69 protein-coding genes and 4 tRNA genes (1 of these 73 only partly in view) are annotated in these 54,495 nt (G+C 41.4%); 47 read left to right on the top strand and 26 right to left on the bottom strand.

The features are described from left to right. Window positions 1–501, bottom strand: a 501-nt coding sequence (locus AC0NJP_RS17030) for a tyrosine-type recombinase/integrase (protein ID WP_474700533.1), incomplete at its 3' end; no start/stop codon positions are given. Between the two features lie 203 nt (window positions 502–704). Between AC0NJP_RS17030 and AC0NJP_RS17035 the strand changes: the two genes are divergently transcribed. Then, window positions 705–1,271 carry a hypothetical protein gene (locus AC0NJP_RS17035; RefSeq protein ID WP_474700534.1) on the top strand — a complete coding sequence of 189 codons (567 nt, stop codon included), beginning with the start codon at window positions 705–707 and terminating at the stop codon, window positions 1,269–1,271. A gap of 651 nt (window positions 1,272–1,922) precedes the next feature. Here the strand turns inward: AC0NJP_RS17035 and AC0NJP_RS17040 are convergent. The 19 genes from AC0NJP_RS17040 to AC0NJP_RS17130 all read right to left on the bottom strand — a co-directional run bounded on the left by AC0NJP_RS17040 (window position 1,923) and on the right by AC0NJP_RS17130 (window position 10,226). Beyond that, window positions 1,923–2,231, bottom strand: coding sequence for a hypothetical protein (locus AC0NJP_RS17040; RefSeq protein WP_474700535.1), 309 nt, complete (start codon window positions 2,229–2,231; stop codon window positions 1,923–1,925). A 99-nt stretch (window positions 2,232–2,330) separates the two neighbouring features. Continuing rightward, window positions 2,331–2,570 (bottom strand): hypothetical protein, encoded by a 240-nt coding sequence (locus AC0NJP_RS17045; RefSeq protein ID WP_474700536.1) that lies wholly within the window; start codon window positions 2,568–2,570, stop codon window positions 2,331–2,333. Further along, window positions 2,557–2,946: a hypothetical protein gene (locus AC0NJP_RS17050; protein ID WP_474700537.1), complete on the bottom strand. Its 390-nt coding sequence runs from the start codon at window positions 2,944–2,946 to the stop codon at window positions 2,557–2,559. The genes AC0NJP_RS17045 and AC0NJP_RS17050 overlap by 14 nt, the downstream gene beginning before the upstream one ends. 667 nt (window positions 2,947–3,613) lie before the next feature. Continuing rightward, window positions 3,614–4,324: a hypothetical protein gene (locus tag AC0NJP_RS17055; protein WP_474700538.1), complete on the bottom strand. Its 711-nt coding sequence runs from the start codon at window positions 4,322–4,324 to the stop codon at window positions 3,614–3,616. Beyond that, window positions 4,321–4,659, bottom strand: coding sequence for a hypothetical protein (locus tag AC0NJP_RS17060; RefSeq protein WP_474700539.1), 339 nt, complete (start codon window positions 4,657–4,659; stop codon window positions 4,321–4,323). The genes AC0NJP_RS17055 and AC0NJP_RS17060 overlap by 4 nt, the downstream gene beginning before the upstream one ends. 174 nt (window positions 4,660–4,833) lie before the next feature. After that, complete coding sequence (locus tag AC0NJP_RS17065) at window positions 4,834–5,037, bottom strand: hypothetical protein (RefSeq protein WP_474700540.1); 204 nt, start codon at window positions 5,035–5,037, stop codon at window positions 4,834–4,836. Next, window positions 5,034–5,570: a ubiquitin family protein gene (locus AC0NJP_RS17070; RefSeq protein ID WP_474700541.1), complete on the bottom strand. Its 537-nt coding sequence runs from the start codon at window positions 5,568–5,570 to the stop codon at window positions 5,034–5,036. The genes AC0NJP_RS17065 and AC0NJP_RS17070 overlap by 4 nt, the downstream gene beginning before the upstream one ends. Continuing rightward, complete coding sequence (locus AC0NJP_RS17075; RefSeq protein WP_474700542.1) at window positions 5,567–5,776, bottom strand: hypothetical protein; 210 nt, start codon at window positions 5,774–5,776, stop codon at window positions 5,567–5,569. The genes AC0NJP_RS17070 and AC0NJP_RS17075 overlap by 4 nt, the downstream gene beginning before the upstream one ends. Beyond that, window positions 5,776–6,411: a hypothetical protein gene (locus AC0NJP_RS17080; protein ID WP_474700543.1), complete on the bottom strand. Its 636-nt coding sequence runs from the start codon at window positions 6,409–6,411 to the stop codon at window positions 5,776–5,778. Before AC0NJP_RS17080 ends, AC0NJP_RS17075 begins: the two co-directional genes overlap by 1 nt. A gap of 54 nt (window positions 6,412–6,465) precedes the next feature. After that, on the bottom strand, window positions 6,466–6,930 hold the full coding sequence (locus AC0NJP_RS17085) for a molecular chaperone DnaJ (RefSeq protein WP_474700544.1): 465 nt from the start codon (window positions 6,928–6,930) through the stop codon (window positions 6,466–6,468). A 166-nt stretch (window positions 6,931–7,096) separates the two neighbouring features. After that, window positions 7,097–7,345: a hypothetical protein gene (locus AC0NJP_RS17090; RefSeq protein WP_474700545.1), complete on the bottom strand. Its 249-nt coding sequence runs from the start codon at window positions 7,343–7,345 to the stop codon at window positions 7,097–7,099. An 11-nt stretch (window positions 7,346–7,356) separates the two neighbouring features. Continuing rightward, entirely contained in the window at window positions 7,357–7,578 is a 222-nt protein-coding gene (locus AC0NJP_RS17095; protein WP_474700546.1) for a hypothetical protein, read from the bottom strand. Between the two features lie 109 nt (window positions 7,579–7,687). Further along, window positions 7,688–8,014, bottom strand: coding sequence for a hypothetical protein (locus tag AC0NJP_RS17100; RefSeq protein WP_474700547.1), 327 nt, complete (start codon window positions 8,012–8,014; stop codon window positions 7,688–7,690). A 15-nt stretch (window positions 8,015–8,029) separates the two neighbouring features. Beyond that, entirely contained in the window at window positions 8,030–8,239 is a 210-nt protein-coding gene (locus AC0NJP_RS17105; protein ID WP_474700548.1) for a hypothetical protein, read from the bottom strand. Window positions 8,240–8,419: 180 nt separating this feature from the next. Continuing rightward, window positions 8,420–8,563, bottom strand: a complete 144-nt coding sequence (locus AC0NJP_RS17110; RefSeq protein ID WP_474700549.1) for a hypothetical protein — start codon at window positions 8,561–8,563, stop codon at window positions 8,420–8,422. Between the two features lie 62 nt (window positions 8,564–8,625). Continuing rightward, the gene (locus AC0NJP_RS17115; RefSeq protein ID WP_474700550.1) at window positions 8,626–8,964 is read right to left on the bottom strand and encodes a hypothetical protein; all 339 of its coding nucleotides are present in this window, start codon (window positions 8,962–8,964) and stop codon (window positions 8,626–8,628) included. Window positions 8,965–9,082: 118 nt separating this feature from the next. Then, window positions 9,083–9,637, bottom strand: a complete 555-nt coding sequence (locus AC0NJP_RS17120; RefSeq protein WP_474700551.1) for a hypothetical protein — start codon at window positions 9,635–9,637, stop codon at window positions 9,083–9,085. Continuing rightward, the gene (locus tag AC0NJP_RS17125) at window positions 9,634–9,882 is read right to left on the bottom strand and encodes a hypothetical protein (protein ID WP_474700552.1); all 249 of its coding nucleotides are present in this window, start codon (window positions 9,880–9,882) and stop codon (window positions 9,634–9,636) included. Before AC0NJP_RS17125 ends, AC0NJP_RS17120 begins: the two co-directional genes overlap by 4 nt. 95 nt (window positions 9,883–9,977) lie before the next feature. After that, window positions 9,978–10,226: a large conductance mechanosensitive channel protein MscL gene (locus AC0NJP_RS17130; RefSeq protein ID WP_474700553.1), complete on the bottom strand. Its 249-nt coding sequence runs from the start codon at window positions 10,224–10,226 to the stop codon at window positions 9,978–9,980. A 1,153-nt stretch (window positions 10,227–11,379) separates the two neighbouring features. Here AC0NJP_RS17130 and AC0NJP_RS17135 point away from each other — a divergent pair. From AC0NJP_RS17135 to AC0NJP_RS17210, 16 genes are all read left to right on the top strand, one after another. Continuing rightward, window positions 11,380–11,452: transfer RNA gene (locus tag AC0NJP_RS17135), tRNA-Trp, on the top strand. A gap of 249 nt (window positions 11,453–11,701) precedes the next feature. Further along, window positions 11,702–11,775 (top strand) — tRNA-Ser (locus AC0NJP_RS17140). A 200-nt stretch (window positions 11,776–11,975) separates the two neighbouring features. Next, window positions 11,976–12,063: transfer RNA gene (locus tag AC0NJP_RS17145), tRNA-Ser, on the top strand. Window positions 12,064–12,068: 5 nt separating this feature from the next. Beyond that, window positions 12,069–12,142 (top strand) — tRNA-Gln (locus AC0NJP_RS17150). 307 nt (window positions 12,143–12,449) lie between these two features. Next, entirely contained in the window at window positions 12,450–14,024 is a 1,575-nt protein-coding gene (gene terL / locus AC0NJP_RS17155) for a phage terminase large subunit (protein ID WP_474700554.1), read from the top strand. Between the two features lie 4 nt (window positions 14,025–14,028). Continuing rightward, the gene (locus AC0NJP_RS17160; RefSeq protein WP_474700555.1) at window positions 14,029–15,348 is read left to right on the top strand and encodes a phage portal protein; all 1,320 of its coding nucleotides are present in this window, start codon (window positions 14,029–14,031) and stop codon (window positions 15,346–15,348) included. Next, window positions 15,338–16,309, top strand: a complete 972-nt coding sequence (locus AC0NJP_RS17165) for a hypothetical protein (protein WP_474700556.1) — start codon at window positions 15,338–15,340, stop codon at window positions 16,307–16,309. Before AC0NJP_RS17160 ends, AC0NJP_RS17165 begins: the two co-directional genes overlap by 11 nt. A gap of 60 nt (window positions 16,310–16,369) precedes the next feature. Next, entirely contained in the window at window positions 16,370–17,350 is a 981-nt protein-coding gene (locus tag AC0NJP_RS17170) for a hypothetical protein (protein ID WP_474700557.1), read from the top strand. Window positions 17,351–17,396: 46 nt separating this feature from the next. Then, window positions 17,397–17,594 carry a hypothetical protein gene (locus AC0NJP_RS17175; RefSeq protein WP_474700558.1) on the top strand — a complete coding sequence of 66 codons (198 nt, stop codon included), beginning with the start codon at window positions 17,397–17,399 and terminating at the stop codon, window positions 17,592–17,594. Beyond that, the gene (locus AC0NJP_RS17180; protein ID WP_474700559.1) at window positions 17,591–18,151 is read left to right on the top strand and encodes a hypothetical protein; all 561 of its coding nucleotides are present in this window, start codon (window positions 17,591–17,593) and stop codon (window positions 18,149–18,151) included. The genes AC0NJP_RS17175 and AC0NJP_RS17180 overlap by 4 nt, the downstream gene beginning before the upstream one ends. Continuing rightward, complete coding sequence (locus tag AC0NJP_RS17185; protein WP_474700560.1) at window positions 18,151–18,708, top strand: hypothetical protein; 558 nt, start codon at window positions 18,151–18,153, stop codon at window positions 18,706–18,708. Before AC0NJP_RS17180 ends, AC0NJP_RS17185 begins: the two co-directional genes overlap by 1 nt. After that, entirely contained in the window at window positions 18,705–19,283 is a 579-nt protein-coding gene (locus AC0NJP_RS17190; protein ID WP_474700561.1) for a hypothetical protein, read from the top strand. Before AC0NJP_RS17185 ends, AC0NJP_RS17190 begins: the two co-directional genes overlap by 4 nt. Before the next feature lie 7 nt (window positions 19,284–19,290). Beyond that, complete coding sequence (locus AC0NJP_RS17195; RefSeq protein WP_474700562.1) at window positions 19,291–19,698, top strand: hypothetical protein; 408 nt, start codon at window positions 19,291–19,293, stop codon at window positions 19,696–19,698. Window positions 19,699–19,726: 28 nt separating this feature from the next. Further along, on the top strand, window positions 19,727–20,485 hold the full coding sequence (locus AC0NJP_RS17200) for a hypothetical protein (protein WP_474700563.1): 759 nt from the start codon (window positions 19,727–19,729) through the stop codon (window positions 20,483–20,485). A 41-nt stretch (window positions 20,486–20,526) separates the two neighbouring features. Next, window positions 20,527–20,901, top strand: a complete 375-nt coding sequence (locus AC0NJP_RS17205; protein WP_474700564.1) for a hypothetical protein — start codon at window positions 20,527–20,529, stop codon at window positions 20,899–20,901. Window positions 20,902–21,117: 216 nt separating this feature from the next. Next, window positions 21,118–25,863, top strand: coding sequence for a phage tail tape measure protein (locus AC0NJP_RS17210; protein ID WP_474700565.1), 4,746 nt, complete (start codon window positions 21,118–21,120; stop codon window positions 25,861–25,863). A 7-nt stretch (window positions 25,864–25,870) separates the two neighbouring features. On the opposite strand, the gene AC0NJP_RS17215 is transcribed toward AC0NJP_RS17210, so the two are convergent. After that, window positions 25,871–26,359, bottom strand: a complete 489-nt coding sequence (locus tag AC0NJP_RS17215) for a hypothetical protein (protein ID WP_474700566.1) — start codon at window positions 26,357–26,359, stop codon at window positions 25,871–25,873. 67 nt (window positions 26,360–26,426) lie between these two features. On the opposite strand from AC0NJP_RS17215, the gene AC0NJP_RS17220 reads away from it, so the two are divergent. From AC0NJP_RS17220 to AC0NJP_RS17320, 21 genes are all read left to right on the top strand, one after another. Further along, complete coding sequence (locus AC0NJP_RS17220; RefSeq protein ID WP_474700567.1) at window positions 26,427–26,822, top strand: NlpC/P60 family protein; 396 nt, start codon at window positions 26,427–26,429, stop codon at window positions 26,820–26,822. Next, window positions 26,822–27,193 (top strand): hypothetical protein, encoded by a 372-nt coding sequence (locus AC0NJP_RS17225; RefSeq protein WP_474700568.1) that lies wholly within the window; start codon window positions 26,822–26,824, stop codon window positions 27,191–27,193. The genes AC0NJP_RS17220 and AC0NJP_RS17225 overlap by 1 nt, the downstream gene beginning before the upstream one ends. Window positions 27,194–27,205: 12 nt before the next feature. Next, on the top strand, window positions 27,206–28,015 hold the full coding sequence (locus tag AC0NJP_RS17230; RefSeq protein WP_474700569.1) for a baseplate hub domain-containing protein: 810 nt from the start codon (window positions 27,206–27,208) through the stop codon (window positions 28,013–28,015). A gap of 6 nt (window positions 28,016–28,021) precedes the next feature. Beyond that, window positions 28,022–29,953 (top strand): phage tail protein, encoded by a 1,932-nt coding sequence (locus AC0NJP_RS17235; RefSeq protein WP_474700570.1) that lies wholly within the window; start codon window positions 28,022–28,024, stop codon window positions 29,951–29,953. Then, window positions 29,950–30,246 carry a hypothetical protein gene (locus AC0NJP_RS17240; protein ID WP_474700571.1) on the top strand — a complete coding sequence of 99 codons (297 nt, stop codon included), beginning with the start codon at window positions 29,950–29,952 and terminating at the stop codon, window positions 30,244–30,246. Before AC0NJP_RS17235 ends, AC0NJP_RS17240 begins: the two co-directional genes overlap by 4 nt. Then, window positions 30,247–30,678 carry a hypothetical protein gene (locus AC0NJP_RS17245; protein WP_474700572.1) on the top strand — a complete coding sequence of 144 codons (432 nt, stop codon included), beginning with the start codon at window positions 30,247–30,249 and terminating at the stop codon, window positions 30,676–30,678. A gap of 11 nt (window positions 30,679–30,689) precedes the next feature. Further along, window positions 30,690–31,481, top strand: a complete 792-nt coding sequence (locus AC0NJP_RS17250; protein ID WP_474700573.1) for a hypothetical protein — start codon at window positions 30,690–30,692, stop codon at window positions 31,479–31,481. A 4-nt stretch (window positions 31,482–31,485) separates the two neighbouring features. Then, complete coding sequence (locus tag AC0NJP_RS17255; RefSeq protein ID WP_474700574.1) at window positions 31,486–33,216, top strand: gp53-like domain-containing protein; 1,731 nt, start codon at window positions 31,486–31,488, stop codon at window positions 33,214–33,216. A 13-nt stretch (window positions 33,217–33,229) separates the two neighbouring features. Next, entirely contained in the window at window positions 33,230–34,105 is an 876-nt protein-coding gene (locus AC0NJP_RS17260; RefSeq protein ID WP_474700575.1) for a hypothetical protein, read from the top strand. After that, window positions 34,105–35,217, top strand: coding sequence for a LamG-like jellyroll fold domain-containing protein (locus AC0NJP_RS17265; RefSeq protein ID WP_474700576.1), 1,113 nt, complete (start codon window positions 34,105–34,107; stop codon window positions 35,215–35,217). Before AC0NJP_RS17260 ends, AC0NJP_RS17265 begins: the two co-directional genes overlap by 1 nt. A gap of 5 nt (window positions 35,218–35,222) precedes the next feature. After that, a complete protein-coding gene (locus tag AC0NJP_RS17270) occupies window positions 35,223–35,804 on the top strand; it encodes a DUF4376 domain-containing protein (RefSeq protein WP_474700577.1) in 582 nt (193 codons plus the stop codon). 11 nt (window positions 35,805–35,815) lie between these two features. Further along, on the top strand, window positions 35,816–36,301 hold the full coding sequence (locus AC0NJP_RS17275; RefSeq protein WP_474700578.1) for a hypothetical protein: 486 nt from the start codon (window positions 35,816–35,818) through the stop codon (window positions 36,299–36,301). A gap of 10 nt (window positions 36,302–36,311) precedes the next feature. Then, complete coding sequence (locus tag AC0NJP_RS17280) at window positions 36,312–36,674, top strand: hypothetical protein (RefSeq protein ID WP_474700579.1); 363 nt, start codon at window positions 36,312–36,314, stop codon at window positions 36,672–36,674. 133 nt (window positions 36,675–36,807) lie between these two features. Continuing rightward, entirely contained in the window at window positions 36,808–37,062 is a 255-nt protein-coding gene (locus tag AC0NJP_RS17285; RefSeq protein WP_474700580.1) for a hypothetical protein, read from the top strand. A 12-nt stretch (window positions 37,063–37,074) separates the two neighbouring features. Next, window positions 37,075–37,692, top strand: a complete 618-nt coding sequence (locus AC0NJP_RS17290; RefSeq protein WP_474700581.1) for a VgrG-related protein — start codon at window positions 37,075–37,077, stop codon at window positions 37,690–37,692. Further along, window positions 37,686–38,837: a DNA-methyltransferase gene (locus AC0NJP_RS17295; RefSeq protein WP_474700582.1), complete on the top strand. Its 1,152-nt coding sequence runs from the start codon at window positions 37,686–37,688 to the stop codon at window positions 38,835–38,837. The genes AC0NJP_RS17290 and AC0NJP_RS17295 overlap by 7 nt, the downstream gene beginning before the upstream one ends. Window positions 38,838–39,043: 206 nt before the next feature. Beyond that, window positions 39,044–39,670 (top strand): hypothetical protein, encoded by a 627-nt coding sequence (locus AC0NJP_RS17300; RefSeq protein ID WP_474700583.1) that lies wholly within the window; start codon window positions 39,044–39,046, stop codon window positions 39,668–39,670. A gap of 201 nt (window positions 39,671–39,871) precedes the next feature. Beyond that, window positions 39,872–40,168 carry a 3D domain-containing protein gene (locus AC0NJP_RS17305; protein WP_474700584.1) on the top strand — a complete coding sequence of 99 codons (297 nt, stop codon included), beginning with the start codon at window positions 39,872–39,874 and terminating at the stop codon, window positions 40,166–40,168. A 2-nt stretch (window positions 40,169–40,170) separates the two neighbouring features. Further along, entirely contained in the window at window positions 40,171–40,617 is a 447-nt protein-coding gene (locus AC0NJP_RS17310; protein ID WP_474700585.1) for a hypothetical protein, read from the top strand. Window positions 40,618–40,684: 67 nt separating this feature from the next. Next, complete coding sequence (locus AC0NJP_RS17315) at window positions 40,685–43,756, top strand: DNA polymerase III subunit alpha (RefSeq protein WP_474700586.1); 3,072 nt, start codon at window positions 40,685–40,687, stop codon at window positions 43,754–43,756. Beyond that, complete coding sequence (locus AC0NJP_RS17320; protein WP_474700587.1) at window positions 43,753–44,025, top strand: HU family DNA-binding protein; 273 nt, start codon at window positions 43,753–43,755, stop codon at window positions 44,023–44,025. Before AC0NJP_RS17315 ends, AC0NJP_RS17320 begins: the two co-directional genes overlap by 4 nt. A gap of 164 nt (window positions 44,026–44,189) precedes the next feature. Here the strand turns inward: AC0NJP_RS17320 and AC0NJP_RS17325 are convergent, their stop codons facing one another. The 4 genes from AC0NJP_RS17325 to AC0NJP_RS17340 form a co-directional block, all read right to left on the bottom strand. Beyond that, on the bottom strand, window positions 44,190–44,597 hold the full coding sequence (locus AC0NJP_RS17325) for a helix-turn-helix domain-containing protein (RefSeq protein ID WP_474700588.1): 408 nt from the start codon (window positions 44,595–44,597) through the stop codon (window positions 44,190–44,192). Between the two features lie 307 nt (window positions 44,598–44,904). After that, window positions 44,905–46,341 carry a hypothetical protein gene (locus AC0NJP_RS17330; RefSeq protein WP_474700589.1) on the bottom strand — a complete coding sequence of 479 codons (1,437 nt, stop codon included), beginning with the start codon at window positions 46,339–46,341 and terminating at the stop codon, window positions 44,905–44,907. A 432-nt stretch (window positions 46,342–46,773) separates the two neighbouring features. Further along, entirely contained in the window at window positions 46,774–47,076 is a 303-nt protein-coding gene (locus AC0NJP_RS17335) for a hypothetical protein (protein WP_474700590.1), read from the bottom strand. Beyond that, window positions 47,037–47,957, bottom strand: coding sequence for a ParM/StbA family protein (locus tag AC0NJP_RS17340; RefSeq protein ID WP_474700591.1), 921 nt, complete (start codon window positions 47,955–47,957; stop codon window positions 47,037–47,039). The genes AC0NJP_RS17335 and AC0NJP_RS17340 overlap by 40 nt, the downstream gene beginning before the upstream one ends. 267 nt (window positions 47,958–48,224) lie before the next feature. On the opposite strand from AC0NJP_RS17340, the gene AC0NJP_RS17345 reads away from it, so the two are divergent. Then, window positions 48,225–48,386 carry a hypothetical protein gene (locus AC0NJP_RS17345; protein ID WP_474700592.1) on the top strand — a complete coding sequence of 54 codons (162 nt, stop codon included), beginning with the start codon at window positions 48,225–48,227 and terminating at the stop codon, window positions 48,384–48,386. A 12-nt stretch (window positions 48,387–48,398) separates the two neighbouring features. On the opposite strand, the gene AC0NJP_RS17350 is transcribed toward AC0NJP_RS17345, so the two are convergent. Continuing rightward, window positions 48,399–48,797 (bottom strand): helix-turn-helix domain-containing protein, encoded by a 399-nt coding sequence (locus AC0NJP_RS17350; RefSeq protein ID WP_474700593.1) that lies wholly within the window; start codon window positions 48,795–48,797, stop codon window positions 48,399–48,401. A 465-nt stretch (window positions 48,798–49,262) separates the two neighbouring features. On the opposite strand from AC0NJP_RS17350, the gene AC0NJP_RS17355 reads away from it, so the two are divergent. The 8 genes from AC0NJP_RS17355 to AC0NJP_RS17390 all read left to right on the top strand — a co-directional run. Then, the gene (locus AC0NJP_RS17355) at window positions 49,263–49,871 is read left to right on the top strand and encodes an ERF family protein (RefSeq protein WP_474700594.1); all 609 of its coding nucleotides are present in this window, start codon (window positions 49,263–49,265) and stop codon (window positions 49,869–49,871) included. Between the two features lie 8 nt (window positions 49,872–49,879). Continuing rightward, window positions 49,880–50,158 (top strand): hypothetical protein, encoded by a 279-nt coding sequence (locus AC0NJP_RS17360; protein ID WP_474700595.1) that lies wholly within the window; start codon window positions 49,880–49,882, stop codon window positions 50,156–50,158. 201 nt (window positions 50,159–50,359) lie between these two features. Beyond that, window positions 50,360–51,571 carry an ATP-dependent DNA ligase gene (locus AC0NJP_RS17365; RefSeq protein ID WP_474700596.1) on the top strand — a complete coding sequence of 404 codons (1,212 nt, stop codon included), beginning with the start codon at window positions 50,360–50,362 and terminating at the stop codon, window positions 51,569–51,571. Window positions 51,572–51,728: 157 nt separating this feature from the next. Continuing rightward, window positions 51,729–51,902 (top strand): hypothetical protein, encoded by a 174-nt coding sequence (locus AC0NJP_RS17370; RefSeq protein WP_474700597.1) that lies wholly within the window; start codon window positions 51,729–51,731, stop codon window positions 51,900–51,902. A gap of 1 nt (window position 51,903) precedes the next feature. Further along, window positions 51,904–52,224: a hypothetical protein gene (locus AC0NJP_RS17375; RefSeq protein ID WP_474700598.1), complete on the top strand. Its 321-nt coding sequence runs from the start codon at window positions 51,904–51,906 to the stop codon at window positions 52,222–52,224. A 242-nt stretch (window positions 52,225–52,466) separates the two neighbouring features. Beyond that, window positions 52,467–53,033, top strand: coding sequence for a TerD family protein (locus AC0NJP_RS17380; protein ID WP_474700599.1), 567 nt, complete (start codon window positions 52,467–52,469; stop codon window positions 53,031–53,033). Between the two features lie 62 nt (window positions 53,034–53,095). Then, complete coding sequence (locus AC0NJP_RS17385; RefSeq protein ID WP_474700600.1) at window positions 53,096–53,731, top strand: DUF475 domain-containing protein; 636 nt, start codon at window positions 53,096–53,098, stop codon at window positions 53,729–53,731. 149 nt (window positions 53,732–53,880) lie between these two features. Then, window positions 53,881–54,495: the 5' portion of a DUF6551 family protein gene (locus AC0NJP_RS17390; protein ID WP_474700601.1), read on the top strand. It continues 201 nt past the right edge of the window; only the first 615 of its 816 coding nucleotides appear in the window; the start codon lies at window positions 53,881–53,883; its stop codon lies off the right edge, out of view.

Raw genomic sequence — 54,495 nt, forward strand, 5'->3', positions numbered from 1 at the left:
TTCATATATTTGGCCTGTAATAGGAATCATTCGAGTCTTGTCTTCGTCATGAATAGTGACATAGTTTTTGTTTATGTCTTTTATATTGAGGGCTACGACCTCTGTAGTTTTTAGGCCGCAATAGTAAAGCAGCCTAATTATAAGCTTGTACTTAACGTTTTTGCAATGGGCGAGAAGGCTTTTAATTTCCTCGTCCGTAACGATTTTTCGTTCGGATTCTTCACAACGGAGGCTTCGAATAGTAAGGATGATTTTCCCTCCATTTTTAATAGGGAAACCTTCTAACGCACAAAAGTTGATGTAGGCGACGAGGACGCCGCCAAGCTTCTTTATGTAGTTTGCGGACAACCCTTGTTTTTCCCAAAGCGAGAGTTTTTCTATAACGTAATCATATGTTAACTCTTCGTTATTAGGGAACCATTTTTTCATTGATCTCTCATGTCCGTAATGTGTTGACTTGCTTTTGTTGTTCTTGATATATCGCAAAAATAGGTCTATCATGGGCAATCCTCCCTGGGAAAGATAATATCAAACAGAGAGCAAAAAGTCAATAGTATAAAAAGAAAAAGGAAATCCAAAAGGGAAAAGTTTTCCAATCCAAAATAGATTTGCCTCAGGTTTCCAAATAAAAATGCTTTATCCAAAAGCGAAAACCCTATGGATTGAAAATAGTTTTATTAAACAAAAATAAAGTAGGTGATAAGTTGAACGATACACAATCTAAGATCGACAAATACGGCCTTGGGGATGAGATAATTCGTCTTAGGAAAGTAACTAGCCGAAAGAAAACAGCCGATATTATCAATGAGAAGTACCTGGAAGAAGACCAGGAACCAATTAACGAAATGACGATTAAGCGCTGGGAAGAGGCAAAGGATATAGAGGCTGCCGATCACAGAAAGATGAACGCTATTATTAGTCCAATGGTTAATACTTACGAAGGATATAAGGCTTTGTTGTCTATGGTTGACGATGCTATTTCTGATCTGCAAGGAACACTGTCTTCTATTAGTGCTAACGACCCAGAGACAGGTATGTATGCTCTCAAGGTTATGGAAACAATGGACAAACTTGTCAAGCGCAAAGAATCTCTTTTAAAACAGATCACAGAATACCAGTCTCGAATCCTTAATAAAGAGAATCAAGACGTTTTCCTCAAGATTGTTTTTGAGGAGTTGAAGAAAGAGCCCGAAATATTCAGTCGCGTTTACGCCAGGCTGAAGCAGAATAAAGAGGTGCTAGACATGCTGCGTCTAGTCTCGACACAATAAAAGCGCCGGTTATCGGCGCTCTTTTCATACTACTTAATATATCGTTGACTAAAGCTAGTTTTGTAATTTTTCGCGTCCGGATCTCCCAGGGTTTTTAAAAGCCCCTACCATGCCTTGATTTTCAAATTCTGATCGCCCGACCGCCCCGCAAATTTTAAAGGCCCTACCATGCCAATAGGGCAAAAAACGAAAGTATAGGGAAGAACGAAAACCGAAAACCTCGAAAAAAGTAAAAAACTGAAAATTCAGATACTTAATATTCAGAAAATTATAACAATAAGCAAGGCAAGAATAGGTCTGAGACGCGCGAGAATCGCCTGTAAGCGGCGAAATATAACGAGCTAGTATAAACCTATAGGCTGCATCGTTTAAAGCTGCTGTAAGGGCATATAGACAAATAAAAAAGAGTTCTTTCGAACTCCCTGTACGCCTCGCGTGTCGGTTATTAAGTTTTGATATACAAAAAACAATGCAACAGTTTCAATACACCTTGTGTATCAGTTTTTCGGTTTGATATGTTTAAAATAATGTAACAGTTTCAATACGCCTAGCGTGTCGGTTATCCGGTAGATTTTCTGTAAAAGCCAAATTTTGATTTCAATACATCTTATGTATCGGTTACGTTTCTATTTTACACGAAGGAAGTGCAGATTACAAGTCCCATTCTTTTATGCAAAAATCGGCAATTTCTTCATAGCTGAAAAAGGCTTCTTTGTGAGTGTACGTCATAAGCTGATCGATAACAGGGAACATACTCTTTTTAAGCTCATAGCATTTAAAGATAAGCATTTTGCCGCCAGCTGACTTTATAGAGCTAATACTCGCGTCGGTGGACCATATCGCGTCATTAATCCCTTTAAAAGCGTTATCCTGAATAACTACAAAAAGCTCTCCTTTCTCGTTTGCTACGCTCATAATCCGCTTGATTATAGCGTCTTTAACTTCTCTTCCTTTTGTCATAGTAAACCCTCCTTATTTGCGGGAGTTGTGACCGCAACTGTCAATATTTCTTTGACAGTTCCCGCGTTAAACAGGCCTCTAGGCCTGTCCACTCTGCACTCATACTATTTTTACAATACAGTTTCTTCCGTGTAATCTAAGAGCTGGCTGCCCGTTTACGTTTGCAAGCGTTTCGACAACTTCGCCGCTTGCCATTCTTACGGCTGGTAAAATGCCGTCAATATAAATTTCCTTAGCTCCTTCGGGGAGTTGAATTTCAATCTCTTCGCAGATCTCGTCGACAAGTTTGTGAAAATGGAATACTAAACCGGTGCCTCTAAAGATTTTATAAGCTTTCATGATTTTCGTCCTCCTTGAATTCTAGCTTTTCATACGCAGAAAGTTCGCCAGCGACCTCGAATAAAACACGCAGTTCCTCGTTCTCGCCCTTAAAGTCATAATAGTAGCGGTCAGGGCGTCTTTTGTTGTCGTCATTTTTATCTAGCGTTACCAGAATATTGCCGTCTTCGTTTTGGTAATAAAGGCAAGGGCGGCCTGTCCAGTGTAAAGGAAAGTGATACTTGTTTCCCGAAATTCTTTCTTTCAAAAGCTTGATTCCTTCAGGGATACTAGAAACCTTTAGTTTACTTAAAATTTCTTCGATATTCCATTTTTTAACAAGCTCTTTCTGGCTCGCCATTTTTTCGGCTACTTCTTTGTCAAAAGTTTTTGCCATTTTGCAAACTCTCTCTTTCGTATAGTTTAGTATTGCCGCGTCAACGACTTCCTGTTTCGATTGGCCTGTTAAAGAGATATATCTATTCAAAATATCGCTTGTTTCCGGTCGAATCCTAGTTCCTAGCGTCTCCCAAGATTCTCCTTTTTTTGGTCGTGCTATTTTCTCCGCCTCCAAACTTTATAAAATAAAAGAATAATGTTAACCACAAAAACAAATAATAGAGCTATCTGCAAAGGCTGAAGACTCTTAAAATCCAAAGTAAAACAGAACAAAACGAAAGCCAAAATAGACAAAATATTAGTTTGCATATTTCCCATTGTTTCGGTTATAATTGACTTAGGTGGAGGGCTTTCGCCCTCCTGGGTTTTACCTCTTGGGCCTTGACCGCTTGCATCGGTCGGGCCTTTTATCATTCTTATACAGTTCGTAAAGGCTTATTATTAACTGTACAATCTGAATGATAAGCGATAAAACAACTCCTAAATCGCTTAGATTCAATGGGTTTCACCTCCTATAGATAATTATACCACTTTGGGGAGTTATTGCAAACAAAAATAATATTTTCTTACAAAAATAAAGCCGCCCGAAAGGCGGCTTATCTCTTTGGTAGTAAAAATAATAGGGTTAGGAATATAGCTACAAAATTAGAAGAACTAACCATTTTTTAATACGCCTCCTTATAGAGGTCGCCTAGTTGTTCACGGGCGGCAAGCGCTTGTTTAACAAGATTCTCTAGGAATAATAATTCTTGTTTGTGGTCTTTGTAAATAAGATCTTTAATTTCGTACAGCCGCTTTTCCGCTGCCTCTAAGTTCGTAAACTTAATAACGAGCGAACTGCTGTCTCTTTTGGCATCGGTCAAAATAGGTTCGTATTTATCCGCTAAATAATTATATTGTTGCCGGTTTCGGTCCATCGGGACAAAATCGCCGCTTAGATGAATTTCGTATCTATATTTTTTAAGATCCCTTCTTTCAAGAATATAAATATAAAAATGGTAAACAGGAGATTGTAGTCTAAAGCAATTACTTTTCTTTTTATCATAGTTACAGTAATTATACCCCTTTTGGTGTTCTGTTTCGTCGGTCCAGATAAATTTTGCAGGTTCTGTCCGTTTTAAAAAGTTCGAGTAATAAACCTTTTTAGCATTTTCCTTTTCCCTTGCGGCTTGAGCAGCGCGGCGTTTTTGCTCATATTCGCGCTCTAAAGCCTCTAGGCGAGCCTCTTCTTCGCAGCTGGCCTTATATATGCTGTAAAAGTAATTCGTTTCAACAAGTCCTGATTCTATTTCTACAAGAGCAGCAGCTTTCCGGTCTGCTTCAGCCTGTTTTGCTTCAGCTTCTTTTTTCCATTGCTCAAAATTTTCGTTTTTCATCTTGTAGCCTCCTGATTCACATAATCTTCTCTTACTTGATTTTCTCTGATTGCCTGAGTTAATTTTTCAATCATTTCCGGTTCGTCTGTTTCTATACAAAAAACATGTGAGTAAGTTTTAAAATTCCCGAAAAATCTTACTATTTCTTTGGGCAAAACCGTCCCATTTTTTAGTACAACGGGGTTTATTACAAAATTCCCATATTTTTCAAAAGTCTTATCAAGAGGGTAGTTTTGTAGAACTCGAAAAAGCTCATCTATTGTACTAGGGCCGGTATAAAACCACGGCTTTTTATTGTCATTAAATCCAGAGCCATTACTGTATATTTTTAGCATCGGTCGCTCCTCCTAAGTTTTAGATATTTAAGAAACATTCAATATGATTAGGGAAAACTGGGCTTTTAACAAAATTCACCTTTAAATGGCTCATAATTCTTTTTAAGTCCTTCAAATCGTTACAAGCACCGGATTCAATTAGTACAGATCCGTCTTTGTTATACAGTCTATAAGTCATTGCTTCGCGCCTCCTTGCGTCAATTTCTTGTTTGCGTCAATTTCTAGCGCGGTGTTTAAAGCGTCAAGCATGTCCTCATACGCGACGCCTTTATATTGCTGATCGTTTAGGACGTAATCGCAATAAATACGGCCTTCCTGCACGAATTGGGTCTGAACAAGGAGAGTAACAACAAACATAATTTGCAATAAGGTTTTCATTTCGCCGCCTCCAGCATTTTTTTATAGTCTTCGATAGATTTGATAGGGACAATATTCGAATAACCTGCCGCGCCTAGTGCTGCTTTAATAGGGGTTATTTCCTTTTCACTTGCGGCAGCGGTCATATATTCCAAATAACCAAGAGTGCCTGTTCCGTGGCCTTCCTTTATACAAAATATGGAAACACTCGTTTTTTCTTTACTCCAGTATTCAGGGAAAAAGGCTATTGTCTCGCCTGATACTTTTTCTTTTCGGAAAAGGATATTTGTCGTAGAAATTGTTTCCGCGCAGCTAGAAATTGCTAGGCCTTCGTCCTGTTCTCCTTGTATTAGGCGGATAAATAAAGCGCGTGTTTTATACCAAAGCTCATTTTCCTTTGCGTATTCGTCCGAAACAGTATAAGTGATCTTAATACATAAGCTGCCGCCGTGACCGTTTACAAACTCGCAGCCGGTTAGTGTCGCGTCTTGCGGCAAGTGGGTTTTAATAAGAGAGTCAAAGACTTGCTGATTCGCTGCAAAAGGCTTTTTCATTCTAGCACCTCTCTTTCAAGATCTTCGTAACAAATAGAGCATAAAGTTTCACCATTTATTGAGTCGAAATATTCTCCGCAATGTTCGCAGCGCTGATAGCAAACACGCTTTAAATTTCCTTCTAAAGCATCTTCAACAAGCCGAACTTCTTCAGGTGTCAGGCCAAAAATATCAAACAAGCCGTCGTCTTTTTCAATCTTTTCCATTATCCAGCCACCTCCTCAAATTTAGCTCCAGGGAAAACCTCTTCGGGGAAGGCAGCAAATCGCCCGTCACTGTAAAAATAGTATTCGTTCGCGTTCAAATAGTCTTCTATGTATTCATCGGTTAGCATATCGTCAAATCGGTCTTTAGCGGCTTTTTTCCAGCTGTTAATGCAATTGCCTAGAAGCTTAGAAAAAGTCGTGTCATAGGGCTTTTTAAGAAACTCAAAGATAGGTTGCAGAAGGTCGTCGTCGATATAGTAACCGGTTAAAGAGCAGTCTTTGTCGACCATAACATTAGAATGACGGGCTTTAACAATAAACTTTTCGCCTTCGTAGTAGCTTTTTGAGAAGTATTTCCCTTTTGTAATCCGGGCAAAATAGTTATTGTAAATGTAAGTTGCAAGCCGCTGTCCCGAAGGATTAAATTCGCCAGTAAAGCGGTAATTTATCCAATTATTTTCAACGTCATGAGCTTTAACTTCGATAGGGAATATGTCACAGAAAACGCCCAGCGAATTTTCTTCGTCGGTCAAGTCAGGCATGATAAGAGAATAACGAGCTTTATTAATAGCGGCAGCCTTGACCTCTTTTGACAATTCATTAATTTGATAAATAGAAAGGGTTACTTTTTTCATTTTTATTCTCTCCTTTTTGATTTTATTCTAAATCGGAATAATACGAATTGCAAGCTAGGCAGGGGAAATTCCTAGAGGGCCAGCCCAGAAGTTCACTTTCTTGCTGCCGTACTTTTCGCGGATCTCGTCCATAGTTTTAGTTCTTCTATTATTGCCACAAGCAAACTCTTCAGGTCGCCAATACCAAAGCTTCTTTTTGCTGGCCCAGAGACAACCTAAAGCCTTTAAAACAACCTTATGGGGGAAGGTGTCTCCGCTGATCCATAACCAATTACCGCAAACCTCAAGTTCAATACCTTCAAGGTTGATAAGAACGTTAATAACTTCGCGGAATCCATCGTCAAGATTCAGTTTTTTATCGTCGCTGCCTTCTTGCAGCTTTTTAAACAAAGTTTCATATTCGGCGTTGATAGCAGCCATTGTTTCGACGCTGCCGCCTTTATCAGGATGATTCGCAAAAGCCAGTTTCCGGTATTGCTTTTTCAGATCATCAATAGAGTTAACATTTTTAAAATACATAAAATCGCTCCTTTGCCGAAAGCTATCTTGATTATTATACTAACAGTTAGAGAGTAAAAAGTCAATATTCTTTTTAAGAAAACGTAATAATTCCCCGTTTCGTCTTAATTTTCAAAGACTCATCGGCTTGCTTTAGCAAGGACGGGAAGGCAGGAAACCCCTGCCTTTATTTATCGTGTATTGACGCAAATTTTTCTTTTCCCTTTTTAACACCTGCCTCTTTTATTTTATAGACATTTTCTAGGCCAAGATCCTTCGCAATATCAAAAGTTGTTGACATTGCAACCTCTGCCCGTATCCTGCTTTCTTTTGCGCTGTAATCTTTACAACGACGGTCTTCTTCTACGTAATAGCCAAATATTTCCGCCGCTTGCTCTAGTTGTTCGGCTAAAAATTCAAACTCTCTTTTGGTCATTTTATTTCCTCCTATATCCCTAGTCTATCGGACACGGTTTCGCCGCTAGAAAGGATTCTGTTGTAATTAGACAAATAAGCCTTGATCAAATCGCCGTGAGTTGCCTCGTTATCTAGTGATTGTACAATTTCGCCAGTAGGGAAGAACAGAGCGACATAGCCGCTTATAACTCCTTTCTTTGCGCTGCTAGGTAAAGCTTTTTTAAAACCGATAACTCCCTTAACTTTGTTCATGCTCTCAACTCCTTTATTTGATTGATTAAGTTTATTATAAGACTTTTGTATTGACATGTCAATACAAATAAATACATTTCAATACAAAAAATAAACGGCCCGAAGGCCGCTATTTTGTCTCTAAGTATTCAAGAATTTGCTTTTCGTGTTTAGCGAAAGGAAAGCATAGTTCCCAATCGCAATTCTCATGCCATTTTACTATTTTCTTTGCTATAGTGTAAAGTTTCTTGCTATCAATACCAGTTATCTCGCAAACCGTACTAATAGCCTTATCGCTCTTCTCTTGCGCTTTATCCAGAAACTTCCCGCGACGTTGCTCTTCTTCGTTCATTTGCCAGTGTTTCTTTTTGCTGTAAAACCGTCTATAGTCGTTGTAATCATCAAGAGCCTCGACAGTCGCCCAAATTAATTTCTCAACATTTACTTTTATTTCCATTTTATCAAGTCCTTTCTATTCGTGATATGAAATATCGTAACCTTTAGCTTGATACTTGCTTACAAGGGCCTTCAAATTGGCGTTTATTTCTTTAACGACTTCCACTTGTTCGGCCTTTTTGTATTCGATATAAAAATTCTTTTCGTTAGCAGATCCCGCGACGGCGGCGCTCATATTTACGATAGCGATAATCGCGAGAATCATAGAAAACATATATTTCTTCACTAGGCCAGCCCCTTTCTGTAATTTGATCTTGTATATACAATACTATACTTGTATATACATGTCAATACAAAATTAAATAAAGAAAAGACCGCCTAGTGAACGCGGTCTTTTCTAAAAACATCTTGCTATTTCATCACAAGATAAAGTATATCATACCGCCCGTCTTATGACAAGATAGGGTTAATTGTTTTTTATTTTTTTTAAAATCGCTTGACGCAAAAATTCGCTGCCGTTAATAGCGTTCTTTTTGCAATACTCTTGCCAGTCTTTTTTTAAGTCTTTAGATACGCGAATCATAATATTCGCGTCTTGCTGCTCTAACATAAAGACCCTCCTCTGTATAGTGTTGTTAATACAAGTATATACAAACAGGAGGGCTTTGTCAATTATAAACCTACGACCGCAAGACGGTTTTTATTTCCTGCTGTTCTAACTCCATAAACGCTCTCTAAGCGCTCTTTGAGATACACGACAAGCAGAGAGTATATCTTTATTTCTAAAGCCGCTTCTTGACTGTCTACAAGGTTTTCGCGGATATTATAATCTAAAAACCGGATAGCAATTTTTACTTTCGAATTAAGAGCTTTCAGAGTATGTACAGTTTCCTTTTCGTCAATAGCGATAGGTGGCATAACATACTCATTAAGGCCCTTATGGTCAGCCTCTAAAATAATAGTTTTCGCCCTTGCTTTAAGCATAGAAAAGCGACGGTCATTCATAGCCATTATTAAAATCCCCTTTGCCGATTTGATACTCTAATAATAACTATCAGTAATCAAAAAGTCAATAGTAAAACAAGAAAAAGGCGCAAAAGCGCCTGATAATTGCCAATATTCGGTTATTTTAGCATAGGTAAGAGTCTATAATTTCCCGTTTATCCTCTTCCCAATACGCAGCCGCTAGGGCATCGGATAAAGCGACGAGCCGTTTTTTCGATAGGCTTAATAGCTTAGTAGAGTAAAACGACGGAATCCCGTTTTTAAAAAAGTCAGCTATGATCTTCAAGTGCTTTTTGCTCAGGCACTCAGCAAGGAAAGAGAGCGTTTCTGCTGTATTTTCCTGCAAGTCGATAGAAGCATCGGCGGCACGATCAAACAATTCGAGCGCCTTTTCCGGTCTAATCTTGATTAAAGCCTTTCCATCCCAGTGATAGCACTTCCAGTTATAACCAGCCGCACCGCTAAAGTAATATTCAAAAACGCTCTTACCGGATAACAACTCTTCTTTAGTGCGGCCTTGCAATTTAGAGAGATTCGTTCCGCACTCGCGAGCGAGCCACAAAAACGGCCCGTCGTAATCTTGTAGTATTTTGCGGTCAAATTCGGTTAGATCCGACTTGTAAGAAACTGGTAAACCGATTTTTGCAGATTCTGTTAATAGTGCATTGTAAGCGTTCATTTTGCAGCCTCCCGAATCGTTTTTATAGTTGTGTCAACGTCACAGGGTTTTAAGATCCTATTTTCTCCTAAAAGGTAGAATTTGGCTTTCTTGTCAGCGGCGGCGATATGCAACAATCGTGCTGCAACTTCGTTCTTCAGCTTGCCGTTATCGGCTAGAATAGGGACTTCGAAAAAGTTTGTTTCTTGCTTAGATAATACCCAAATCGTTTTGCCAGATGTGTAATTCCGCGACTTATTTTCCATTTTTTAGTTCCCCCTGTGAACTTGTTTTAAAGGTTATCAGAACAGTTATCAAAAAGTCAATAGTTTTTTATTTACAGTTATTTACAATAAATAGACTAAGGTCTTGATTCTCTTAGCTTTAAAAGCTGCGAAAATTCTTTTAAAAGCCTGTTATTTTTTACCAATTCGATAGCAGCTTTGCGGTTAGGTTCGCCTTTTCTGCTGCCCTTTGTTATGTACTGCCGTTCTTGCCAGTAATCGACCGCTAATAGGTGATAGTTAATCATTGCTTTGATATACTCGATACTGCCATAAGGCAAGGCTGCTGCCTTTGCTCTTATTGCTAATAAAGCGTTTTGGGTCATGGTTATATATCTCCTTTGCCGAAAGGGTTAATGTTATGATAACTTTTAGAGAGTATAAAGTCAATAGTTTTTTAAGAAAACGTAAATTACTTTAATGAAGTAAAGTGTGAGCGGCGAGGAATGGCTATAGGCTCTTCATAGACTCGCCTATATAACAAGCCGCTGAGAGAGTGTTATGCTTGCATAAGACGAACGAGAGCGGAAGTCTTTGTCTTGCTATTGTTTGTATAAGTTCGTCATAGACTCACTTATATAGCAAGGGGATAATTGAGCGTTTTGGAAATATGAGGAAATGACAGGGTTATGGGAAAATATGGGCTATATGACTAAGCAGTCAAGCGCTTTTATACCATGCCGACAAATATTTCCATATAGGAGGGCCTAAACCCTATTAGTTTTACTAGCATGAATTAACAGATAATTTAGAATTGTTTCTAATAACGTGTAATTGTAACAAATAATAATTATTACTTCCTATAAGCATACATTATCGGAAGTAATCTAACACCCAAAAACTAGCAATGAAGGGAGGTTTTACCTGTTTTTTAGTACATGTTAGGTTGCGGTAGAGGGGGTAAGTTTTGCCAGTCCAAAAGGGCTTTTCTAGGGCGCTACGCGGCGGTCTAGTATACGCTCGCTCTCTCGTCAAAATCTAACATATGAAAACATCCTTGTCTGCAAATATCTGGGAAATAGCTCGCGGAGGAGGGTGTTTTTTAGTACATGTATAGATCATTTATATATTAAGCGAGTCTATGAAGAGCTTAATACTGTTTTTACATATATTAAGGAAGGAAAAATAAATTTAAAAAAGTTTTAGAAAAATGGTTGTAAAATTCCCGCTTTTTGACCTTTATATATGAGAGGGTTTAACAAACGGCGCGAAAGCCAAAACCCTCACCAGTGATTACACTGGATTGTCGCTCCGCTAACAGCAACTCAGAAGTTGTTAGCCCTCATAACTGAGGCAAGATACAGTAAATAGGTTTGAGTGTTTTCCTATTTGTTGGGCAATGTAAAAGATACTCCTAGCGCGGCCACTAGACAAAAGCGCCGGTACTATAAGAAGGTAGTATTCTCCGCCTGGGAGACTTTAAATATGACAGGAAGCGCCCGCGCCTTGGGGTAGTTAAACAAGGCTCCTTCTACATATGGGGAAGTAAGATAAGTAGTCGGCGGGCCTCCAAAGCCTTGCAGCCCAGGTTCGAATCCTGGCTTTCCCGCCAAAACGACGCGGCGTGGTGAGACACGCGAATCGAGTATAAGAGAACTGTTCCGGTGAGAGTGCGTAACGGATAAGGTTACCGAGATAGCGAGAGGTCGTAGTAGTCGAAAGACTGGCGAGAGCTGTTACCTTTATAGCGAAGATACATTCCTATGAAAGCGATCCCCATAGAGTAACCAGGAAGTAAAACGAGGCGTCGCTACACGCCTATCTTATACGGAGTAGGTTAAAATCCTACCGTCTATATTATGAGAATATCGCCAAGCTGGGAAGGCGGCTGTTAGAACAAGCGGCCAAGCGCGGGTTCAAGTCCCGCTATTCTCTACTAAGTCGCGGCGGACTCAAGCGCCGATAAAATCTTTCATGTCATATATGGAGGTCCAAATCCTTCTACGCCGCCACAAGAAGGAGGCGTATGGTCGACGGGTAAGACTATGACATGAGGGCGAAGCTGTTAAAAGAGCCATTATCCTGCAAAGGACAGTTAGCCTGAGAAGTCGTGGGTAAACTTCTCCCCTTATTATGGAAGATTGACAGAGTGGTAATGTGTTCGGCCGCTAACCGAAAGCCAGGGTAAAACCTGCATAGGTTCAATTCCTATATCTTCCGCCAATCATGGCGCGGTCGCTCAATGGTAGGGCAGCAGACTTTGACTCTGCTTATGAAGGTTCGATTCCTTCCCGCGTTGCCAAATCGCCGGCGACATATAAGAGTCCTGCTTACTGGCAAAGCCAATCAAAAGACAACGCAGGAAAACATCAAAGTAAGCCATGTATAGGTTAGCTCGACCGGCCCAAAAACTTAATATTAATATCATGTATCCGCCAGGTAATCTTGGCGGATATTTTGTTTTACAAAAGGAGCGCAAGGTTATGGCATTAGAAGACAAAAAGCCAAAGCGTCAACCAAAACCCATAAACAAGAAGAAGGTTATCAAAGACCGGCTTTCGTTGCGGGAAATGGTTGAGTATCAAAACGAAACATAGGGCGTGATACTCATGAATATCTTTGAAGAGTTTATGAAGTACGCCGAAGCAGCAGAGCAAGAGCAACAACAAGACCATGAGTTGTCTATTAAAGAACAGTGCGCGACAGATATAGTGTTATTTGCGCGGACCTACTTCCCTGAAGTTTTTTCAAGTGAATTCTGTGTTTTCCATGAAGAGGTTTTTTCCAGTGTAGAGGATTATATTCTTAGGCATGCGGATCAAAAAAACTACTATGTTCGAGCCGCGCCGCGTGGTCATGGTAAGTCTCAGATTATTTCTTTCCTATTACCCTTATGGTGTATTTGCTATGGGTATAGAAGAAATATTCTGATCGTATCTGACTCAAACGAACAGGCCCGACAATTCATTATGGCTATTAAGTTAGAGCTTGAAGAAAATGAAAGGTTACGTGCCGACTTTGGGGATCTCGTCGGAAAGGCCGTATGGTCACAAGATAAGATTATTACTGCAAATGATATTATGGTTTGCGGTAAAGGCGCCGGCCAAAAGCTGCGCGGGACGAAAAGCCCTCGCGGCGTCCGTCCGGAACTTGTAATCATTGACGACCTGGAAAACGATGAAAGCGTCTCTAGTCCTGATCAGCGAAGAAAGCTTAAAGAATGGTTCTTAAAAGCACTCCTGCCGGTCGGGACCCCGATAACAACCTTCCTATATATAGGAACTATTTTGCATTATGAATCTCTTCTAAACACAATATTAAGTGATAAGAATTATTCAATGTGGAATAGAAAGATTTACAAGGCGGTCATGACGTTCTCGAAATCTCACTTATGGGATACGTGGGAATCTATCATGACAGATATGAGCCGCGAAGATCCGTTTAAAGAAGCGGAACGATTCTATAACGACAACAGAGAGCAGATGCTCGACGGGGTTGATTGTCTCTGGCCAGGTAAGGAAAGAGACTACTATTATTCATTGATGCTCTTACGGCTCATGGATGAGAGTATGTTTAACAGCGAATATCAGAATGACCCTATTGACCCGAACAGTGCGGACTTTAAAACAGAATGGATTGACAAGTGCTACTACGAGACTTTGCCTGAAATTCTGGAAGTATATGCTGCCTGTGATCCGTCAATGGGTAAATCCAACAAGTCAGACTGTTCGGCTATTGTCGTGATCGGTCGCGGGGCAGACAATTATTTGTATGTCCTGGACGCTGATATTAAACGAAGGCCGCCTGACAAGATTATGGACGACGTTCTTTTTTATGCTATCACTTACATGGACAAGCTCAAAAAGTTCCGGATTGAAACACAAGTCTTCCAGCAATTTTTTGCCGACGAACTCAAAAAGAGAGTTCTTGCTGCCGGCGTATATGTTAATTGGGACGAGGTAAAACAGTCCCAAGACAAACAGCTCCGTATCAGAAGCCTTATCCCCAAGGTTAAAAATGGGTATATCAGGTTTCATAAAGAGCAACAAAATCTAATAAGCGAATTGCGACGTTTCCCAAAAGGGAGAGACGACGGAATCGACGCTTTAGAAATGGCAATATCCGCTGCGGCTTCAGCTATCAGCGGATTTTGTTTTTCAAAAATTTCTTATAGAAGGGGGTGAGTGATTGAGTATATTCGGCTGGCTGTTCGGCCGCAAAAAGAAAGACCCTGAACGTAAAACGATATTAGACTACTTATCTCTATTTGGCTGGAGATATAGCAACTCTATTACAAAAACTAATGCTAAAAAACCAAGCGGCCCAGCGCTGCGAAAGTTTGCGGCTTCAGCTATCCCTCGTCGAGCGATTAACGAAATCAAAAACGGGATTCTAAAGCTTGATTGGACGATTGACAATGTTGTTGAGAACGACAAGGCAACGTACAAACAAGAGAAAGATATGTTAACTAACATTATCAAGAACCCGAACAATACCGACGACTTTGAAAGCTTTTGGGGAGCGATCCTAGAGGACTGCCTACAAGGCGATTGTGGAGTATTCGAAAAGGTCCGTTATAGCGATATTACAAGGCCTTTGTTCTTATACCCTGTCGACGGATTTACTGTTGAATTTGTTAGAGACGCCCGAAATGCGGGAACTGGAGTTCCTTTGTATGCTCAGAAACAGGGTACTGACTATGTATATTTTACGGACGATCAGCTTTGTTATATCAAGAAAAACACCTTCACACATACCCCTTTCGGACTTGGCCCTCTTGAGACAGCCTTTGAATATGTAGCTTATTTGCTAGACGTACAAGAGTATTGCTCAAGTGTTGCTAGTAAGTCGATCCCAAAATTTATTTTAAATCTTGGTAAGTCGATTGACCAAGGAACGCTCGACGCTTACCGACGTTACTTCGAAGAGTCTATTTATGGGTCGGGCGATCTTCCTATTGTTGCCGGCGAGGGAGTTTCCAGCTGCCAACTTGGGGCGATCAACGACGACGGAATGTTCCTTGCCTACCAAAAGTTCCTGATTACTATTATTGCCGTAGCTTTTGGCTTACCAGGTGCAAAGCTTGGGATGGAAGTCTCGAATGATAAATCAACCATTGCAGAAAAGAACGAGGATTTACTAGAGAGCGCTATTAAACCATATGCCTCTCTTTTAGAACGGATTATCAATAAACACATAATCGGGATGCTCGGACTAGGCGGCAAATTGAAATTCTCATTCATATATGAAGAGACGCTTGACCAAAAGACAAAGAAAGCAGAAATCACAAGAGCCGACTTCTCGGCTGACGGAATGACAATGGATGAGTACCGTCGGGCGATTGGCCTCCCACCTATGGAGGACAAGGAACTTGGCGCTATGACGATTTCAGCATACAAGGCAAAGATTAACCAGAAGTTCGCTGTCAATATTGGCGGTTTTAATGGGGTAGGTAAAGACCGTTACCAAGACTCACCGAAAGGGGGTGAGTCAAAGAATGAAGCTTAAATTAAATATCTGCGATGTGCAGTATCAGACAAGCTCTGACCCTCATTTAAACAGAATGGATTGGCAAGGTATTGTTACTCTTATTGATACACCTTCAGACGGACCGCCTGGCGGATCTGACGGCAAGCTAGTTGTATTAACTAAAGAGTGTATCGAGAAGAGATTCCAAACTCTTAACGGGATGGGCGTAAATGTCTATTGGCCAGAAGAGTATTGGGCCGGTCCTGAGGACGCCTTAACAGAGCATAATATTCGATTCAAAATCGGTTTTGTCACCGAAACATGGACCGAAGAAAACAATGTTATGGCGAAAGGGGTTATCTGGAAGAAAGACTTCTATGATATTTCCTCTATGTTATTAAATGGGAAAGATGCTATCGGGTTCAGTGTTGAGGCTACTATTTTAGACTACGAAGAGGGCGAAGACGGAAATATTTATGTTAAAGATTTAGTATTTACCGGCGTTTCTATCGTGTGGAAAAATAGAGCGGCTTTTGAGGGAACCCAACTACAGCAATTAATTGCAAGCAAACATAAAAAGGAGACTGATAATATGGACGAAAACCAATTGAAACAAGTGATCGACGCTGTGACTGCAGCTGTCGCCGGTAGTCTTGACGGTAAAGTAGAAACAGCTGTAAATGCAGCCGTATTAAAAATTGAGGCAAGCGTTACTGGAAAAGTAGACGAAGCTGTTACAAAAATTGAAGCAGCTGCAGCCGCAAAACCAGAGGCAGCACCAGCCGCCGGTAAAACTGAAACGGATATTACGGCAACAACCGAAGAAACGATTCAGGCCCCAGCAGCGCCTCAGCGGAGAAGCACTCAGTTTGCAACAGATGCTAAATTCGCTAAAACCGAAGATGAACAGCTGAAAGAAATTTCGGCAAGTAAGGCTCTCAGCCCTCAGCAAAAAATTGCTGCGAAACTCGGCGTTCTTAGAGAAAGCAAACTGAAATAGTCGGATTGACCCCTATATGGGGTCTTTTTTTATGCCCAAATTTGAAAGGATGATGTGTAAATGCTTTTAGGTTCTCAATTTAATTTTGCAACAAACACCGCAGTTGCGGACTATAACCAGGGTCACTATTTGGAATTGCCTGAATTTCAACCAGAAATTCTTGATATTTTAAATCGCGATGTAACTATTTTAAATCGTATTAAAGCCGTTCCTGCAACAGGCCACCCGACACGGTATTTTGAGCAAACGAAAATTGCTCACAATGCTGCTTTTGGTGATCCTCGTAATCTTGGCGCGACAGTGGTTGATACTGATTATGGCCGCGTAGAACGTGCTGCAATGCTCAAAATGATTCAAAGCCGAATCACTTATACTATGTTCGATAAAGAGCTAGTAAAAGACCAAGGCCGCTTTGAAAAACTTCTGTCTCAGGATATGGACGACATGATCGTCGATTTACGCCAAACCCAGAATCAGGCTATCTGGACCGGCGCCGACACTAGCTTATCTGCTCCTACTAAAGCTGAATATATGGGCTTGCTCTCTCAGATCACGAATACTGGCGGTTTTGCTGCAAATGCAAAATTCACGGAAACGATCAAAAGAACGGTTGCTGAAATGGTCGCTGGCCAGACGAAAGTAAAAGTTCGCCCGACAGCTATCTTCATGAACCCTCTGACAATCGATCTCTGGGAAGAAGAAGAATTGGCCCGTAATACGAATATCAAAAACTACGCTATTGAAATCGTGCCTGGCGTTGTTGTTAATCGTATTCCGACAGTAGCTGGTTTGCTGCCTGTTATTCCTGATATTTTCCTGCCGATCAACGACGACGGCACAAACTTGAATCACAAAATCGTCATTGCGACGGAAAACCTGATCGAACGTCATTACCTGACTTCGGACACGCCTCGCATTTTTAAACTTGGCTTGACTTCTGGCCTGGTTGACGATTATGTAGCTGTACAGTTTGATACTGTTATTGTTAAAGCTCCTGATAAAGCTCATAAAATCCTTACAAAAGTCGTTCCTAAGGTCTAGTTGAGAGGGGAAACCCTCTCTTTTAATTTAATTGTGAGGTGATAATATGCCAGCTACTACGAAAATTGACAGGAAAAAAGACGAAAATATCCGCGTTGAAGTTCAATTGAAGGGCGAAAAAAACCATTTAAAAGGTCTTCATACGGTATATTTCGATGGGTTTTCGGTCGATTTTATTGACGGAAAGGCCCAAGTTTTAAAAGAAACAGCTGAAAAACTCAAAAAAGAAGGCTGTATCGAATGAATTATCTTACTGACGACGAAATAGCCGTTTACTGTGATTGCGTCGCCGGTGTCACTCCTGGGATGGTAAAAGTCGCGAGTGTTTTAATTGATTCCTTTCTAGGTAAGGATCTTATGGGCGCTCAGTATTCTGAGGGGATAACCCTAAACAAGAAAAACAGAGGAAAATTAAAACATTCCCCTGTTATTTCTATTGATTCTATTAAAGTTCTTATAGCTTCTCATATGGGGATTATCGAAGAAGATGCTCCGACAGAGTATTGTTATATAGACCCAGAAAACGACGGTTATTTTACCTATATCAATAACAGTTTTGCCGGAATGGTTTTTGGGGTAGCTCCTAAAAAGATAGCCGTAACTTATACGGCCGGCTACACAGAAGTTCCTGAGAAGGTAAAAGTCGCTTGCGGTATGTTAGCCCAAAATATCAAAAGCAAAGGAACTTTCGTTGGAGAGAAAGAGTTATCTACTCTTGATTATAGAGTCATGATGATGGATGATAGCTTATTTACTTCTGATATTCGTTCGATGCTAATTCGCTTCAAGGGGGCGATATAATGCAGGACATGTTTAACAATCAGAAAGTAAAATGCTCCATAAAAGGGAAAGATCCTGAATTCGTTGTGTTTACTCGCGGAGGCCGCTCTACGTCTCGGTTCAATATGAACGAGGTTTTTAAAGGGATGCTCCAGGACGACACAAAGCTAGAAAACGGGGACCTAATCAATGACGGGAATAACGACTTCTTTATTGTAGCCATGAGAAAAGCCTGGCGAGTTAACCAGGCTGAGATCTACAAGGTAAATTGCTCTATTAATATCTTATCTATTGATAAGGTATTTTCCAACGGAAAGCAGGTTGGATATAGAACGACGCCAGTATGTCTCTCCTCTCTTTGTGTGCAAGAGACTATTTCCGCAAACCTTAGAATGTATGACGCAGGTTTACTTCCCACGACAGTAAAACGGTTTATTGTTCAGAAAAACCCTGATATAAAGCTTATGGATAGAATTTGTTTAGAAGACAGTATTTATCAGGTAGATGGAATCGACGATACAAGCTACCCTGGCTTGCTCCGTATTCAGTGTTCTGTAGATCAGAGGCCCGTACAATGACGGCAGATCTTTATGCAGAAACTAATAAGGTGATTCGGCAATGGGCAAAGCAAATTGTCGAGAGAATTAGAGCAGAGTGGGGCTCTTTTTCTTCTCCCTATATCGATGGGAAAAAGTTCGCCGGCTACCTTGAGGAAACGGCTGAAACAGCTTTAACCGTAACCATATTTGGAGAAGGCGGATTGGCCTGGCTGCTAGAATATGGCCGTGGTTCAAAGCTAGATAAAACAAATCCTTATTTAGCGGAATATGTAGCGGACGGGAACTTTAACAAGGAAAGACTTGCAAATGATTTTGCTATCCTTGGAAGACCTCTCGGCCCATACAAAGACCTTGACGGAAACGAAAAATTTTCCCCAGGCACTCATGAGGGGATGAATTTAGAAAACCTCAACAAAGCAGCTGAAAGGCCGACAAGCGCCTTTATGCCGCAAGAGCCTCTTCATATTATGAGGAATATTGTCGTCGGAGAAAATGGCACCGGCGGATTATTGCCTATCATACTAGAAGATCTTGCCGATGTTTTACTAAATTATCCATATGAAGATCTATTCCCTAAAACAATTAATTTGTAGGTGAATTATGCTTAAACGGACTTTTGACTCACAAGATGATATTTTTGGCTGGCTATCGACAGATAGTCAGCTTCTTTCTTTATTAGGGAATCCAACTGGAGACGAAGCTATTTCTAATAAACTACGAGATACTGAACAAGGTATCGAGGTTTTAGATCCTATGGATCTTGATTTTATATCTTTCTTCTTTCCTCCAATGGGCTCACAAACGAGAAACCAATTTATTTATAAAGGAATCCTTTATTTCGACTACTATGTTGGTTTCAGAGAACAGGCAAGGCTTCTCTCAAATAGAGTAGCCGATATTCTCAGGGCCAACTTAGATATTTGCGTTGTGTCTCAGGGACAAATGCCCTCAGGCGTTAAAGGAATTTTAAAGTATCGACAGATTTTCACCCTTCAATTGTTTGGGTGATTTTTTTATTTGAAAGGATGATGTGTAAATGGCAAACGAAAACACAGCTCTTTTCCTTCATGCGATTGGTTCGGGCGTTTTAGTTTCTAACGACGGCTATGTTGTAGAAGTGACAAAAGGGCAAAACTTCGGGGTTGAAATTTCCTCGACGGAAGAAAAAGTATATGGCGGCGACGGCTTATTCCCGATTTTTACCTTCATTAAAGAAAAAGGCGGCAAAATCTCTATCGACGACGCAACCTTCTATCTTAATCAGCTGAAGGTAACACAAGGGGCAGATATTAGCGCTGGCGGCCGTAAATTAAAACGGGTAGAAGTACCTATTACAAGTGGGTCCTTTACTTTACCTGATACATCGGGAGTAGACTCCGCGTCTATTATTGCGTATGTAAAAGGGACAAGCAAGGCTCTTACGACCGTTACAAGTGCAACTCCTGCAGCAGATCAGGTATCTGTCACGGCAGCTGGTGTCGGCGCCGTAAATGCTGCAACGACCGGAACTCTAATCGTCCTGTACTATGTAGCTAGTTCTACGTCCGTAAATGCCAAAATGATCGTTGACGCTGTACCAGGCGTTAATTTGCTTCGGTGGTCTTGCAAGGCTCAGGATGAAGATGGTAAAAACTACCAGATTGACCTTGAAGCTCCTCGCGTAAAGACTTCCGGTAAATTCAATATTGACTTTAAACGTGGTACTGCTAGTGTTCAGAAGTTAGAGTTTGAAATCCTTGATCCTGGCAAAACTTCGGATACTTTCTGCGAAATTAACGTTACGGAGTTGGATTAAGAGGGGGAGAAATCCCCTCTTTTTCTTATATGTAATAGCTTATGAGTGATAAATTTACGTGTTTTGAAACCGTATGGGATCGCTATGGGAAACCTCATAGAGTATTTTCGGCACCCCTGCTTTTGAAAGATGAGATCCGAAGGCTTACTCCTAAATTCAACGACGTTAATGCCCTAAGCAATATTCTTCAGCCCCTTATGGAGAATGGGGAGTTTGTTTTAGATACCGACGGTGGAATTATTTGGGACGAAGAAGCTTGTGAGGCAATGTTACAAGTTGTTGAGTATGCTTTGGACGGGAAAGAAACAAGAGAGCAAATCATTCAATGGATCGACGCCGGTCTTATTAATGAAATTGTTAATATTTTCTATGATATTTCTGGTTATAAAAAAAAACAGGAAAAACGGGGAAAATAGAGGAGCCAAAATGGAATGAGCTGTACGCGGCTCTAATTCAGAATACCTCTCTAACAATAAAAGATATTATGCAAATGTCTCTTCCCCAGCTTGAATATCTTCTTGAAGGGATTTCGACGCTTAATAACCCAGACAAGGAGAAAAAGTCTGGCCCTGTTAAAACAGGTAAAGCTGCGATTGACGTACTGAAGAAAATGAGTCGAGGAGGGTGATAATTTGGCAGATACCTTAGATAAACAAATAAGAATTCAAATGCTACTAGAGCTGTCAAAGGCCCTTAGTAGCATTGATTCTTTAGCAGATAAATTAAAGCAGCTGGGAGTTGCTGGCAATGTGTCCGGAGCCTTCAAGGGTTTCGAACAAGCTGCCAAGAATTCCGGAAAGTCTGTTGACGAAGTAAAGGAAAAATATAAGAGTCTTCAGCAACAAGTTCGGGACGCGGTTACAGCCGCCGATAAAGAATTTCAAGCGACTTCGAATGTGGGGAAAGCCACGAAACAGGCTTTTGACGACGCTTTAAACGAGTTACTGAAATTTAAGAAAGAACTTGGAAACCTTAGTATTGGCCAAGAAAAAGGTATCTTGGCTGGCCTCCGCCGGTCGGCCGATCCACAAGGCGAGGTTTATAAAGACCTTACCCAACGTATTCGCTCTTTAAACATGGAGCAAAAGCTTTTAGCAGAGCAGACAAAGGCTGGTCTTACCGATGCAGAGAAGGCGGCTCAAGTAGCTAAAGAACAGGCTGCAGCGCTGCGAGAACAGGAAAAGGCTGAGGCGGCTTTAGGCAAGCGCAAAAGCTCTAGTATTCCTTTCTCCGTACTTCCTCATGAGAATGATATTACGGCAATGAAAGCCAATATTAAAGCCCTTGACAGTCAGATAGCAACAGAGCTTATAAAAAGCAATAACCTTGAGACTGAGAAGATAACCCTTCTTCGTGACCAGCGCCGCGAGATACAGGAGCAGCTGGCTTTGGTTAAAAACGGACCAAGGCAAAATGTCTCTATGAATTATCAGCAAGCATTAGGGAACCTGGAAGGCAAAGCTCTTGAACAGTTTCGTTTATGGAAAGACACCGGCAGCGAGATCAACAAGATCAACCTGGACCGGCTTGTCGTTCAAATGCGAGCTCTCAATGCAGAGTCTGTAGAGTTCAAGAACCTGATAGGAATTCATAACCGAGGCTTTTATTCGCTAGGCCAGAACCTTGACTATGTTCAGGCAAAAATGCGGTCGCATATTACATGGATGGGAACCGGAGCTATGCTTGGCGGAATTATGGCTGTCCCTACACTCATGACGAACTCTATCATTGAGGTGGAGAAGGCTGTAGCTGGTTTAATTCAGACGTTCCCTCAGCTACACAAGGAAGTCAATGGGCAGATGGTTGTCGATCAGCAAGCTCTGAATAAAATGTCTCAACAGTTTATTACTATTGCCGCTCAATACGGCGAGAAGGTCGAAGATATTGTAGAAGCTGGCAAACTGTGGTCAAGGCAATATAAGGACGTAAATGTCGTTATGGCCTTGACTCATGCTTCAGCCGCCCTGGCTGTAGCAGATGGGTTCTCTGTCACTGAAGCCAACAAGGCTTTAGAGGCTACAATGTCGCAGTATGGCTTACAGGCTAGAAATGTCAATGAAGCTATGGTTTACTCTCATAAGATAATTGATGCCTGGACCAATGTAGCACATAACGCCCAAGTTTCGGCCAAAGACCTCGCGGCCGCAAATGAACGTGCCGCAAGCTCTGCAAAAACGGTCGGTGTTTCCTTCGAAACCCTACAGGCCTTAATCGCTGTCGGCGTAAAGAATACTGGCCGAAGCGGCGCTGAAATAGGCAATACCCTAAAGGCGATATTCGGTTCTATTCATAGCGATAAAGCGGTAACTGAAATTGAAAAACTTGGCGTAACGACTAAGAAAGTCGCGGCCGATGGGACGTTCGAATGGCGTAAAGTTGAGGACGTTCTTCTTGACCTGGCTATAGCTACACAGACGACCGACAAGAACCTGGAAAACCTGGACAAGCAAGTTTCTGGCGGTAAATTCCAATGGTCGAAAACAGGAGCTATCCTGGGCGACTATAAGGAAATTGTTCGCGTTATGGAGTTGGCTGTTACTTCCTCGGGCTTTACACAGAAACAGTTGGCGGCACAACTTGATACTATTTCAAGGAAGGCTCAACAGCTAAAAGCAAACCTCGACGGCTTATTTAGCGGTATGGGTGACGCTGGCTTGGCCAGAAACATCAAAGACACACTTGATAGTATTAACCAGCTGCTCACAGGCATGAGACGTATGTCTAGTAGTATCTACAATGTTATCAGTACCTTAGGAACCTGGTATGCAGTCCTTTATGTAGCTAGGGCGGCCGTAAATGCTTTAGACGCTGGCTGCGCGAACCTGGCTAAAACGAAGAGTCTTTTGTCAACTGTTAATAAAACAGAGGTAGCGACAGAAAGCGCTGTTATCGCAGCAAAAGGCGCGGAAAGCGCTGAAACCGTCGTTTTAACAGCAAGAGAAAGAGCCTTGGCTGTAGCAAGAACGGTTGCGACCGGTGGACTTAACTTGTTAACAATGGCGCTAATTGCGGCTGTTGTAGGAATGACAAGTTATTCTATGTCCTTAGGGGAGGCGGCTGAAGCAGAGAATAGCAAGATCCAAGCCGACCAAGATGCCTTAACGGTTCAACAACAGCTTATTGACCAACAGAAGCAACAGAGTGACTTTATTGATACTATGGTTAGCTCTTATCAAAAGTTATCTGAAGGTATTCAGCAAAACGCTGGCGATACTGCAAAGGTAACAAAGCTAGAAGAAGACCGGCAAGCGACCTTACAGGCTTTGTCCCGCGTGTCTCATGTCGCGACCGACGATCTAGTTAAAGATGGAGAAATTCAGCTTGATGTTGTAGACCAGGCAAAGAAAGCTGCAGCTGAGGAAACTCAAAAGAAAAAAGAAGAGCTTCAGCAACAACTTATCAATGCCTATAACGCTACGCAGAATAATATTCAATATCACCAGGCTAGGATAAATGCAATTCAGTCTGAGGGTATGGCGGTTTCATGGCTGGCTAAAATGTATAATATGTTTTATTCTGTCATGGCTTCTTACAGCGAAGCAAAAGCCTCGTTCTGGGACAAAATGTCAACGCCACAAAACGATATTCCTGGTTTTGATACTTCCGAATTTGCGGCCAATGCTCAAATGAACGCGGCTGCAGCCAGACGGGACGCAGAAAATTATCGTAGTAAAGCGAGTACAGCCCTCATTGAAGACGACCTAACGGGGCTACAAGCTGCTAGGGACCGTTTGGCTAGTATCTCTTTACAAATGGCCGATCTAAGCCGTGGGGATATTGCAAATTCAACCGGTAGAGTTGAACCAAGCGACAAACCAAGCAGACAGCATAATGGAAGACAGCCTGGCGTAGGCCGCGCAGCTCCGGAAGACAGCGCTCTTAAATGGGATAGAGACATGTCGCAATATAACGTCGAGCATATTATGAAGCTTGCTAAAATTGCTACAGCTGAATATGAAGAAGCCTTGAAAAAGGTAGAAACTCATACTCAGATATATGGCAATAACTTGGAGGACCAGGTAGGCAAGATGAACCTCATGATAGAACGACAAAAAGCCCTTACCCAAGAAAGCGAGCTATATACGAATATGGCTGGCCAAATGGATAAAAAGGCGAATGATATGGTTGCGGCTAACGGCGAGATCGTGGCTGTACTGAATGACGCTCGCCTGGCGTGGGCAGACCTTACAAAAGAGGAAAAGCAGAAGATCGTCCAGGACGCTCACCTAGATAAGCAGCAGAAAGAGTCTTTGAAAAGCTACCTTGAACAGGCAGACAAACTTCGTGTCGCGGCCGCTGAAGCAAAGAAAAACGCAAGTGGTATTGAGAACGAAGTTACAAAAGCTACCAAAGGCGACTATTCAAACCCTGAGAGAATTCACCAGCGGCGCCTCGACCAGATCAAAGAGCAACATGAGTATATGAAGGCTACTTATGAGAACCCATATCAGATAAACAATGACCAGGTTCTCGCGGCGTTTAACATCGAAGCTCTAAAGGCTACTTACGATGAACAAGAGCGCCGAGCAAAAGAGCTTTACAATATTATGATGCAAGCTTATGAGGCCTATAATAACGCCAGAACCAGGCAGGAAAAAGAAGCCGCGTTAACGTTCTATAGACAGTGGCAGGAGGCCTATAATAAGCAAGTTGTAGTTATGACGCAAGCTAAAGCAGCAATGGTTAAAGCAGAGCAGGACTATAACATAAAGGTTCGTGAGGGCTATTACAACCTGGTTGACGATATTATCCTGAAAGGCAATTCTTTGCGGAGCATATGGAAGAACCTTTGGGCCGACTTAGCAAGAGAAGCTTTGCAGCGGCTATTCCAAATTAAGTCGCAGAGTTCGTTCTTGGGCTTGTTAATGGGCGGCAGCGGCGGAGGAAGTTCTTCCGTTGCTTGGGGAATGTCATACAGCAATATGAGCGCGGGTGGAAAAGGGTTATCTATCGCTAAAAATGAGGATGGTTCAATTGGATCTCAGGAAGAACTTTCCTGGATTCGAGAAGACAACAAGCCTGAAGCTATTATTCCCTTATCTCCCGAAAAACGAGGGAGAGGTATTTCTCTATTAGGACAGGCGGCGAACGCTTTAGGACATGAGGTTGTTCCAACATTAAAGAACCCTTCAATCGCGCAAGACGCTTCTATCTCTGTTAGCCTAAGGCAAAACGAGTCCCATATCGCTGTTTTAGAGCAACAAAATAGGCTGATGATGGAACAAAACGAAATGATCGCCCAAATGGCTGCTAATGGCGGAGGAATAACCGTTCTTAGCACTCAAATGAGCGATTCTGATATTATACAAGCTATCCAGAGAAACCCTGGTCAGCTACAAAGTATTTTAAACAGAAACAATTCGTTCGGATACAGATAAAGAGAGCTTATTTGCTCTCTTTTATTTTATCTATACTATCTATTGCAGAAGTTTCTTCAGATATTATATGTTCCTTTAATGTTTCGACAACCTCTTTAGTATTGTAGTTTCCCCAAAAATTTCTATGGAGGGTTTGGAGATCGCTGATATTTTCCCATATTTCTTCATCTTTGCGGGTGTCCGTCCTGTTCGAAGTTATACTTTCATTCCAGACTTTCCCGTAGGCATAAAAGACAAAACCATATTTGTTTAGCTTATCTCTAACGTCGGACATTTCCTGATCACTTCTATATTTTATTAAGAAGCGATTCAGGGACATGATTGCTTTGTCTGTAGCCTTTTTAAATTTTCCATAATCAGGGCTGTTAATAAGGACGGCTTTCGCGTCCTGGTAGTTTAAAAATACTTCATTGGCGTCGTCGTACTTAGTACCGGCAAAACAGATGCTTGAACCAAAAGCGAATATTGCGATCAATAAAATCAATATCTTTTTCAATGTGGCTCACCTCCTTTTATGTTTACTTCAACATAAAGACAGTGAACCCTTTCCCAGGAGGAATAAAATGGAAAATATCAACAAGTATATCGGCGTTCCCCATATTTTTAACGGGGAAGACGATACCGGCTGCGATTGTAGCGGCCTAGTTATTTGGTTTTATAAAGATCACGGCTGGAAACCTGATTCTTATGACAAACCACGGAATGAAAATTGGTGGGAAACAGACCGTCTAAAGATGGCTAGATTCCTATTAAAGCATTTCGACAGAGCAGATATAAACGACTTGACTTTCGGTGATCTTGTTATGTTTGAGCGCGGAGGCGAGGGACACCTTGGACTTTATCTAGGTTATAACAAGGTTTTGACAAGTTTCCCAAACGAGCTGTCGATGATCATTAGAATAGGCTACGTTAGCTGCTTATACAAGGTAATATCCGGATTTAAAAGGAGAGTGGGTTAATGGCTTTACAAACATTCCCTTTACCTTACCTTTTCGATGTAGATAAAACGACTAAATTTTCTAATACCATCGTTGTTTTTGAATCCCAAAAAAAACAGGTACAAAGGAAAAGTATTGCCCCCTTAAAGCAATGGAAGTTTACTTGTCGAGGAGATAAGGACCAAAAGAAAATATTAGAAGACTTCTTTGAATCGGTCAGCGGTAACGCTGATCCTTTTTATTTTTATGACGAAGATAACGTTCAACAAACCGTTCGTTTCTCTGAAGATGGATTACAAGTACAGCTAAAAAGAGAATACGCGCCAGGGACTCCAACTCATGGAAATGTGGTTGGATTCACGGCGACAGTAACGGTAGAGCTTGTTTTATAAAGGGGGGATTATATGGCTTTAGTTTTACCAGTAGAACTTGCCAAAGCAAAGGAAGAGGCAAGCGTTTTTATTATTGAGCTGCATGTCTTTCATTTAAGAACGGGCACAGTATATTTTGCGGCCGTTGATCAAGATATTACTTACAATGGGCAGCTATTTACTTCTATCCCTTTAAAGAGAGATAAGATTACTTTTACGGCCGATTCAAAGGTCGATAATTTTAAACTAAGCCTCTCAAATATAGACGACAACTTCACAACAGCTTTATTTAGCGGGCTTGATTTTCGCGGCTGTAGATACCAGCTGCTACAAGTTTTATATCCAAATGCTTTAACAGACCCCTCTCAAATTAAAGGGGCTTTTTTTGGTTATCTTGATTCCCCTGTTTTAGATGATAAAGCGGGTATTTTTCAGCTTGATGTTAAAGCAGATATGCCGACAATGCAAAACGCGAGGATTTTAAAATTGTCCTGTAACGCGGAATTTGCTGACGGCGACGATTGTATGGCTATTGAGGATGTTCGAACAGGAACAGTCCAGGTAGGCTCAACCGAAAATACGATCTTTATTGAGCAAAGCCTCCCTAATAATTACTGGAATAACGGGATTATTACGGTGGGAGCGGAATCGCGAGGTATCGCTTCAAACAACGGAGAGAAGATCGTATTAGACTATCCTTTTATGAATTTTATAGTCGGTAAACCTTACACAATTCGAAACGGCTGCGACAAAAGTTTCCCTGCTTGTGGAGGGCATGGCCAGCAGCAAAATTATAGCGGGTTTTTAGGGATTCCTTATGTCCTGACCGTGAGAGGAGTGTGAGAAACTATGGGTAAAGGCGGAGGCAAGGCAATAGCCTCAATTGTAGGTTTTGGCATTGGTATTTCTTGGGGATGGGCTGCCGGCGGCGGTGGGCTCTTTGGGGCCGCGTCCTGGTTGGCTGGCGGCTTATATGGCGCTTCTTTATTTGGGAACATATGGTCAGCAACTCATCAACCAAAGCAGCCAGGTATGACTTACAATTTCGACCAGATTTATAACCAGGCTTCGGCAAAAGACCGTATTCCTATTATTTACGGAGAGCGCAAGTGGGGCGGATTTACCTCCTGGTATAACATTTCGTCAGACAAACAGTCTCTTGTAAAAGATATTGTCTTCTGTGAAGGCGAAGTTGATAGTATCACGGATATTAGAGCGAACGATATAAAAATCGTTACGACCTATAAGCAGGTATCTGAGACGAAAACGATAAGCGATTTTGACGAATATAACATCGGTGATAGCTATTTTATAGTAGATGTAAACATGAATCCTTATGAAAATAATAGGGGTCAGGAGTGGAAAGTCGTATCTAAAAGTCAGTCAGATTTTGATGGGCGGACAACATATGAATACGGCTTATCAAGAGTCGTCCAGGTTGTTGATCAAAAGGGAATCGACGGCTGTTCTGTTGATATTTATAACGGGGCGCCAAATCAATCTCCTCCGGACAACTATACAACTGTCGGAGGTTATCGGAATTGCTGCTGGATTAGGACTCATTTAAAAGTGTCTGACCAGCTGGCGGGGAATCCGACAATAACAGCTGTTATTAGAGGGAAGAAGATCTTAGATACTAGGACAAATGCATATGCCTGGAGTAGCAACCCGTCCTTCTGTATTCGAGATTATTTACTCTCGAAGCGGTATGGAGCGGGTCATTTTGTTTCTAAAGATATGATCGATGAAGACTCGTTTAAAGAGGTTGCTGACTATTGTGATCAGTCTGTTGTAACAAGGGTTCCGACAACCCTTTCAACGTATGATTCTGTCCAACAAAAGATTACGTCTTTGCAATATTCTTTAGATCACGACACAAGTCTTTCAGAAGATGATCGAACCCATATACAGGATGAAATTTACAGTCTCCAACAGTCCCTCGTTAGCATTAATTCGCGGCCGGTCGAGTATACGCTCGAAGTAACTCCTAGATACTCACTAAACATGATTATCGCGGAAAAGAAAGGCCACGACGAAATTCTTAGCGATATGCTTAGTAACTTCGGAGGTTTCCTAATTTACACAAATGGGAAAATATCTCTCCGCTGCGAAAAGCCGACTCCCGTCTCCTACGCTTTTTCAGACGACACGATTATCGAAAAGTCTTTAAGTTATACCGAATACTCTATCGACGAAAGCCCGAATCAGTACAATATTACTTTTTATGATCCTAGTAATGAATGGGTAGGGGTAGTCGTTCAAACCGAAAACCAGGTTGACCAGGACGAAAGACAAAAAATTATTCCTAAAGACGTAGATCTTTTAGGTTGCACAAACCAGGCTCAGGCTTTAAGGCTTGGCAGAATGTATAGAGATAAATCTTTATTATGTCCGATGGTTGTCTCTTTTCAAACTTCCTTCATGGCAATGCATTTAGAGCCAGGCGACGTAATCACGCTGACAAAACACAAGTACCCTGGCGGGGTAAAAACGGTTTTGTTTTCTAATATGCCTTTCCGTATATTGGAAATATCAGAATCGGGCGGACTCTACAATATTAAGGCGGAGCAATATAACGAAAGCATTTATAACGATACGCTTGGAGGCCAGATTCAAATTAATAATTATGTCAATATCAATAACTATTATGGAACGCCTGACAAGATTATTAACGTAATTGCTTTTACGAATATTGACGACGAAATACTTGTGCAGCATGATCCTTCGAGAGATCCTTTCTTTAAAGAATACCGGTACTATGTAGAGGAGGTAGAAACTTGATCGAAATTCATTCAAAAGTCTTTTGCAAATGCGGAGCAAGATATTTTCATATGTTTGCTCAAAATATCCCGCTGCAGCAAAAAGAGGAAATAGAAACTGTTTGCCCTATTTGTGGCAATAAAAATAAAATTGAATATAATTTTTCTTGCAATTCCCCTTGCTTTTATATGCAAGGGGAACATTTTGTTTCTGACCATTTTTGTGTAAACAACGGGAATACCTACCCTGAGTATTACCCTCGAAATTGCAAGTGTGGCCAGGAAGTAATTTTAAAACAAGAGAGGGTGATGTAAATGTCAGTTATTATCAATTTTTCAGTCGATGGACAAGTTGTCAATGAAGCAACTCCTATCGATTTTGAAACAGTACAAGCAGGAACGTCTTCGAAAATTGTTACGGTAACAGTAACAAACACAGGCGATTCTGACGCCTTATCCTGTCTTATTCAGCCTGTCGAAGCAACTACAGCGAATGGTTTTTCGTCTGATTTACAAATGGGGTCGCCTCAAGAAACCTATCAAGCCCAGCAATTCGCGGCCGATGTAAACAGTCAATTCTATGGCTATGCTGTTGTAGGGACCGGCAAGAACTATACGAACCAAACCGGCGGAACTCTTGTAAAAACATCAGGAACAGATTCCTACGTGACAAAGTGGGTTCCCCCTTCTACAGGGATTAGCGGGAATAAGGTCTGGGGCGGCCGGCTATCCTGCGTTTACGTCTGAGGTGATTTCTCATGATAAACCAGCCTGTCGGCTATATTAAAGTTGGGCTACCTTCAACAGAAGCTCCCGTAATTCAATCAAATACCGCCGAGTCTCTTTATCCGGTTGGTTTATCTATTGTGGGAGCGAATCAGGTTCTAGGAAGTTCTATTTGCTTTAAATGCATTGGGGTTTTACGACAAAAAGGGAGCGCCACGCTGCTCATGAAGGGATTCGTTCAAATTCCTTACAAGGCTTACCTGTCTTTTAGAGGTTATTTCTTTGGACCAAACTTTCATGCAAATATGCAATGTATTGGCTCTATTTCTCAGAAGACGGGAGCCAATGTCTCTTATGCTGGGATCGTAAGACAGAGACAATATAAAGGGCTTACCTGCCGTGGAGTTTTGGCGGCCGGTTACTCTTCGGCTTATAAGGTAGTAGGTATTTGCAAAGCGAATTACAGCGCAATGATTAAACATATTGGGGCGCTGCAGCGAGCTGGAGGAGGTTCTTATACTAATAAAGGCTTACTCTATGCAAACCATGCTTCTAGTATTAGTCATATGGGTCTTCTAGTCTACCGGTCAAAGTCCTTAGTAAAGCAGATCGGCGTTTTGGCTTACGGTTCTTCTAAAATTCTCAAGCATACTGGAAAAATCAGGCAGTCATATTCGGCCCTGGTCGCAATGAAAGGGAAGTTAGCGAATACTATGGGACATGTTTTTGTAACCTATCGGGGCAAAGTCAATGTCGCGGCCTTCGTGGCGGCCGTCCCTAAACGTATGCAAGAGTTTGTCACAAATAAAAAATGGTGGAGGTGATAGTTTGTCGACAGACACTGTGTCTCATGTTATCAAGGCAGGGCTTGTACATGGTAAATACTACAAGGTTTATGTTACTCAAATAAACCAAAGGGGCCTAGAAAGCCCTAAGTCAGACCCTGCATTGATAAGAGTTGGCGACGTAAATCCTCCTATTGTTCCGATGTTAGCTATTGATACGACTTTTGGGACAAATGGTTTCCGAAAAAATAGAGGGAATGTTGATATAAAGCTCAAGTGGCCAGAAGATACAACCGACGACGACTTGAGCTTTTATACTTTGTATACCTGGCAAAAATGGGAGAATTATCCTGGAGACGGGGTTATGAAAGCTGACAAAGTTCCTAGTCCGGACACAACAACCGTTTTGTCAAATGGGATAACAAGCTATCTTTTGCAGAATCAAAAGAATCATGCGTTCCTGCATATTGGATTACAGGCAACTGATTTAAGTCATAACGCCAGCGATATATGCGTGATCCGCGCCCTGGTAGAAGATACTTCGGTGCTAGAGGCGCCGGCAGACGCTCCGACCGTTACTGGTGGGGTTTGGATGGAAACCGTAACAATAAATTTTCCTTACTCCAACGAAATAGAAAAGGTTTTAATTTACCGCGACGATCCTGCATTGGACTTGCCAGAAGGCGAGAAAAACCCTGTAGGATCTATTTTATTTCATTCAGGGCTTGTTGGAACGTTCGTTGATAATTTAGGCCCTGTGGACGGCCTAGAGCATTATTACAGCTATTCTTGGGTTGATTTTAACGGGAATATATCTCCACGAAGCCCAGAAAGTGCGAAGGTTAAAGCTAAGGCTATTGACACAACAGCAATTGATAAAGCCACCTTTAAAGCCTTAACAGAGGCGTGGGCGAGCGATTTTATTGATAGCGGAGGAATTGCTTCTATTGAGAAGCTAAAGGGAGATCTTGTCACGCAAGTTCAGAATATTAAAGATCTCGCTGATCAGCTTTCAGTAGTGCAGCAAAACTACGACGGCCTTTTTGATAAGTATAACGTTTTAGCGAACAATATTTCGCTAATGTCCGCGAAACAGGCAACGACGGATGATACTTTGTCTTCTATGCAAGCCGCGATTACCCTGAACGCTCAGAATATTAGTCAGAGAGTTACACAAGTGGATATGGATAAGACGACGCAATCAATAAAAGCGGCGTATACTTCGTTGTTTTATCAAAACAGTGATCAGATTTCTACTATTGTCAGCAATCTTAACAATAACGCCTGGGCTTATTCTTCGATTTCTCAGCTGGCTTATCAAATGCAATTCAAGGTTTCTCAAGGGGATATTATTTCTGCAATTAACATGTCTCCGGAGACAATCGAGATCAACGGTAACAAGATTCATATTACTGGTGATACACTCTTCGATCAAGACGTTAGAATCGCACAGAAACTATATCTTGGCGGGAGTATGAGTTCCGGTCGAGGTTGGACAGACCTTCCAAATGGATTAATTTTACAATGGGATAGCACACAGTCAACTCAGGGAGATCAGGCTGAGTATTCTCCTATTTGGATTTCGTTTCCACGACCTTTCCCGAACGCTTGCTTTAGTGTCAACGTTGGGACATACTTACCGTCCTTTGATCATTTAGCGGACGTATTTTATCAGTTACTTGGATTCAATAATTACGGCTGTACTGTTATCCGCCAAGAAGTAGACGGAAAACATCAGGCTGTTTCGCCTATTGTCTGGGCAATCGGAAAATAAAGGAGGTTTTAATTTGGCGTTACCTGTTTTTAAAGATTATAACCCTAATAGCCCCTGGGCTATAGATGGGGAAACTTATACAATTGGAGCCGATGGTTCTATTGAGTTAACATATGCCCCGAAGAAAGGAACTGTTAGTATTGCCGGTTTTATGGAAAATACAACCGGCGCTCCTAGTCTAACGGAATTTTATATTGATTATCAGGACTCTACGGCTTACAGAACTGCATCTCAAAAGGTGCAGTTTTCTTTATCTCAGGCTGGAAATGTAGTTACTGTAAAATATCAGGGTGTTTCTCAAAAGATCGAAGCGAAACACTTGAATGAGATTAAAGCCCATGTAGAAGATTCTACCCTTCATATTGGCAAGGACGGTCTTACTGACGATCAAATCGGAATGAAAACCATTGACGCAGCTATTTCTACGGCTGCAGCTAATTCCGGAAAATTAACACAGGTCCTCTCATGGATTGTAAAAGAAATTAAGGCCATGAAAGGAGTTGCCGGCAACTGGTATGATACTGCAGCAGCAACGTTACAGTCGTTATATTCACAGCAATATACTATTGGTATGGCTGTTTCCCCGTCAAGTTTGATTTCAGCGACAGTAGAGGTAGGGCGGGCCTATAAATGCACAACCGTAAAAATTCATTGCCGCGACACCTCTAATGTAGCCCAAGCTCCAACGGCAAGTACAACGGTAACTATCTATAAAACTACGTCAGGCACACGCGCAGCGGTTTATACGAAAGCAATTAGCGTTACTGATACAACAGACTCGACAGCTAATTTCACTTTAGCAGCGGGGGATATTTTAGACACGACTATTTCGGCCGCGAACGGGATTACAGGACATATTGATATTACCTTATATGGAGGTAATCCATAATGGCTTTAGTTAATCAGTGGTTATTAATAGCTGATGCCAAAGATTCCGTCGGAGGTCTACCTACGACAAACAACGGGGGCGTTACTTTTAGTTCGAGTCATGGTGCGTCCTTTAATGGCTCTAATCAGTATTTGAATTTTAGCAAGTCCCTAGATACAACAAAGCCTTTTAGTATTTCGCACTGGATAAAACCCAATAACCCAGGGGCTAAGGCTGAAGCCACTATTCTTTCTAGTGTTTTAACAGATTCTCAAAACACGGGATTTTGGTTCTCCGGAAGTAATTGTTATGGATATTGTGGGGGTGCAGCCTCATTATTCGGAAACGCCCCGTATAACAAAACCAATTTTCCACCAACCTCATTTACCCTCCTAGTACAGACTTGGGACGGGGCAAATATGACGATTTATTGCGGAGCTACAGTCCTCGCAACAAAACCTCTTGCTAAAAATGGTGACGGCGGCTGGTGGTCAATAGGCCGTGATGGTGCGGTAAACCAGGGATATTTTAACGGCTGTATTAAAGATGTAAGAATTTATTCTCACCAACTTTCTCAGAGCGAGATTTCAGATATATATACTGCCGGTCCTGCTGGTGGGCAATTAATAAATGGCTTCACCAGGGACCCTGATAATATTTGCGCGGTAATGGCACAGCGAGATCTTACTGTTTGTAGAGCAAGTTCTATATATAACAACAGTGATGGACCGTGGGCAGAGTGGCAAGCATTTAATGGGAATTGTGCAGACAATACAAATAGCTGGTGTGCTAATACCGATTATGGCGGCGGCTGGATTTGGTACAACTTCAAAACACCTACATCTATTCGAGGGTGTAATTTATGGAGTAGCGCTGAGACTTATACGAGTATGCCTACCAGTTTTACTCTTGACGGGTCTAATGATAGTTCTAATTGGACGACAATAGCGACAATTACAAATGACCCTGTTTGGCGTCCAGACGAAAAGAGGTTTTACAAGTTCGAAACTCCTCAAAACTATCAATATTATAGGGTCAATTCGCCCTCAATTGTTCCTTTTATTGGAGAAATAGAGTGGTTAGGGACGCCAAATAAAAAAATAATTTTACCATCTTACTGTATTGGAGGTTGATATATATGAAATATGCTTACAAGATTGGAAATGGAAGATATACAGCTGAATTAACTTTAAATGATACGGATAAATCTCCTGAAGGATGGTATGTATCAGGGATAGAAATTGACTGTACCTCTTATCGACCGGATAATCAAGGGTGCCCTGTAGAAATTCCAAAAGCCGATCCGATAATTCCCCAAATAACACTAGAGCAGGTAAAACAGAAGAAACTATTTGAGTTATCTCTAGCTTGTTCCGCCGCCATTACAGGCGGCTTTTTTAGTACAACTTTAGGGACAAAGTATCAATACGACAGTAACCAAACTGATCAAAATAACTACCTTCTCTTGTCGCAATGCGCCCAACAAGATGAATTTACTAAAGCCCCTTATAACGGCAAAGCTCCTATTCGCTGCTTTCCAGTGAATTCAGACGGGACGCTAGGAGACAAAGCGGAATTTGATCATACGGCCGCTCAGATCGCCCAGGTTATCGTCGATCTCATGTTGCATATTGGAGCATGTAAACAAAAGCTTTGGGGCCTTCAGGCTAAAGTTGATTCCGCAACAGACATTGCAACCGTAGAAGCAATTCTGTTTTAGAGGGGCTCTGCATGTCTTTAGTAAAAATTGTTTTTATTCAAGGAACAGGACTCCTTTCCGAAACGATTGAATTCTTCGAGCGCCTAAGCTCCACAAGCGAAGATCAATTTACTCCTTCACATTGCGGAATTATTATCGACGATAATTTCGGAGAGGCTATCGCAGAAGGGTTTCTAAGAACGGACGTAAATCGTTTTGATCCTGCGACAGTTAGAATTTATAAAATAGAAATCCCTGATTTTGAAGCATGTAAAGCTAAATTCAAAGAGCTTTTGGCCGGCCGCGATTATGGCTGGCTTGCTTTATTTAACGGGCTTATTTATACCGTTTTCGGAATCACAACAGAAGGAGACGGCGAAAAATCCGGAGACTGTAGCGAAGACGTTACAAGAATTCTCCGCGCTGGCGGCCTAGAACTTTTTCCAGGGGTTCCAGCTGATGATATTACCCCGTATATGCTAATGGAAAAAATTAGGATTATCGGGAATTTAGTTTAGAGGTGATATTTTGGGAGATCAAGAGAATCAAATCGCAATCCATGAAACAGAATTAAGCAGGGTAAAACAGGACGTACAAAAACTTACTGATACCCTCCAGGGCCTTCCTTATACGGTAACAAACCTAGATAACCAGGTCAAAGAACTTTGCCGGTTAATTCGCGAAATGCAAGGTGTTTATCAAACAAAGGAAATGTGCCGAGCTTTTTCTGACGGTTGCCAAAAAATGCAAGAAACTCGCTATATTGATATGGCACAAGAGCTTAAATCTCTTCAGAACGACTATCGCAAGTTGCTTTGGGGCGGCCTTAGCTGCGCGGCCTATGTGGCCTGGGAGTTCTTCAAAAACCTGCCAGCATTTCTTATTAAGTAGGAGGCGATACGATGGAAACTATTAAGGACTTCTTCTGTGGCGTGGCTTTCTTAGTGCTTTGTGCAATCGATTGGGTTTATTGCAAAATTACAGGCAAAGAAAGCTTTATTGACATTGGATAGGAGGCTAAACAGTGTTCAAAACAATTAGAAATTTTTTAAAGGGGCTCCTCTTTTCGGACGGAGTTCCTAGCTTGGCGCTGTTTATTTCTGCAGCGTCTTTTTTAGTGTTTGTTGCCGGCACAGCTTACCTTATGCTCACCGGCCATACATGGAGTCACTACGACACTTTTGCAACCGTTACAGGCGGCGGCAGCGCTGCTATGCAGTCGGTTACACACTTTGTAAATAGTAAATTTAATTCTCAGTCGGGACAGATGCCGAAATAGGAGGTTGATACAATGTTTAAATTAGGAGATTTAAGCGCGAAATATGAATCAAACGGAGATCCTGGAGTAATTTCTAGGACAGAAGGAGACGCCGGCGGCGCCAGCTATGGAGCATGGCAATTTAGTATTGCAGCTGGTATTCCTCAAGCTTTTGTTGAGTGGGCCGCTAATGAAGGGAACGAATACGGAAAGCGCCTAGCTCAGTTTGAAGCGGGAACAGAGGACTTCGACAACGAATGGACAGCTATTGCCGGCGAAGATCCTGAGGGATTCTTAGAGCTTCAGTATGAGTATGTGACGCAAGCTTATTACTTGCCGGCTGTCGATGCAGCTGCTGCAGCTAGTATTGATTTAAACCAAAGAAGCTTTGCTTTACAGAATGTCGTTTGGTCCGCTGCTATTCAATATGGCGTTGGCAATGTTGAAGAATTATTTAACGACGCAGCTGCTGAATCTGGACAGCCTAACGCCTCTTACCTGGAGGATAAAGACCTCATCCCTGCTATCTATGCTGTTCGCGCAAGCGACGAATGGACGAGCGGGAGCCCTTCGCTTCGCCCTGGTCTTCGTAATCGGTTTGAAAACGAATGTCAAGACGCTTTGGCTCTTTTAGGTGAAGAAGAATGTTAGAAACTAACAAAATTTATTTAGGAGACTGCCTTGAAGTTATGGGAAATATCCCTGACAATTCCATAGATTCTATCGTCACTGACCCGCCGTATGAATTAGGGTTCATGGGGAAGGCTTGGGATTCTACAGGCATTGCCTATAACATCGAGGTTTGGAAAGAATGTCTTCGAATCTTAAAGCCTGGCGGCCATTTATTAGCCTTTGGTGGAACTAGAACGTATCACAGAATGGCTTGCGCTATTGAGGACGCCGGCTTTGAAATCCGTGATCAGATGCAATGGATTTATGGCAGCGGATTTCCAAAAAGCCTAGATATTTCAAAAGCTATTGACAAGGCGGCTGGTGTGGAATTTTCAAGCAAACCTGCTTCTGGTGTTGGGTTCATGAAACCAGATAGCGAAGATTGGAACGTAACCAAAAATCAACTTTCGAGGGTTGGTGAGTCGACTTTAGAAGCTAAACAATGGGAGGGCTGGGGGACAGCTTTAAAGCCTGCAAATGAGCCTATTGTAGTAGCAAGAAAACCTATTTCTGAGAAAACTATCGCCGCGAACGTTCTTAAATGGGGAACAGGCGGAATTAATATTGATTCTTGCAGAATTGCTTTAAATGGAGATTACAAAAGTAAATCAAATGGAAGACCTTCTCTCACCGGACTTGGAGATAAGTACGACTCAACAAAGGCGAATATTGCAGATACATTGGGCCGTTTCCCTGCCAATATTATCCTTGACGAAGAAGCTGGAAAAATTCTCGACGAACAGTCTGGAGAAAGGAAATCCGGAGGAAAGGTTAAAGGAACAGAGCTAAGTCACACTGGCCAGAACGGTATTTACAACGTTTACGGAAGAGTCGAAAATAAGCCATTTAGCGATACTGGAGGAGCCTCACGATTCTTTTATTGTGCCAAGGCTTCAAAGAAAGATCGCGGCGAAGGGAATACCCACCCAACAGTAAAGCCTGTTACACTTATGGAGTATCTTATTAAGCTTGTAACTCCTGAAAAAGGAATAACCTTTGACCCGTTCTCTGGGTCAGGTACTTCTGCTGTAGCAGCCCTAAGTACAGGTCGCTTTTTTATTGGAGCTGAAAAAGAAAGTCAATATTTAGACATTGCTAACCAACGTATAGAACGAATGATATAAAAAATAATTTATTTATTGTTCGTAGTTTTTGTAAGGTACCGCTGTTCATGACGAAACAGTACCTGGTCAGCTGGGATCCAAAACCCGAACATTAGGAGGAATGTACAAATGGCTAATTTATTTAAAAACGCCTTTTTTAGACTACGCTTCTGGTATGAGATCGTAGTCTATTTTTATGTTAAAGTCCCTTATCAGAAGGTGAGACAATGGACGAAGTAGTAAAACAGAAAGCTCTTACTTTTAAAGAGAATTTAAAAGAGTTCCTTAAAAAGGAATGGAAATACTTCGTCGGTTTGATTCTTATTCTTTCTGTTTTGGGATTCGGTTATTCGGAATGGAAAGAATATAAGGATAAACCTGTTCCTGTTGCGGCCGTTGCAAGCCTAACAAGGGAAGATCTTACTAACGCCTTCAAAGACTTTAAAATTCCTTCTACTTCGGACCCGAAAACTATTACGGAAAGAATTATAGAATCAAGCCAGGGCAAGCCGACTTATACTTACGTCACAGTAAATGATAAAGACGATAAGAAGGCGGATTCTACGGCCAGCGCTCTTGCAAAGAAAGACGGCTCTGACTATGTAATCAAGAATCAGACAACGACAAAACAGGTTGACGGAACCGACGTAAAAACGAATAACTATTTCGCCGTAACAGAGGAAAGAAATAATAAACTCTATGCCGGCGCGACGGTTATAGGGAAGGAAGTCTACGGAAGTCTCTCTTATCAACATAAGAAAGACGAGCTGACTATCCATTTCACTCCGGACGCTCAGAAAGTCGTCGACGTTAAAGGTGTTACTTATATGCACAGAATTGCTGAATGGAAGTAGGCGGCCTTGCCGTTTACTTCTTTTTATGCTAAAATGGAATAAAATATAGATATATCGGAATAAAAAGGAATGGTGACTATCAAAAAAACTCTACTTTTTTTTTTACTTCTTTTTACTATCCCTAGCTTTGCATATCCTGACGGCCACGGGTGGCCGACCGACGACAACCTGGCGGCTAATTGCTTATATACACCAGATTTCATGACAAAGATATATGAGGATAGCCAAAAGAAGCCAGAATACAGAGAGATTATAGCCAACGTATCGGCTTATTGTGACGGAGATATTACGGCAACCGGCGAGGCTCCTAGAGAAGGAATTGTCGCGGCCGATGATCTACCGTTTGGTACAAAAATTATTATTGACGGTAGGGAATACGTTGTCGCAGATCGCTTTGGTGGCGGCTATAGAAATCGAATTGATATTTATATGCCGAATCGAGGAGACTGTGATCGCTTCGGCCGACAATACATAACGGTAAAAATCAAGGAGGAATAACAATGTTTGGTTTTGTAAGAGAGTCTTCTCTTCGAGATATGGAGAAAAAATGCGAGTTTAGGCAAAAGAGATATGACGAACTCAGAGAAAAATACGATACGCTCTTACTTCGACATAGGGACCTGGAAAAACAAGTACAAGCTGAGTTTAGAGCGGAGTATATGTTTCACTTCCCGCAAAATCCTCACAAGATTATTGTTAGCGAATATATATCGCCAAGAATTTCCTTGAGGGGAAACTGGTTTTTCATAGAGGATGCCCTTTCCCATCTTATACATATCAGGGGCTCCCTATCGAGGTTAACGATAAACTTAGCTCCAATATATGTCTTTTCGCAGCTGAATGGAAAGAGCCTCCTGTTATCTGTAAGAATTGCGGGAAAGAAACTCCTTACGAATATGCAAAACACAAATATTATTGTTCTGAGAAATGCTTTGAAAGCTTTGTAAGCAAGGCTTCAAAGAAAACAAACTAGCGGCCGCCTGGCCGCTTATTTTTTTTATATGGGGTGATAAAATGGATAACTTTGTAACACTACATACTCACAGCGACTATTCGCTCATGGACGGCAAGGCGAAAGTCTCTGATATTGCAAAACGTATTGCAGAACTTGGCCAGCGAGGCTTTGCAATTACTGATCATGGTACTATGACTGGCCAGTTCGCAGCTTATGAGGCAGCTAAAGAAAACGGTCTTAAATATGTCTTTGGCCTGGAACCTTATATTTGCGAAGACGTTCTGATTAAGGATAAAGACTATTTTCATATTATCCTTTTAGCAAAGAACGAAGTAGGCTATAAGAACCTTCTTAAAATTGACTCTCTCGCTTACGAGAATCGCTACTACAAGCCGCGAATTGATTTTGGTATGCTTAGTAAGTACGGAGACGGCTTAATCGTCACAGCGGCTTGTATGGGCGGTATTTTAAAAATGCAGAATAAAGAACAATGGGTTAAGTTCCTGGCAGAGCGCTTTGGCCAGGACTTTTTTATTGAGTTGCATACTAACCATGAACCAGAAAAGCCAAGTAAAGACCCCGACAAACCCCCTCAAATGAGCCAGGAAGATTTTAATAAAATGGCTTTAGAAATTGCGGGTCGGTATAACGTCTCTTTAGTTGCGGCCGTTGACTCCCATTATGTCCATAAGAAAGACGCTAAAAATCACCGGCGCTGGGTTGGTATTCAAGACAATGAAGAGTCCAGTTATTACACGGTTGACGACTATTATCTACACAGCGAGAAAGAAGTTCGGCAAGACTTGGCCTATATTCCTAAAGATATTTTGGACCAGGCTATTATGAACACTTCTGCTATCCTGGACCGCTGCAATTTTGAACCTCAAAAGACCGGCCGCAACTATCCCCATATTGAGACAGATAACCCTGTCGAAACCCTGAAAGGACTTTGTGAAGAAGGCTGGAAAGAAAAAATAGGGCCGGTTGTCGCGCCGGCAGAATTTCCGCGTTATAAAAACCGCCTGGAAAGCGAAATTGAAATTCTTCAAAAGGCGGATTATATTGACTACTTCTTAATCATGAATGTTATTCTAGGCGAAGCGGCAAACCGCGATATTCCCATTGGCTTCGGCCGTGGATCGGTTGGAGGCAGCTTGACAGCTTACCTTATGGGGATTACGAAAACAGACCCTCTAAAATATGACTTGCTCTTCGAACGGTTTTGTTCTCCCGACCGCGTATCGATGCCAGATATTGATACAGACGTATGTCAAAAGCGGCGCGGGGAGCTGATCGACTTTATAAAAGAACGTTTCGGCCAGGTTTACCAATGTAGAACTATTAACTATATGGGAGCTAAATCAGCGCTACAGCGAGCCGGCCAGGCTCTTAAAATCCCACCGGTTGAGATTGATGCTCTATCGAAAGAGATTAAGGGATTGACCCCTGATAGTAAAGAAGCCGATCAGAGAGCAGCGCTCGACGAAATCTGTACTCCGAAATACAAAGAGCTTATCGAATTAGCCAAGGACTTTGTAGGCTATATTCAAAACTATGGAGTTCACGCTTCAGCAATTTGCGTTATGCCTTCCGATCCGGAAAACTTTTGCGCTATTGAGCGCCAGGGCGATACTCTTGTCACTTGTTATGATTTTCATGTTTTAGAGGATATATACCAGCTTTTAAAGCTTGATATACTAGGCTTAAAAACTCTAACGGTAATTGACGAAACTCTACAGCTGATCGGTTGCAGAATCGATCTTGAACACCTGCCTCTGGCCGACCAAGAAACGTTTGAAATGCTTTGCGACGGTGATACGTCCGGAGTATTCCAGATTGAGTCAAATGGTATGACAAAGTTAGTCAAAGATATTCAACCTCACGACTTTGCTGAAATGATTCCCTTGGTAGCCTTATTTCGCCCTGGGACGCTTCGAGCAGGTATGGTTGAAGAATATGTAAAGCGCCGCAATGGAGAAATTGAGGTAACATACCCGCATGATTCCTTAGAACCGATTTTAAAACCGACTTATGGAATTATCCTCTATCAGGAACAGATTATGCAGATCGCCCAGGTGCTTTGCAAATACTCCCTGGGAGAGGCGGATTTATTGCGTCGGGCCGTAGGTAAAAAGAAGCCTGAGGAAATGGCTAGACTCAAGCCTGAATTCATTCGGAGAGCTGTCGAAAACAATGTCAACGAATCCACGGCCGCTCATATATTCGAGTTAATCGAATACTTTGCCGGCTATGGCTTTAATAAGTCTCACAGTGTCTCATATGGCTTTACAAGCTACGTTACGGCTTACCTAAAGGCTCACTACCCTATTCAGTATATGTGCGCTCTAATCAACTCTGAGGGTAAACAGGCGGACGTTATCCCATATGTAGAAGAATGTAAGAAACTAGGTATCAAAATTCTTCCTCCGGACATTAACCTTTCTAAAGCGAAATGGTCGGTCGAAGGCGACGCCCTGAGGATCGGATTCTCATATATTCAAAACGTGGGACTCCTTGAATTTCCTAGAAAGTATCTGTCATTCGACGACTTCATAGAAGATAACCCAAAACTAAATAAAAGAGTAGTTACAAACCTGATAAAGGCCGGATCTTTTGGAAAAGAAGATCGCGGCCTTTTGCTTGCTCAATTAGAGTATTTCAAAACCTACTTGCCTCGCCGTCAGCAATGTTTACAGAAAATTGAGACATATGCAGACGAAGGCAAGGAAGGAATGGTCAAGACTTGGCAAAACAAGCTCGAAGCAATTCCCCCTATAGAATCTATCCAGGCACTCCCTTTTGACGCAGCACAGGGCGAATATGAGGCTCTGGGCTTTACTTTCTGCGATAAGCTTGACGCTTACAATCTTTCTTTCTGTGTCCCTTACGAAGACAATCCGCAAAAGAAGGTTATCGGCGCGGAAGTTACTAGGTTCTTCAAATGGAAACAGAAGAACGGGAAAAATGCCGGCAAAGATATGGCCTTCGTTACCGTCCGGACGAAAGAGCAAGAAGGAATCGAACTTGTTATGTTCGCTTGGGTTTATAAAGAGTTACAAGTAGGAACCGTTTACTGGTTTGAAGTAAAGGAAAACAAAATTTTCGATAGTAAGGAGGCAGAAAAACTATGAATAAAAGAGAATTAGTTTTAGATGTAGCACAGCGAGCCGGTATTCCCCAGACGCAAGCCAGGGACGTAATCGATTCTTTTTGCTGCAGCATCATGGAGTGTCTTGCCAAAGATGAAAAGGTCAAGCTTCACGGCTTCGGCCAATTCTTCTTAAAGAAAGTCAAGCCCCGCAAGATCTGCAAAATCGGAACAGATATTCGAATTATAGTACCTGGTTACAAAACCGCCGGCTTTAAGCCTGGCACAGATTTAAAGAATATTGACTTTTAGCCAATATACAGATAAAATAAAAGCATAGCAAAAGAGACCTCACTGGGATGTGTGGAACTCAGACGACTACCAAGCACGGCAATGCTTAGGTAGTCATTTTATTTTATTGTATACATAAACAACAAGGCCCCGCGAAAGCGGGGCCGTTTTTTCTATTTTATCAGTTATTCTTTATCAAGCAGCCATTGAGCATAAGCTTTTTCTAAATAAGGAATAGCGCTATTTAGGCTGACAAATTTTCGAACGTCGGGAGAAAGATGGTCTAGGCTTGTTTCAGTGCTTAACAAGTAGCTTTCCGGAACCTCAAAGAAGCTCGCCAAATTCTTAATCCAATCACGATTTACTTTCTTTTTCTGGTCGTTTTCATATTTAGCATAGGTTTCCTGAGACATTCCGCATTGGTCGGCAACATATTGTTGAGATACTTTTTTCCCGCCAGCGCCAGCGCGGAGACGTAAATAGAGAAGCTTTTGCCCTAGCGTCATATCTTTGTCGTCAGGGAGGTATTTTTGATCGTTAATCTTTTTATCTAAAACACTCTGCATTTTTTCTTTAAAACTATCTTTAGGCATGTTATTATTCCCCCTCAGAGGTTAATATTCTAATTTAGAATAAATATAACATGGAATAAGAGGAGAGTCAAATTTTTTCCGTAGTTTTTTCAGACAATGTAATTTTTCTTTTACAGAATAGGGAATAAAAGCAATATTTAAGAGAAAAATAGTATTTATAGAATCGTTTATAAGAAGAGCAAGTCTTGGGGCGTAGGTTAGGTAGGGCGTATTTAAAAACCTCTCAGGAGGCGAATCTAAAGGCCTGAGAGGTATATATTTGGGAGTCGTATCGGGAGGGTGGGGCTGAAATGTGTATAGTATTATGTTAGGGGTTATCCACAGATACTGTTTGTATTAATTGTCTTATATATTTCCTATCCAGAGACAGTGTTCTTGATAGTTCGGATATTGATATATCAGGGGTTTTAAGAAGAGCTTGTCTAACTCTTTCTATATTCTCAGCTTTAGCCGCTTTTCTGTCTTTCTTTCCTTCTGAGCGGCGCTGTTCTGCTCGTTTTGCGAAGTCCCGTCTCCGGACTTCAGATTTAGATATGATCGTTGCCAAGTGTTGTTGCTCTAATTCCGTAATTCCTAAGAGCTTTATAAGGGTTTCGTTCTTATAGCGATAGCCTAAATGTTTATACTTCTTGTCGATAGACATAAGCCGTTTAATATATTCTTCGCGCTCTGCGACGGTTTGAGGATCGTTATAGGTGGCGAGCTTGTACATCTTTTCGGCCGAACGAGTAGAGGCTTCAACCTCTTTATCACTCAAAGGATTATTAAACATTGAATTTATTTCGTGGACACGCTTTAAGCTCTCTTTCGGATTTCCAGAGAACCAGCAATGCCAATATCGATAAAGAAAGAGAATTAGTTCTCTGTGTCCGTCGCAATGCCCTTGACGTAGAGAAATAAGCCTTTCTATATCATGGAAACGTGTATAAAAAAGGTTGTGGTCGGTAAAACTATAATATATCTTTCCAATTTTGGGGCGCTTAGGAACGTCGGGGAAAAGCTCAGGGTTAATCGGTTTTATAACGGTCTTTGTTTTGTGGCGCGGCGCCTTGCGCTTAATTCGCGGCAGCGCCTCAGGCAACTCAATATTTTCCGGAAGGTATTCGCTAAAAATATCAACAAGATCATACCGATAGTCATTCGTTTCTAAAACATAAACAGTCTTATTATTGGCGCTGTTATTCGTGCCGGCGAGCCTTAAAACCCTAGCGGCGTCGCGGCTTGCTGGGTCTGAGTTCAGATCAACTAAAATATCATGGAAGTGATTTTCAATCGTCTGCCAAAGAGGGTAATAGTCGGCCGGCGTTGGCTCAATAAACCAGATTAGCTGCAGACCTTGGCCAGAGAAGACGATTCTATTAGGCAATGGAATTGACTGATTAAAATAAAACTCTTCTAAAATAGCCAGGCCACGGTCTGCCGTAATTCCTATTTTGTGGCAGTCGAGGTCTGTATATATAGCATGGAATTCTTGAATATTATTATTAGAGCGCTTTGGACTCTTAAAAGTATTCTGTGAAAAATATACGTCAAGGCCTGTCCATTCTTCGACCGCTTCGTCAATATTCTTTGTGGTGTAATGCCATTGTTTGGTAGGTATTCCGTTTTTTATGCGAGGCGTTTTTGAGAACATAGAAAAGAACCCGTCGCGGTCTTGATGATGGGTTAAAATTTGCCGATTTGGGAATAGGTTTGTTTGGTAAAAGCCTTGACTTGCAAGGGTTTTATTTGATAAAATAGACATAGGAAGTTATTCCTTTCTTCCCATTGGCGGGAGGGAATCGATAGCCAGTTTCGCGACCTTTGCCGAAAGATCAGCGCGGGACTGGCTAAAGTTTTTTATACTTTTTTTATAAGAGTTGCAGGAATCTTGTTTTTGCTGTAGAATATTACAGTTAGAGCTTTATTTAAAAGCACAAATAACTTGTTCTGTGGTGGATCAAGTTTACTGGAAGTCTTTGGCGAGACTTTCGGAGCCCTCGTTGGCGCGAGGGTGGATGGTAAGGGAGAATGTCCGCGTTGAGGTTGGTAGCCAAGCGCGGATTTTCTTTTGCTTATTCTGTATTCTGCATAAATTTTGAAATTCCTTCTTTCATTCTACATTTTGAGAACTTTTAAATAGTAAAAGTTCAAAAGTATTAAAAATAAGTAAAAAAAGAGGGCCTTGCGGCCCAAATTATCTGTTTCGTAGACCAGAGAAGAAGTTATTCATTGCTTGCTGATCTTCTTCTGTAACTTCTGGCTGAGGCGCTTTTTCTTCCGTGACGGGGAGAGAAGGCGCTTTATTTTGTTGTCCCATATATTGCTCAAATAATTTCTTAAACGTTTCTTCTATATTTGTGGGAACAGGACCCCTCATGTCGGAGTCGATTAGGGCGCGGACAACCTCACCGGCCTGGCGTTCGCCAAAACGGCAAATATGTTTATATTGTTCGTCAGTTAGTCGGATACCTTTGTTTTTTGGGAACCTTTCCCGCATTTTTTAAGCCCCCTAGCATTAGCAAATTGCCCATCTTCCGGTATATCTGATTTCGGGATAATATCTTTAATTTGTTTCTTCATGGCTTCTGATCCGCCGCCGACGTTATAAACAATATCGAATTCATTGAAATTCCAGGAATGGGAAATTGTGTCGTAAATTTGCTTTGTAAGCACTCTAAACTCATTATCGGCTGTCGGGCGAACTTTATCTAAGTATTCTGGAACATCGTCAATTTTAGGAGATATACCAAGTTCACTTTGAATAAAGGGGAGAATCCTCATATAGGCGCGAGTCATTCCTCTATCTCCGCTGCCGCTTTCTTCTGTGAGGATTTGTCCATTTTTAATAGCTACATAATCGAGCGTTTTTTGCCCTATATCAATAACGCCGATCTTTTTGCCAGCGATAGGCTTTATAACTTTCCCGTCGTCGTCCATAACGAGATCACAAAAAGCTGCCGTGGCTTGCTCAAATACAAAAACGTCCGTAATATCAATTTTATGAGGAACCCCAGAAAGCTTTATTTCATATTTACCTTTTAGTTTCTCAATATCGGATTTCTTTTTTCTATAATCGCTAAGAGGCAAACCCATACTAACAGGGCCGGTATAGTCTTTTTCTGTTAAAGCTACGCAGGTCAACATGCTTAAAACATGTCTTAAATGATCGTTTCTGTCGAATGAGCTAGTCGCGCCCTCAACAACAGCTAAATTTCCGATAAAATAATCTATTCCCTCGAACGTTATAACTAGATTATTTATTGGATCACCAAAAACACCATTGCCCACTCTTTCTTTTGCCGCCATGTAAACAGTAGGGAAGAGAATCCTTTTCTCTGAACATTTTGTACTGGAAAAACCAACGTCAATTCCTATCATGATAACCCTCCTATAAAGTTAACTTCCGTTAACTATTTACAAAGCGAGTGAAATAGTTAACTATATACAAGTATATACTATTGAAATCCAAATAACAATAGGCATTTTGATGATTTTAAATAGTTGACTAAAAGTATACTTTTATATTTTTTTAAGACGGAATTAATTTATTAGTCAATAATCCGCGTTTATTGTAGTAAAAACGTCCCGAATTTGGTAAAATTATAGTATGGAACATACAATACTACGGGAAATGAAGGGATAACGTTGGTATATGTACTGGAAAATACTAAGGGAATGTTGTACTATTTACAGGTTGTAGAAAATACATATGTGGTTGATGTTAAAAGAGAAAAAGACTTTTTAGACTTTTGGCACAAACAAAACAAGCAGCCTATAAAAATGGCTGCTATTTCTTTAACTGAGTAAAACTTTAAAGTATTATTTTTTGTTTTTATTTGAGGAGTAGAGTCTAGCGTAGTAAGTAATCATTTTTTTTATTTCTTCTGGGGGAACATCTAGCTTTTTAGCTTGTTCCCCTAATTGAAGATACATTGTCGATCCTTCGGATTTCAAAAAATCTTTTGTATCTTGATCAAAATTATATAATTCCGTGGCGAGGGTAGCGTCTTCTACAAAGAAATACTCTCGACCAACCCCGAATAATTTACAATATCTCTCAACAGTTTCTGGCTTTGGCTGTTTTTCTCCCTTTTCATGAGCTAGAACGGCGGAGTTTGATATTCCTTTTTGTGTTTCTGTTTCTGTTAGTCTCGTTATATCGTAGGTTGATAGGCCCTTGTTATCTCGGAGAGCTTTGAGTTTATACCCCAAAAACATGAGACAGCCTCCTTACTTATTATGGGTGATTTTGTACTAATTAATTATATCACTTAAAGAGTGCTTGTACAAACAAACAACAAAAAATATTTCCATATTTAGGTATGTTAAAAAATTATTATTTTTTATATTGACTTTATTCCGAAATGGAATTATTATAATAGTAATTGATGGATGCGGAGGTATACTATGGTAATCATAACCTGGTTATCAAGGGACGGCAGAGAACATTTCTGTAACTGTACGTCGCTTGAAGAAGCTGCAACAAAGATTTTAAACGACGTTCTAATTAAAACAGAATGTATCGTAACATCAGTTCGTTTCTATTTAATAAGCAAAAGCCTTATGTTTGATAAAACTCTCCGTCTACAAGACGCCAGCTGAGTATATTGCGGCCATGTGCCGCCTTTACTATACCCGAAACTATTCTAATTCGGGATAATTAAAACAAAAGGGGAATAAGAAGTGCAAAAATCAGAAAGTATTAAAAGCCTTGCGGCTGCGCTTGTCAAGTTTGAGAGCGAAGCAAAGAATCCGTACAATTCGGCGGATAATCCTTTTTTCAAATCGAAATATGCTCCATTGAACGACATTCTTAACGAAAACCGGCCGCTGCTCGCAAAATTTGGGCTTGTTTTAACACAGCATCCTGGCGGCGACGGGCATTGTGTCACGATTCATACCTTACTTATGCATGATTCTGGAGAATGGATTGAATATGATCCTTTGTCTATGATTCCTGTAAAAACAGACCCTCAGGCTGTTGGCTCTGCTATTACTTATGGCCGCCGCTATGCTATTTCTGCCGTTTTAGGCATTGCGAGTGAAGACGACGACGACGCGAACGCTGCTTCAGATCCTAAGAAAAAAGGCGCTGCGAAAAAAGCTGTAACCAATGCCGGCCCGAAGGACTGGAGAAACGAACCTATTACTTTCGGTAAGGACTCCGTAAAAGGGAAAACTCTGAACGAACTTATCAAAGTTGATCGCGGTTTCGTTGAATTCGTTGCTACTAAATACAAGGGGAATCCTGGCCTTACAGCAGCTGCTCAAGAATTACTGGCGGGGAATTGAGGTTTATCGTGATTGAAGTTAAAGAACGTTCTATCAAACAAATGATCATTGTGAATGACGGCGGAATAGCTGTTGGAGCGACAAAATATCCTGAAGGAATGGCCTTGACTCTTACGACTTGTCCGAAGGCTTCCCCAGGCACCCCTATAGACCCACCTCGAAAGGCTCCTGATTGCGTTATTGTTTTTACTAGCAAAGAATCTGTTGATTCTTATATTAGCAAGCTGGCGGAAATCAGAGCCTTTTTACCTGGTCCAACCTCAGACATTCATCTTTACAATGTCTAAACCGAAATATACTCCGGAAGAGCAGGAAACAATTATTCTCTTTGATAGGTCCGACGACACGGCGACTCTTTATACGGCAGATCCTGAAATGATTGAAAAATTAGAAGCGCTGCCAGGATATAAGAGAGTTGCTAAAGATCGACATAGCAGGACTTATCGGTGTAAGAAGAACCTAATTTCTTTTAGAAAGGGTCGGGAATAATGGACTTAGTTTGTAAATATCAGGGGTTGACCCTTGAAGACTACCAGAATACGCCAGGGCTTTTCCATATCAAGCCTATGAAGGCTCATGTATGTGATAAGAACGCAATTCCTGGCGAAGGATATATTGCAGAAGAAAAGCTTGACGGTATCCGCTGCTATATCTTTATTACGGAGAATGGGCAGCGAATCTTTACGGCAAATACGGTTGCAAATGGTTGGAATAACGAGATCTCAGACCTATTCCCTCATCTTAGAGACGCGAATTTAAGCTATTATGCAGGAGCTGTGTTAGACGGAGAATTAACGGCTCCTGACGGCAAATTTAGAACAATTCAAGGGCTAACTACTTCACTACCAGAAAAAGCTTGGCGCGATCAACAAAACCGCGGCTGGGCGATATTCAACGCTTTTGATATTCTCTATAACAGAGTAAGGGATATAAGAGAAGAGTCTTGGATCATAAGAAGAGGCTTTCTTAATTATTATGTTAAAAATATCCGCTGTAATTGTGAGTATATTCAAATTCGGACAGTTTACTGTTTAGAACAAGATAAACGTAGGTTTCTTTCTTATCTTATCGTTGAGGAAGTTTCTGACTTTAAAACGTTACTTGGGAAAATGTGGGGACAAGGCAAAGAAGGTCTTATGCTTAAAAAAATCAACGGTGTTTATGAGCATAAGAAGTCCCACGAATGGCTGAAACTCAAAGGAATTAAAACCTTCGATGTTGTTATTATGGGCTTTGAAGATCCTGAGAAAGAGTTTACCGGCAAGACGCCGCTCGAACAATGGCCTTATTGGGAAGACAGTAGAACGGGTGAAATTTACAAAGGAGTAAGTGGGGATTATATTTCCTTGGTAGAAGATCATTCCCATATGAAACCTGTTACAAAACGCTATGCAATGGGCTGGCCTGGGGCAATTGTCTTCGGCGTGTTCAAAACTACCGGCTATTACGACGTAGAAGGGGTACAGCAGCCGATTACGACTCTTGTTAAGGTTGGGCGTACAGCAGGTTTCTCTGACGCCGTAGCGGACAAATGCAAGAAGATGGGCGGAAAGCTTATTGGGAACGTGATCGAGGTTAAGGCTCAGGAAATTGAAGACCCGAAAACGGGAAGTCTCCGTCACCCGCGATTTAATCGCTGGCGGCCAGACAAGAGCGCTGAAGAATGTACTTTTGAGGCTCACATCGAGGCTGGAAAATGATTCTGTTCCCAAGAAGAGGAAATTATCCCGTATATATAAGTCCTGGCGGTTTTGAATATCTTGTCGCTATTGGATATATTGACAAAAACGGGAAGATTCGCCCTCAAAAGGAATTTGAAGAGCTACAAAGAGCCTATGTAAGGAGAATGATTCCCGTATGGATAAGAAAACCGTTTGTGAAATTTGCGGTAACGAAATTGACGCTAAAACAGGGGTCAGGGTTCGTGTCAACGGCGGAAATGAACAAAATATCTGCTATTTTTGCGAGAATGATTTGAGATTTGCTCTCCCATATGATTCTAAATTTGTTTTGAGTCGCTTGGAGGATTAAAATGGAAGATCAAAATTGCGGAAATTGCCGCTTCTACTTAGAGGGCGAGGGGCGTATTTATATCGCTGTGTTCGAACACAGTATAAAGGTTCCTGATATTTGTCGGCGTTTCCCTCCAAATAATAAAGGATTTCCAACAGTCAATAAAGACCGCTGGTGCGGAGAATGGCAACCGAAAGAACATGTCGGCAAGTCAGCTGGACAAATTGTCCTTGAATTAGAAGAACAGGCCGAGGCGGCAGCGATAAAAGCCATTAAAAACGCAATGGAAAACCCAGAGAAATATCACGAAATTGAACGGCTGATAAGGGGCGGGAAATAGTATGGAAAATTTATGTAAAACATTACAGAGAATAGAGTCCTTTGTAACAAGGCCTCCAGCTCCTCCGTCAATATCTAAACACGACGGAGAGGTTAGAATGGTTTGCAAAAACACTCTATTAGATATTTGTCGAGCTGGCGACCTTGAGTTTCGGCTTAAAGCGGCAGAATTACTTTTAACTCATTTTTAATAACAAAAATTATTCCGAAATGGAATTAAAACAAACAAAGGAGAATAAAAACATGCTTAACTTAACAAAAGGTGAAAAAATTAATTTGGAAAAAGTGGCCCCAGGCCTTAAAAAAATCGCGGTGGCTCTTGGCTGGGATGAAAACACGACAGGCAGCGGCTCTGCTTATGATCTTGACGCTTCGATCTTCCGTCTTGTTAACGGGAAATTCGTCAAAGACAGCGACCTTATTTATTTCGGTAATTTGAAAGCCGCAGACGGTTCTGTCATTCATACCGGCGATAATTTGACTGGTGGCGGCGAAGGCGACGACGAAACATTGTATGTCGATCTTAGCAAGGTTCCAGCAGAAGTGACCGAACTTGTTGCTGTTGTAACGATCTATAAAGGTAAAGAACGCCGGCAGAACTTTGGCCAAGTGCATAATGCCTTTATTCGCCTGTACGACCAGGAAAACAAAAATGAAATTGCTCGTTATGACCTGGAAGAAGACTTCAGCGGCGATACTGCTGTAGAATTCGGCCGCCTGTATCGTCACAATGGCGAATGGAAGTTCAGTGCTTCTGGTATCGGCAACAAAGAAGGCTTAGAAGGCTTTGTTAGTAAGTTTAAAGCTTAAATAAAAAACTCCCCAGGACGGGCCAATACGGCCCGTTTAAGGGGAATTTGAGGAGTGTTCTCGTGGACTCATTATTTATTATTTTATCATTGGTTATTCTTGAAGGCCTCTTATCTGCTGACAACGCTCTGGCGTTGGCTATTCTTGTTAAAAACTTACCAGAACAGCTGCAGAAGAAGGCCTTATATTATGGAATTTTAGGGGCTTATGCCTTCCGTTTTGTAGCTATTTGTTTAGGAACTTACTTAATAAAATTCTGGTTTCTGAAGTTGATTGGCGCCTTATATTTGGTCAATATGGCTTATCAATATTTCATGAGAAAATCAGGCGAAGAGGACGACGAAGGAAAAACTTCTAAGGCAGGTTTCTGGAAAACGGTTTGCTTAGTTGAATTCATGGATATTCAATTTTCAATGGATAGTATTCTCGCCAGTTTGGGCGTATCGAATCAAATTTGGGTTCTGTTCGTTGGCGGCGCTTTAGGTATTTTAGCTATGAGAACGGTTGCAAGTTTTATTATTGGGCTGCTAAAGAAATACCCGCAGCTGGAAAACACAGCTTATGCGTTTATAGCTGCTATTGGTGTCAAAATGCTGCTTGAAATTTGCGGCGTTGATTTTCCTAATTTCGTTCTGTTTTTATCATTCGTGGGCCTGTTCTTGATAACGTTTTTCGGGCCAAAATTACAGAAAGAGTAGGTATTGAAATGAGTAAACGATCTGAAAGACCTATTCGCTGTGAATCTTGCCAGCATGAAAATAAAGCAGCTGTTTTATGTCATGCAAGCCGCTGCCAGCCAAGAAAGAAAGGCTGTATAAAGTTTATTCAAAAGTAAGAAGGTGAAATTGTGAAAAGGAAATATTTCCAGGTATTAAAGATAGTAGATTTATTGCGACCAGACTATCAAAGAGACACCGATCCTAACAGAGTAAAACGTATTTCTGGGAAATTTGACCCTAATAGTCTCGGCGTTATTATTATCTCAAAAAGAGCTGATGGAACATACGTCGTGACAGATGGACTGCATAGAATTGGCTTTGCTGAGGCGAATGGGTATGTAGAAATGGATTGTTTCGTTTATGAGGGGTTAACTATTCAAGAAGAGGCCAGAATGTTCGTCAACTATAACAAGCACAGGAAAGTATGTGGCGCTTATTATACCTTTAATGCCATGTGTGCTTTGGGGGATGAAAAGTCCTTAAAGATAAAAGAAATAATCGAAAGTAACGGGTTTTCTTTAGGACCAAGAAAAAAGGATTTTGTTATTAGTATGTTAAGCGGCCCAGAAAAAATATTTAATAGCGGAGGGGAATGGCTTTTAAATCTTACTTTAAAAGCTATTAAAGAAATGTGGCAAGGAGAGAAAGACTTTCTAGCCGCTCAAATCGTCGAGGGTTTAGGAATGTTCCTGAAATACTACCTCGAAAGAGGCCTTGATTATAAAAGGTTTATCGAGAAAATG

It is taken from the genome of Pelorhabdus sp. sgz311002, from assembly GCF_056134285.1.

What these genes read in the sequence shown, in the direction of transcription:
- AC0NJP_RS17275 (WP_474700578.1), top strand. Translation starts at nt 35,816, where the DNA reads ATGTCTTTAGTAAAAATTGTTTTTATTCAAGGAACAGGACTCCTTTCC.
- AC0NJP_RS17265 (WP_474700576.1), top strand. Translation starts at nt 34,105, where the DNA reads ATGGCTTTAGTTAATCAGTGGTTATTAATAGCTGATGCCAAAGATTCC.
- AC0NJP_RS17220 (WP_474700567.1), top strand. Translation starts at nt 26,427, where the DNA reads ATGGAAAATATCAACAAGTATATCGGCGTTCCCCATATTTTTAACGGG.
- AC0NJP_RS17245 (WP_474700572.1), top strand. Translation starts at nt 30,247, where the DNA reads ATGTCAGTTATTATCAATTTTTCAGTCGATGGACAAGTTGTCAATGAA.
- AC0NJP_RS17055 (WP_474700538.1), bottom strand. Translation starts at nt 4,324, where the DNA reads ATGAAAAACGAAAATTTTGAGCAATGGAAAAAAGAAGCTGAAGCAAAA.
- AC0NJP_RS17070 (WP_474700541.1), bottom strand. Translation starts at nt 5,570, where the DNA reads ATGAAAAAGCCTTTTGCAGCGAATCAGCAAGTCTTTGACTCTCTTATT.
- AC0NJP_RS17090 (WP_474700545.1), bottom strand. Translation starts at nt 7,345, where the DNA reads ATGACCAAAAGAGAGTTTGAATTTTTAGCCGAACAACTAGAGCAAGCG.
- AC0NJP_RS17185 (WP_474700560.1), top strand. Translation starts at nt 18,151, where the DNA reads ATGCAGGACATGTTTAACAATCAGAAAGTAAAATGCTCCATAAAAGGG.
- AC0NJP_RS17195 (WP_474700562.1), top strand. Translation starts at nt 19,291, where the DNA reads ATGCTTAAACGGACTTTTGACTCACAAGATGATATTTTTGGCTGGCTA.
- AC0NJP_RS17370 (WP_474700597.1), top strand. Translation starts at nt 51,729, where the DNA reads ATGGATAAGAAAACCGTTTGTGAAATTTGCGGTAACGAAATTGACGCT.
- AC0NJP_RS17380 (WP_474700599.1), top strand. Translation starts at nt 52,467, where the DNA reads ATGCTTAACTTAACAAAAGGTGAAAAAATTAATTTGGAAAAAGTGGCC.
- AC0NJP_RS17290 (WP_474700581.1), top strand. Translation starts at nt 37,075, where the DNA reads ATGTTTAAATTAGGAGATTTAAGCGCGAAATATGAATCAAACGGAGAT.
- AC0NJP_RS17230 (WP_474700569.1), top strand. Translation starts at nt 27,206, where the DNA reads ATGGCTTTAGTTTTACCAGTAGAACTTGCCAAAGCAAAGGAAGAGGCA.
- AC0NJP_RS17315 (WP_474700586.1), top strand. Translation starts at nt 40,685, where the DNA reads ATGGATAACTTTGTAACACTACATACTCACAGCGACTATTCGCTCATG.
- AC0NJP_RS17115 (WP_474700550.1), bottom strand. Translation starts at nt 8,964, where the DNA reads ATGGCTATGAATGACCGTCGCTTTTCTATGCTTAAAGCAAGGGCGAAA.
- AC0NJP_RS17300 (WP_474700583.1), top strand. Translation starts at nt 39,044, where the DNA reads ATGGACGAAGTAGTAAAACAGAAAGCTCTTACTTTTAAAGAGAATTTA.
- terL (WP_474700554.1), top strand. Translation starts at nt 12,450, where the DNA reads ATGAATATCTTTGAAGAGTTTATGAAGTACGCCGAAGCAGCAGAGCAA.
- AC0NJP_RS17080 (WP_474700543.1), bottom strand. Translation starts at nt 6,411, where the DNA reads ATGAAAAAAGTAACCCTTTCTATTTATCAAATTAATGAATTGTCAAAA.
- AC0NJP_RS17340 (WP_474700591.1), bottom strand. Translation starts at nt 47,957, where the DNA reads ATGATAGGAATTGACGTTGGTTTTTCCAGTACAAAATGTTCAGAGAAA.
- AC0NJP_RS17045 (WP_474700536.1), bottom strand. Translation starts at nt 2,570, where the DNA reads ATGAAAGCTTATAAAATCTTTAGAGGCACCGGTTTAGTATTCCATTTT.
- AC0NJP_RS17250 (WP_474700573.1), top strand. Translation starts at nt 30,690, where the DNA reads ATGATAAACCAGCCTGTCGGCTATATTAAAGTTGGGCTACCTTCAACA.
- AC0NJP_RS17235 (WP_474700570.1), top strand. Translation starts at nt 28,022, where the DNA reads ATGGGTAAAGGCGGAGGCAAGGCAATAGCCTCAATTGTAGGTTTTGGC.
- AC0NJP_RS17320 (WP_474700587.1), top strand. Translation starts at nt 43,753, where the DNA reads ATGAATAAAAGAGAATTAGTTTTAGATGTAGCACAGCGAGCCGGTATT.
- AC0NJP_RS17180 (WP_474700559.1), top strand. Translation starts at nt 17,591, where the DNA reads ATGAATTATCTTACTGACGACGAAATAGCCGTTTACTGTGATTGCGTC.
- AC0NJP_RS17335 (WP_474700590.1), bottom strand. Translation starts at nt 47,076, where the DNA reads ATGCGGGAAAGGTTCCCAAAAAACAAAGGTATCCGACTAACTGACGAA.
- AC0NJP_RS17170 (WP_474700557.1), top strand. Translation starts at nt 16,370, where the DNA reads ATGCTTTTAGGTTCTCAATTTAATTTTGCAACAAACACCGCAGTTGCG.
- AC0NJP_RS17120 (WP_474700551.1), bottom strand. Translation starts at nt 9,637, where the DNA reads ATGAACGCTTACAATGCACTATTAACAGAATCTGCAAAAATCGGTTTA.
- AC0NJP_RS17065 (WP_474700540.1), bottom strand. Translation starts at nt 5,037, where the DNA reads ATGAAAACCTTATTGCAAATTATGTTTGTTGTTACTCTCCTTGTTCAG.
- AC0NJP_RS17375 (WP_474700598.1), top strand. Translation starts at nt 51,904, where the DNA reads ATGGAAGATCAAAATTGCGGAAATTGCCGCTTCTACTTAGAGGGCGAG.
- AC0NJP_RS17205 (WP_474700564.1), top strand. Translation starts at nt 20,527, where the DNA reads ATGAGTGATAAATTTACGTGTTTTGAAACCGTATGGGATCGCTATGGG.
- AC0NJP_RS17350 (WP_474700593.1), bottom strand. Translation starts at nt 48,797, where the DNA reads ATGTTTTTGGGGTATAAACTCAAAGCTCTCCGAGATAACAAGGGCCTA.
- AC0NJP_RS17305 (WP_474700584.1), top strand. Translation starts at nt 39,872, where the DNA reads ATGACAAAGATATATGAGGATAGCCAAAAGAAGCCAGAATACAGAGAG.
- AC0NJP_RS17365 (WP_474700596.1), top strand. Translation starts at nt 50,360, where the DNA reads ATGGACTTAGTTTGTAAATATCAGGGGTTGACCCTTGAAGACTACCAG.
- AC0NJP_RS17110 (WP_474700549.1), bottom strand. Translation starts at nt 8,563, where the DNA reads ATGTTAGAGCAGCAAGACGCGAATATTATGATTCGCGTATCTAAAGAC.
- AC0NJP_RS17310 (WP_474700585.1), top strand. Translation starts at nt 40,171, where the DNA reads ATGTTTGGTTTTGTAAGAGAGTCTTCTCTTCGAGATATGGAGAAAAAA.
- AC0NJP_RS17295 (WP_474700582.1), top strand. Translation starts at nt 37,686, where the DNA reads ATGTTAGAAACTAACAAAATTTATTTAGGAGACTGCCTTGAAGTTATG.
- AC0NJP_RS17100 (WP_474700547.1), bottom strand. Translation starts at nt 8,014, where the DNA reads ATGGAAATAAAAGTAAATGTTGAGAAATTAATTTGGGCGACTGTCGAG.
- AC0NJP_RS17175 (WP_474700558.1), top strand. Translation starts at nt 17,397, where the DNA reads ATGCCAGCTACTACGAAAATTGACAGGAAAAAAGACGAAAATATCCGC.
- AC0NJP_RS17125 (WP_474700552.1), bottom strand. Translation starts at nt 9,882, where the DNA reads ATGGAAAATAAGTCGCGGAATTACACATCTGGCAAAACGATTTGGGTA.
- AC0NJP_RS17270 (WP_474700577.1), top strand. Translation starts at nt 35,223, where the DNA reads ATGAAATATGCTTACAAGATTGGAAATGGAAGATATACAGCTGAATTA.
- AC0NJP_RS17085 (WP_474700544.1), bottom strand. Translation starts at nt 6,930, where the DNA reads ATGTATTTTAAAAATGTTAACTCTATTGATGATCTGAAAAAGCAATAC.
- AC0NJP_RS17190 (WP_474700561.1), top strand. Translation starts at nt 18,705, where the DNA reads ATGACGGCAGATCTTTATGCAGAAACTAATAAGGTGATTCGGCAATGG.
- AC0NJP_RS17130 (WP_474700553.1), bottom strand. Translation starts at nt 10,226, where the DNA reads ATGACCCAAAACGCTTTATTAGCAATAAGAGCAAAGGCAGCAGCCTTG.
- AC0NJP_RS17075 (WP_474700542.1), bottom strand. Translation starts at nt 5,776, where the DNA reads ATGGAAAAGATTGAAAAAGACGACGGCTTGTTTGATATTTTTGGCCTG.
- AC0NJP_RS17330 (WP_474700589.1), bottom strand. Translation starts at nt 46,341, where the DNA reads ATGTCTATTTTATCAAATAAAACCCTTGCAAGTCAAGGCTTTTACCAA.
- AC0NJP_RS17040 (WP_474700535.1), bottom strand. Translation starts at nt 2,231, where the DNA reads ATGACAAAAGGAAGAGAAGTTAAAGACGCTATAATCAAGCGGATTATG.
- AC0NJP_RS17325 (WP_474700588.1), bottom strand. Translation starts at nt 44,597, where the DNA reads ATGCCTAAAGATAGTTTTAAAGAAAAAATGCAGAGTGTTTTAGATAAA.
- AC0NJP_RS17225 (WP_474700568.1), top strand. Translation starts at nt 26,822, where the DNA reads ATGGCTTTACAAACATTCCCTTTACCTTACCTTTTCGATGTAGATAAA.
- AC0NJP_RS17165 (WP_474700556.1), top strand. Translation starts at nt 15,338, where the DNA reads ATGAAGCTTAAATTAAATATCTGCGATGTGCAGTATCAGACAAGCTCT.
- AC0NJP_RS17060 (WP_474700539.1), bottom strand. Translation starts at nt 4,659, where the DNA reads ATGCTAAAAATATACAGTAATGGCTCTGGATTTAATGACAATAAAAAG.
- AC0NJP_RS17050 (WP_474700537.1), bottom strand. Translation starts at nt 2,946, where the DNA reads ATGGCAAAAACTTTTGACAAAGAAGTAGCCGAAAAAATGGCGAGCCAG.
- AC0NJP_RS17095 (WP_474700546.1), bottom strand. Translation starts at nt 7,578, where the DNA reads ATGAACAAAGTTAAGGGAGTTATCGGTTTTAAAAAAGCTTTACCTAGC.
- AC0NJP_RS17200 (WP_474700563.1), top strand. Translation starts at nt 19,727, where the DNA reads ATGGCAAACGAAAACACAGCTCTTTTCCTTCATGCGATTGGTTCGGGC.